This window comes from Pseudomonas putida S13.1.2, assembly GCF_000498395.2.
Lineage (GTDB): Bacteria > Pseudomonadota > Gammaproteobacteria > Pseudomonadales > Pseudomonadaceae > Aquipseudomonas > Aquipseudomonas putida_Q.
On the sequence record NZ_CP010979.1, the window covers coordinates 3999223 to 4056410 of the forward strand.

At 62.5% G+C, this 57188-nt stretch carries 54 protein-coding genes and 1 tRNA gene (1 of these 55 running past the window's edge); 19 read left to right on the top strand and 36 right to left on the bottom strand.

Annotated features, from left to right (window positions below; translation table 11 throughout):
- Positions 1 to 42: 42 nt before the first annotated feature.
- The 5 genes from N805_RS17715 to N805_RS17735 all read left to right on the top strand — a co-directional run bounded on the left by N805_RS17715 (position 43) and on the right by N805_RS17735 (position 5627).
- Positions 43 to 1641, top strand: coding sequence for an ABC transporter substrate-binding protein (locus tag N805_RS17715; RefSeq protein ID WP_033742744.1), 1599 nt, complete (start codon positions 43 to 45; stop codon positions 1639 to 1641).
- A 91-nt stretch (positions 1642 to 1732) separates the two neighbouring features.
- Entirely contained in the window at positions 1733 to 2743 is a 1011-nt protein-coding gene (locus N805_RS17720; protein ID WP_028614161.1) for an ABC transporter permease subunit, read from the top strand.
- A gap of 10 nt (positions 2744 to 2753) precedes the next feature.
- On the top strand, positions 2754 to 3680 hold the full coding sequence (locus N805_RS17725) for an ABC transporter permease subunit (RefSeq protein ID WP_016501364.1): 927 nt from the start codon (positions 2754 to 2756) through the stop codon (positions 3678 to 3680).
- Positions 3681 to 3690: 10 nt separating this feature from the next.
- Positions 3691 to 4659, top strand: a complete 969-nt coding sequence (locus tag N805_RS17730; protein WP_019472721.1) for an ABC transporter ATP-binding protein — start codon at positions 3691 to 3693, stop codon at positions 4657 to 4659.
- Complete coding sequence (locus N805_RS17735) at positions 4659 to 5627, top strand: peptide ABC transporter ATP-binding protein (protein WP_019472720.1); 969 nt, start codon at positions 4659 to 4661, stop codon at positions 5625 to 5627. Before N805_RS17730 ends, N805_RS17735 begins: the two co-directional genes overlap by 1 nt.
- A gap of 228 nt (positions 5628 to 5855) precedes the next feature.
- Here N805_RS17735 and N805_RS17740 read toward each other — a convergent pair whose 3' ends face one another.
- Positions 5856 to 6755, bottom strand: coding sequence for a hypothetical protein (locus N805_RS17740; RefSeq protein WP_019472719.1), 900 nt, complete (start codon positions 6753 to 6755; stop codon positions 5856 to 5858).
- Between the two features lie 211 nt (positions 6756 to 6966).
- Between N805_RS17740 and N805_RS17745 the strand changes: the two genes are divergently transcribed.
- From N805_RS17745 to N805_RS17760, 4 genes are all read left to right on the top strand, one after another.
- Positions 6967 to 7767 (top strand): AraC family transcriptional regulator, encoded by an 801-nt coding sequence (locus tag N805_RS17745; protein WP_019472718.1) that lies wholly within the window; start codon positions 6967 to 6969, stop codon positions 7765 to 7767.
- Positions 7768 to 7831: 64 nt separating this feature from the next.
- Positions 7832 to 9238, top strand: a complete 1407-nt coding sequence (locus N805_RS17750) for an NAD(P)/FAD-dependent oxidoreductase (RefSeq protein WP_026034604.1) — start codon at positions 7832 to 7834, stop codon at positions 9236 to 9238.
- 33 nt (positions 9239 to 9271) lie between these two features.
- Positions 9272 to 9613, top strand: a complete 342-nt coding sequence (locus N805_RS17755; RefSeq protein ID WP_016501370.1) for a cupin domain-containing protein — start codon at positions 9272 to 9274, stop codon at positions 9611 to 9613.
- A gap of 52 nt (positions 9614 to 9665) precedes the next feature.
- Positions 9666 to 10745 carry a polyamine ABC transporter substrate-binding protein gene (locus N805_RS17760; RefSeq protein WP_019472716.1) on the top strand — a complete coding sequence of 360 codons (1080 nt, stop codon included), beginning with the start codon at positions 9666 to 9668 and terminating at the stop codon, positions 10743 to 10745.
- Between the two features lie 116 nt (positions 10746 to 10861).
- Here N805_RS17760 and N805_RS17765 read toward each other — a convergent pair whose 3' ends face one another.
- The 3 genes from N805_RS17765 to N805_RS17775 form a co-directional block, all read right to left on the bottom strand.
- Positions 10862 to 12445, bottom strand: a complete 1584-nt coding sequence (locus tag N805_RS17765) for a peptide chain release factor 3 (protein ID WP_016484997.1) — start codon at positions 12443 to 12445, stop codon at positions 10862 to 10864.
- Positions 12446 to 12536: 91 nt separating this feature from the next.
- Positions 12537 to 12866: an XRE family transcriptional regulator gene (locus N805_RS17770; protein ID WP_019472715.1), complete on the bottom strand. Its 330-nt coding sequence runs from the start codon at positions 12864 to 12866 to the stop codon at positions 12537 to 12539.
- Positions 12867 to 13220, bottom strand: coding sequence for a type II toxin-antitoxin system RelE/ParE family toxin (locus N805_RS17775; RefSeq protein WP_019472714.1), 354 nt, complete (start codon positions 13218 to 13220; stop codon positions 12867 to 12869).
- Positions 13221 to 13614: 394 nt separating this feature from the next.
- Here N805_RS17775 and N805_RS17780 point away from each other — a divergent pair, with 394 nt between their 5' ends.
- Genes N805_RS17780 through N805_RS17795 form a run of 4 tightly spaced genes read left to right on the top strand, consistent with a single transcriptional unit; the run spans position 13615 to position 17060 of the window.
- A complete protein-coding gene (locus N805_RS17780) occupies positions 13615 to 14328 on the top strand; it encodes an ABC transporter permease (RefSeq protein WP_016501375.1) in 714 nt (237 codons plus the stop codon).
- Between the two features lie 13 nt (positions 14329 to 14341).
- Entirely contained in the window at positions 14342 to 15256 is a 915-nt protein-coding gene (locus N805_RS17785) for a glycine betaine ABC transporter substrate-binding protein (protein ID WP_019472713.1), read from the top strand.
- On the top strand, positions 15253 to 15906 hold the full coding sequence (locus tag N805_RS17790) for an ABC transporter permease (protein WP_019472712.1): 654 nt from the start codon (positions 15253 to 15255) through the stop codon (positions 15904 to 15906). Before N805_RS17785 ends, N805_RS17790 begins: the two co-directional genes overlap by 4 nt.
- Positions 15903 to 17060 carry a betaine/proline/choline family ABC transporter ATP-binding protein gene (locus N805_RS17795; RefSeq protein ID WP_019472711.1) on the top strand — a complete coding sequence of 386 codons (1158 nt, stop codon included), beginning with the start codon at positions 15903 to 15905 and terminating at the stop codon, positions 17058 to 17060. Before N805_RS17790 ends, N805_RS17795 begins: the two co-directional genes overlap by 4 nt.
- A gap of 137 nt (positions 17061 to 17197) precedes the next feature.
- Here the strand turns inward: N805_RS17795 and N805_RS17800 are convergent, their stop codons facing one another.
- The 3 genes from N805_RS17800 to N805_RS17810 all read right to left on the bottom strand — a co-directional run bounded on the left by N805_RS17800 (position 17198) and on the right by N805_RS17810 (position 21216).
- Positions 17198 to 19627, bottom strand: coding sequence for a TonB-dependent siderophore receptor (locus N805_RS17800; RefSeq protein WP_019472710.1), 2430 nt, complete (start codon positions 19625 to 19627; stop codon positions 17198 to 17200).
- Between the two features lie 108 nt (positions 19628 to 19735).
- Positions 19736 to 20698, bottom strand: a complete 963-nt coding sequence (locus N805_RS17805) for a FecR family protein (protein ID WP_019472709.1) — start codon at positions 20696 to 20698, stop codon at positions 19736 to 19738.
- Between the two features lie 20 nt (positions 20699 to 20718).
- Positions 20719 to 21216: an RNA polymerase sigma factor gene (locus tag N805_RS17810; RefSeq protein WP_019472708.1), complete on the bottom strand. Its 498-nt coding sequence runs from the start codon at positions 21214 to 21216 to the stop codon at positions 20719 to 20721.
- A 494-nt stretch (positions 21217 to 21710) separates the two neighbouring features.
- Here N805_RS17810 and N805_RS17815 point away from each other — a divergent pair, with 494 nt between their 5' ends.
- The gene (locus N805_RS17815) at positions 21711 to 22874 is read left to right on the top strand and encodes a type III PLP-dependent enzyme (RefSeq protein ID WP_012270610.1); all 1164 of its coding nucleotides are present in this window, start codon (positions 21711 to 21713) and stop codon (positions 22872 to 22874) included.
- Positions 22875 to 23151: 277 nt separating this feature from the next.
- A complete protein-coding gene (locus N805_RS17820) occupies positions 23152 to 24105 on the top strand; it encodes an IS110 family transposase (protein ID WP_028613411.1) in 954 nt (317 codons plus the stop codon).
- 97 nt (positions 24106 to 24202) lie between these two features.
- On the opposite strand, the gene N805_RS17825 is transcribed toward N805_RS17820, so the two are convergent.
- Both N805_RS17825 and N805_RS17830 read right to left on the bottom strand, forming a co-directional pair.
- The gene (locus N805_RS17825) at positions 24203 to 24952 is read right to left on the bottom strand and encodes a tetratricopeptide repeat protein (RefSeq protein WP_019472664.1); all 750 of its coding nucleotides are present in this window, start codon (positions 24950 to 24952) and stop codon (positions 24203 to 24205) included.
- Between the two features lie 3 nt (positions 24953 to 24955).
- Positions 24956 to 25636 carry a Fe2+-dependent dioxygenase gene (locus tag N805_RS17830; protein ID WP_019472663.1) on the bottom strand — a complete coding sequence of 227 codons (681 nt, stop codon included), beginning with the start codon at positions 25634 to 25636 and terminating at the stop codon, positions 24956 to 24958.
- 221 nt (positions 25637 to 25857) lie between these two features.
- On the opposite strand from N805_RS17830, the gene N805_RS17835 reads away from it, so the two are divergent.
- A complete protein-coding gene (locus N805_RS17835; RefSeq protein ID WP_019472662.1) occupies positions 25858 to 28149 on the top strand; it encodes a TonB-dependent receptor in 2292 nt (763 codons plus the stop codon).
- 258 nt (positions 28150 to 28407) lie between these two features.
- Positions 28408 to 30963 (top strand): PepSY domain-containing protein, encoded by a 2556-nt coding sequence (locus tag N805_RS17840; RefSeq protein WP_026034599.1) that lies wholly within the window; start codon positions 28408 to 28410, stop codon positions 30961 to 30963.
- Positions 30964 to 31091: 128 nt separating this feature from the next.
- Here the strand turns inward: N805_RS17840 and N805_RS17845 are convergent, their stop codons facing one another.
- The 21 genes from N805_RS17845 to trmJ form a co-directional block, all read right to left on the bottom strand.
- Positions 31092 to 31883: an amidohydrolase gene (locus N805_RS17845; protein ID WP_019472660.1), complete on the bottom strand. Its 792-nt coding sequence runs from the start codon at positions 31881 to 31883 to the stop codon at positions 31092 to 31094.
- Positions 31871 to 33019: a pyridoxal phosphate-dependent aminotransferase gene (locus tag N805_RS17850; protein WP_019472659.1), complete on the bottom strand. Its 1149-nt coding sequence runs from the start codon at positions 33017 to 33019 to the stop codon at positions 31871 to 31873. Before N805_RS17850 ends, N805_RS17845 begins: the two co-directional genes overlap by 13 nt.
- 210 nt (positions 33020 to 33229) lie before the next feature.
- Complete coding sequence (gene der, locus N805_RS17855; protein ID WP_019472658.1) at positions 33230 to 34693, bottom strand: ribosome biogenesis GTPase Der; 1464 nt, start codon at positions 34691 to 34693, stop codon at positions 33230 to 33232.
- Positions 34694 to 34809: 116 nt separating this feature from the next.
- Positions 34810 to 35952, bottom strand: a complete 1143-nt coding sequence (bamB, locus tag N805_RS17860; RefSeq protein WP_019472657.1) for an outer membrane protein assembly factor BamB — start codon at positions 35950 to 35952, stop codon at positions 34810 to 34812.
- Positions 35953 to 36594 (bottom strand): tetratricopeptide repeat protein, encoded by a 642-nt coding sequence (locus N805_RS17865; RefSeq protein WP_016501391.1) that lies wholly within the window; start codon positions 36592 to 36594, stop codon positions 35953 to 35955.
- 39 nt (positions 36595 to 36633) lie between these two features.
- A complete protein-coding gene (hisS, locus tag N805_RS17870; RefSeq protein ID WP_019472656.1) occupies positions 36634 to 37923 on the bottom strand; it encodes a histidine--tRNA ligase in 1290 nt (429 codons plus the stop codon).
- Between the two features lie 25 nt (positions 37924 to 37948).
- Entirely contained in the window at positions 37949 to 39058 is a 1110-nt protein-coding gene (gene ispG, locus N805_RS17875; RefSeq protein ID WP_016501393.1) for a flavodoxin-dependent (E)-4-hydroxy-3-methylbut-2-enyl-diphosphate synthase, read from the bottom strand.
- 3 nt (positions 39059 to 39061) lie between these two features.
- Positions 39062 to 40084 carry a RodZ domain-containing protein gene (locus tag N805_RS17880; protein WP_019472655.1) on the bottom strand — a complete coding sequence of 341 codons (1023 nt, stop codon included), beginning with the start codon at positions 40082 to 40084 and terminating at the stop codon, positions 39062 to 39064.
- Positions 40081 to 40842, bottom strand: coding sequence for a type IV pilus biogenesis/stability protein PilW (pilW, locus tag N805_RS17885; RefSeq protein ID WP_019472654.1), 762 nt, complete (start codon positions 40840 to 40842; stop codon positions 40081 to 40083). The genes N805_RS17880 and pilW overlap by 4 nt, the downstream gene beginning before the upstream one ends.
- A 14-nt stretch (positions 40843 to 40856) precedes the next feature.
- Positions 40857 to 42002, bottom strand: a complete 1146-nt coding sequence (rlmN, locus tag N805_RS17890) for a 23S rRNA (adenine(2503)-C(2))-methyltransferase RlmN (protein WP_016484976.1) — start codon at positions 42000 to 42002, stop codon at positions 40857 to 40859.
- 28 nt (positions 42003 to 42030) lie between these two features.
- Entirely contained in the window at positions 42031 to 42456 is a 426-nt protein-coding gene (ndk, locus tag N805_RS17895; RefSeq protein WP_012316140.1) for a nucleoside-diphosphate kinase, read from the bottom strand.
- An 88-nt stretch (positions 42457 to 42544) separates the two neighbouring features.
- Positions 42545 to 42745, bottom strand: coding sequence for a Fe-S cluster assembly protein IscX (iscX, locus tag N805_RS17900; RefSeq protein ID WP_003248529.1), 201 nt, complete (start codon positions 42743 to 42745; stop codon positions 42545 to 42547).
- Between the two features lie 10 nt (positions 42746 to 42755).
- On the bottom strand, positions 42756 to 43097 hold the full coding sequence (gene fdx / locus N805_RS17905) for an ISC system 2Fe-2S type ferredoxin (RefSeq protein WP_019472653.1): 342 nt from the start codon (positions 43095 to 43097) through the stop codon (positions 42756 to 42758).
- Positions 43098 to 43100: 3 nt separating this feature from the next.
- The gene (gene hscA / locus N805_RS17910) at positions 43101 to 44963 is read right to left on the bottom strand and encodes a Fe-S protein assembly chaperone HscA (protein WP_019472652.1); all 1863 of its coding nucleotides are present in this window, start codon (positions 44961 to 44963) and stop codon (positions 43101 to 43103) included.
- A 42-nt stretch (positions 44964 to 45005) separates the two neighbouring features.
- Positions 45006 to 45527 (bottom strand): co-chaperone HscB, encoded by a 522-nt coding sequence (gene hscB, locus N805_RS17915; RefSeq protein ID WP_019472651.1) that lies wholly within the window; start codon positions 45525 to 45527, stop codon positions 45006 to 45008.
- 8 nt (positions 45528 to 45535) lie between these two features.
- On the bottom strand, positions 45536 to 45859 hold the full coding sequence (iscA, locus tag N805_RS17920) for an iron-sulfur cluster assembly protein IscA (RefSeq protein WP_019472650.1): 324 nt from the start codon (positions 45857 to 45859) through the stop codon (positions 45536 to 45538).
- 28 nt (positions 45860 to 45887) lie between these two features.
- On the bottom strand, positions 45888 to 46274 hold the full coding sequence (iscU, locus tag N805_RS17925) for a Fe-S cluster assembly scaffold IscU (RefSeq protein ID WP_003248539.1): 387 nt from the start codon (positions 46272 to 46274) through the stop codon (positions 45888 to 45890).
- A 46-nt stretch (positions 46275 to 46320) separates the two neighbouring features.
- On the bottom strand, positions 46321 to 47535 hold the full coding sequence (locus tag N805_RS17930; RefSeq protein ID WP_019472649.1) for an IscS subfamily cysteine desulfurase: 1215 nt from the start codon (positions 47533 to 47535) through the stop codon (positions 46321 to 46323).
- A gap of 46 nt (positions 47536 to 47581) precedes the next feature.
- Positions 47582 to 48073 (bottom strand): Fe-S cluster assembly transcriptional regulator IscR, encoded by a 492-nt coding sequence (gene iscR / locus N805_RS17935; RefSeq protein WP_008092572.1) that lies wholly within the window; start codon positions 48071 to 48073, stop codon positions 47582 to 47584.
- Positions 48074 to 48252: 179 nt separating this feature from the next.
- Complete coding sequence (gene cysE / locus N805_RS17940; RefSeq protein WP_016501401.1) at positions 48253 to 49038, bottom strand: serine O-acetyltransferase; 786 nt, start codon at positions 49036 to 49038, stop codon at positions 48253 to 48255.
- 3 nt (positions 49039 to 49041) lie between these two features.
- A complete protein-coding gene (trmJ, locus tag N805_RS17945; RefSeq protein WP_026034598.1) occupies positions 49042 to 49797 on the bottom strand; it encodes a tRNA (cytosine(32)/uridine(32)-2'-O)-methyltransferase TrmJ in 756 nt (251 codons plus the stop codon).
- Between the two features lie 151 nt (positions 49798 to 49948).
- Here trmJ and suhB point away from each other — a divergent pair, with 151 nt between their 5' ends.
- The gene (suhB, locus tag N805_RS17950) at positions 49949 to 50767 is read left to right on the top strand and encodes an inositol-phosphate phosphatase (protein WP_019472646.1); all 819 of its coding nucleotides are present in this window, start codon (positions 49949 to 49951) and stop codon (positions 50765 to 50767) included.
- 169 nt (positions 50768 to 50936) lie between these two features.
- On the opposite strand, the gene N805_RS17955 is transcribed toward suhB, so the two are convergent.
- The 6 genes from N805_RS17955 to queA form a co-directional block, all read right to left on the bottom strand.
- Complete coding sequence (locus N805_RS17955; protein WP_026034597.1) at positions 50937 to 51479, bottom strand: glycine zipper 2TM domain-containing protein; 543 nt, start codon at positions 51477 to 51479, stop codon at positions 50937 to 50939.
- Positions 51480 to 51600: 121 nt separating this feature from the next.
- Positions 51601 to 52509 (bottom strand): protein translocase subunit SecF, encoded by a 909-nt coding sequence (gene secF / locus N805_RS17960; RefSeq protein WP_019472644.1) that lies wholly within the window; start codon positions 52507 to 52509, stop codon positions 51601 to 51603.
- A gap of 10 nt (positions 52510 to 52519) precedes the next feature.
- Positions 52520 to 54382 carry a protein translocase subunit SecD gene (gene secD / locus N805_RS17965; protein WP_019472643.1) on the bottom strand — a complete coding sequence of 621 codons (1863 nt, stop codon included), beginning with the start codon at positions 54380 to 54382 and terminating at the stop codon, positions 52520 to 52522.
- 63 nt (positions 54383 to 54445) lie between these two features.
- On the bottom strand, positions 54446 to 54781 hold the full coding sequence (gene yajC, locus N805_RS17970; protein WP_016484964.1) for a preprotein translocase subunit YajC: 336 nt from the start codon (positions 54779 to 54781) through the stop codon (positions 54446 to 54448).
- Positions 54782 to 54823: 42 nt separating this feature from the next.
- On the bottom strand, positions 54824 to 55939 hold the full coding sequence (gene tgt, locus N805_RS17975; RefSeq protein WP_016501406.1) for a tRNA guanosine(34) transglycosylase Tgt: 1116 nt from the start codon (positions 55937 to 55939) through the stop codon (positions 54824 to 54826).
- 14 nt (positions 55940 to 55953) lie between these two features.
- Positions 55954 to 57003 carry a tRNA preQ1(34) S-adenosylmethionine ribosyltransferase-isomerase QueA gene (gene queA / locus N805_RS17980; protein ID WP_019472641.1) on the bottom strand — a complete coding sequence of 350 codons (1050 nt, stop codon included), beginning with the start codon at positions 57001 to 57003 and terminating at the stop codon, positions 55954 to 55956.
- 107 nt (positions 57004 to 57110) lie between these two features.
- Here queA and N805_RS17985 point away from each other — a divergent pair.
- Positions 57111 to 57188: transfer RNA gene (locus tag N805_RS17985), tRNA-Leu, on the top strand (it continues 7 nt past the right edge of the window).

Genomic DNA, 57188 nt, shown 5'->3' on the forward strand with positions numbered 1-57188 from the left:
AATGCAAAAGCAGGGAGCCTTCAACCGATGCAGAGAACTTTCATGAGATCGCTACCGCTACGCCTGGCCCTGGCCGCACTGGTGCTGGGTAGCGCCACGCAACTGGCGGCCAAACCGCTGGTGGTATGCACCGAAGCCAGCCCGGAAGGGTTCGACGTTGTCCAATACACCACGGCGGTCACCTTCGATGCATCGGCCGAAACCGTGTTCAACCGCCTGGTCGACTTCAAGCCCGGCACCACCGACCTCCAGCCAGCCCTGGCCGAACGCTGGGACATCTCGGCAGACGGGCTGACCTACACCTTCCACCTGCGCCAAGGGGTGAAGTTCCACACCACCGACTACTTCGAGCCAACCCGCGACCTCAATGCCGACGATGTGCTGTGGAGCCTCAACCGCCAGCTTGACCCGAACCACCCGTGGCACGACAAGACCAGTGGTGTCGGCTACCCGTATTTTGAAAGCATGGCCTTCAGGCAACTGCTCAAATCGGTGATCAAGACCGACGACCACACCGTGGTGATCACCCTCACCCGTCGGGAAGCACCGTTCCTGCATGACATGGCCATGGGCTTCACCTCGATCTACTCCGCCGAGTACGGCGACCAGTTGCTCAAGGCCGGTAAAACCGCCCAGCTGAACAGCAAGCCGATCGGCACCGGCCCGTTCATCTTCCAGCGCTACAACAAGGATGCGCAGGTCCGCTTCAAGCCCAACCCGGACTACTTCCGCGGCAAGCCACCGGCCGACGCCCTGATATTCGCCATTGCCACCGACAGCAACGTGCGCCTGCAGAAGCTGCGCGCCAACGAATGCCAGGTCGCGCTCTACCCTAAGCCAGATGACGTGCCATCGATCAAGGCCGACCCGCAACTCAAGGTCGCCGAGATCGAAGCACTGGTCACCGGCTACATTGCCATGAACACCGAACACAAGTACCTCGGCGATGTACGGGTGCGCAAAGCCATCAATATGGCTTTCGACCGTCAGACCCACGTCGACCAGCTGTTTGGCAAAGGCAACGCGCTGGTGGGTGTGAACCCCTACCCGCCGACCATGCCTGGCTACAACACCAGCAACCAGAACCCGCCCCGCGACCTGGCAAAGGCACGCGCCTTGCTCAAGGAAGCCGGGGTACCAGAAGGCACAGTCATCACCCTGTTCACCCGCAACGGCGGTGGTCCGACCAACCCCAACCCGCGCTTGTCCGCCGAAATGCTGCAGTCGGACCTGAAGCAGATCGGCCTGAAACTGGATATCCGGGTAATGGAATGGGCCGAAATGCTGCGCCGCGCCAAGAAGGGCGAAGCCGACCTGGTGTCTACCGGTTGGGCGGGCGACAACGGTGACCCGGACAACTTCCTCACCCCGCTGCTCAGTTGCGATGCAGCCAGAACCGGCGAGAACTACGCCCGCTGGTGCAACTCGAAATTCCAGGAACTGATCACCCGTGCCCGCGAGGTGGTCGACAACGAGGAGCGTGCAAGGCTCTATAGCGAGGCATTGAAGGTGTACGATGACGACCAACCCTGGATCAGCATGGCCCATCCCAAGATGTTCACCGCCATGCGTGACAACGTGGAGGGCTACGTGATCAGCCCTCTGACCAACAATAACTTCGCCACCACCAAGGTGAAGTAGAACAACAACGACCGCCGGCAACCCACACGGGAACCGGCGGCATTGCCGTAGCGGGCTGATCGCCCCGCGGCCTGATGAGGTAACCCCGACAATGTTGAGCTTTATTGCCCGGCGCCTTGGCCTGCTGATACCGACCTTTTTCGGCATCACCCTGCTGACCTTCGCGCTCATACGCCTGATCCCCGGCGACCCGGTGGAAGTGATGATGGGCGAGCGCAGGGTCGACCCCGAAATGCACGCCCAGGCCATGGAACGCCTGGGCCTGAACAAGCCATTGCCGGTCCAGTACCTGGACTACGTCGGCAAGCTGGCCCAGGGTGACCTGGGCGAATCGCTGCGCACCCGCGAAAGCGTGTGGACCGAGTTCCTGACTCTGTTCCCGGCCACCCTCGAACTGGCCTTCGCTGCACTGGTGTTCGCCGGCATCGTCGGCCTGCTGGCCGGGGTGATCGCCGCGCTCAAGCGCGGTTCGTTGTTCGACCACGGGGTGATGGGCATTTCCCTGGCCGGCTACTCGATGCCGATTTTCTGGTGGGGCCTGATCCTGATCATGTTCTTCTCGGTGAGCCTGGGCTGGACCCCGGTGTCCGGGCGCATCGACCTGCTCTACGACATCGAGCCGAAGACCGGTTTCATGCTCATCGATACCCTGCTCAGCGACGAAGAAGGCGCGTTCAAGGACGCAGTGATGCACCTGATCCTGCCGGCCATCGTGCTCGGTACCATCCCCCTGGCCGTCATCGCCCGCATGACCCGCTCGTCGATGCTCGAAGTGCTGCGCGAGGACTACATCCGCACCGCCCGTGCCAAAGGCCTGTCGCCAGCCCGCGTGGTGTTCGTGCACGGGCTGCGCAATGCCTTGATCCCGGTGCTGACGGTGTTCGGCCTGCAGGTCGGCACGCTGCTGGCCGGTGCGGTGCTGACCGAAACCATCTTTTCCTGGCCGGGCATCGGCAAGTGGCTGATCGAAGCCATCGGTGCCCGTGACTACCCCGTGGTCCAGAACGGCATCCTGTTGATTGCCTGCCTGGTGATCCTGGTCAACTTCGTCGTGGACATCCTCTACGGCCTGGCCAACCCACGCATCCGTCATCAGCGCTGAGGCCTTCGCCATGACTAGCCCGATTGCAAAATCCGTGTCGCCGGCCAGCCCGGTGGACCAGAGCCTGCTCTACCCCTCGCCGTACAAAGAATTCTGGCAAGCCTTCGCGCGCAACAAAGGCGCGGTAATGGGCCTGGCCTTCATGTGCCTGGTGGTGTTCTGCGCACTGTTCGCGCCGTGGGTCGCCCCGCATGACCCGAGCGAGCAGTACCGCGACTTCCTGCTGACCCCGCCGGTATGGCTCGAAGGCGGCACCTGGCAGTTCATCCTCGGCACCGACGAACTGGGCCGCGACCTGCTTTCGCGCTTGATCCAGGGCGCGCGGCTGTCGCTGCTGATCGGCCTGTCGTCGGTGGTGATGTCGCTGATCCCGGGCATCCTGCTGGGCCTGCTGGCCGGCTTCTTCCCGCAAATCCTCGGCCCGTCGATCATGCGCCTGATGGACGTGATGCTAGCCCTGCCCTCCCTGCTGCTGGCCGTGGCCATCGTCGCCATCCTCGGCCCAGGCCTGATCAATACAGTGATCGCCATCGCCATCGTCTCCCTGCCCTCCTACGTGCGCCTTACACGGGCTGCGGTGATGGTGGAGCTGAACCGCGATTACGTCACCGCCGCACGCCTGGCCGGTGCCGGGCTGCCACGGCTGATGTTCGTCACCGTGCTGCCCAACTGCATGGCGCCACTGATCGTACAGGCTACCCTCAGCTTCTCCTCGGCGATCCTCGATGCTGCCGCCTTGGGCTTCCTCGGCCTGGGCGTGCAACCACCGACCCCGGAGTGGGGCACCATGCTGGCTTCGGCCCGTGACTACATCGAGCGCGCTTGGTGGGTGGTGAGCCTGCCCGGCCTGACCATTCTGCTCAGTGTGCTGGCAATCAACCTGATGGGCGACGGCCTGCGCGATGCGCTGGACCCGAAACTCAAGAACGCCGCCTGAGGAGAACGCCATGTCACTGTTGCAGATCAACAACCTGAACGTGCGCTTCGGCGACGCCAATGCGGTCCCGGTCGTCGATGGCCTGGACCTGTCGGTGGAGGCCGGCGAGATCCTGGCCATCGTCGGCGAATCCGGCTCGGGCAAGTCGGTGACCATGATGGCCTTGATGGGCCTGATCGACGCCCCCGGGCGCATCACCGCCGACGTCCTCAGCTTCGACGGCACCGACATGCTCAAGCTCAGCGGCCGGCAGCGGCGCAAGGTGGTGGGCAAGGACATCGCCATGGTCTTCCAGGACCCGATGACCGCGCTTAATCCCAGCTATACGGTGGGTTTTCAGATAGAAGAAGTGCTGCGCCAGCACCTGGGCCTGAAAGGCAAGGCCGCACGCCAGCGTGCCCTTGAGCTGTTGAAAAAGGTCGAGATCCCGGCTGCGGAAAGCCGCCTGGATGCCTACCCGCACCAGCTGTCTGGCGGCATGAGCCAGCGTGTGGCGATTGCCATGGCCATTGCCGGCGAGCCCAAGCTGCTGATCGCCGACGAACCGACCACCGCGCTGGACGTGACCATCCAGGCGCAAATCATGGAGCTGCTGGTCAACCTGCAGAAAGAGCGCAACATGGCGCTCATCCTGATCACTCACGACCTCGCCGTGGTCGCCGAAACGGCCAAGCGGGTATGCGTGATGTACGCAGGCGAAGCCGTCGAGGTGGGCCAGGTGCCGACGCTGTTCGACGTGCCCGCCCACCCTTACAGCGAAGCCTTGCTGGCGGCGATCCCCGAGCACAGCATCGGCGCCGAGCGCCTGGCCACCCTGCCCGGCATCGTCCCCGGCCGCTACGACCGCCCGGTCGGCTGCCTGTTGTCGCCGCGCTGCCCCTACGTGCAGGACAACTGCCGGCGCCAGCGCCCGCCTCTCGATCCTCAGGCCCACAGCCTGGTGCGTTGCTTCTACCCGCTGAACCAGGAGGTGGCGTGATGGCCGTCGTTCTATCTGCCCGGGACCTGACCCGGCATTACGAAGTCTCCCGCGGGCTCTTCAAGGGCCACGCCCTGGTCCGCGCACTGAATGGCGTGTCGTTCGAACTGGAAGCCGGCAAGACCCTGGCGGTGGTCGGCGAGTCCGGCTGCGGCAAGTCGACCCTGGCCCGTGCGCTCACCCTCATCGAAGAGCCGTCTTCCGGCTCGCTGCAAATTGCCGGCACCGAGGTGACAGGCGCCAGCAAGGCGCAGCGCAAGCAGCTGCGCCGCGATGTGCAGATGGTGTTCCAGAGCCCCTACGCCTCGCTCAACCCACGGCAGAAAATTGGCGACCAGCTGGCCGAGCCACTGCTGATCAACACCTCGCTGAGCAAGGCCGAGCGGCGCGAGAAAGTACAAAAAATGATGGAGCAGGTAGGCCTGCGCCCCGAGCATTACCAGCGCTACCCGCACATGTTCTCCGGTGGCCAGCGCCAGCGCATTGCCCTGGCCCGGGCGATGATGCTGCAACCCAAAGTGCTGGTGGCGGACGAGCCGACCTCGGCGCTGGACGTGTCGATCCAGGCGCAGGTGCTGAACCTGTTCATGGACCTGCAAAAGGAGTTCAACACCGCGTACGTGTTCATCTCGCACAACCTGGCGGTGGTGCGGCATGTGGCCGATCACGTGCTGGTGATGTACCTGGGGCGCCCGGTGGAAATGGGGCCTAAAGGGGATATCTACGAGAAGCCGCTGCACCCCTATACCCAGGCGCTGCTCTCGGCAACGCCAGCCATTCACCCGGACCCGCTGAAGCCGAAGATTCGCATTGTCGGCGAGCTGCCCAACCCGTTGAACCCACCCGATGGGTGTGCGTTTCACAAGCGCTGCCCGTATGCGACGGAACGCTGTGCCAAGGAGGTGCCGGCGTTGCGGCAGGTGAGTAGCCGGCAGGTGGCTTGCCACTATGCCGAGCAGTTTCTTTGACCTTTAGATAGCCGGGGCTGCTTTGCAGCCCATCGCGACACAAGGCCGCTCCTACAAGGGATCGCGATCGCAGGGGTACCGCGACCTCCTGTAGGAGCGGCCTTGTGTCGCGACTGGGCCGCAGAGCGGCCCCTTAGGTCAATGCATGAAAATGGCGATGAGGATGATCACCGGAATCGGTACCCCAAGCATCCAGAGCAGTATCGAGCGCATGTCAGTTCTCCTTGCTTAACGTTGAATGGTGCGATGGGCTACGTATTCGCCTTCCAGCCACTGCACCTGGTCACGACGGCGACCACCGTAGAGCGCTGCAAGGCTGGCGAAGAAGGCCCCACACAGCAGCGCGACGAAGGTCCACAGTGCTGTCCACGCAGCCACCTTGGCGGCGGTATCAGCGGCTTGCTTGGCCTGCACTTTCAGCTGTTGCACCTGGGCCATCACCTGATCGACACGGGCTTCGGCCTCGGCCTGGGTCAGACGCGTGCGCTGGGCCACCAGCTGCGCCAGGTAGGTGCGGTCTTCGGCAGGCATCGCACCGTCGCTGGCAATGCCTTTGGCCAGGATGCGTGCGGCCACGCCATTGGCTGCATCGTCGCTCACGGGTGCAGGGCCATCGCCACGGAACAAGCTATCGACGAAATAGCCCATCGAATCGTTGTTGTCACCGGACGCCGCCGCACCACCGGCAGCCGCCGATACAGTGGCCGCCTGCGAAGCCGCGCTGGCACCAGCGCCCACCAGGTTGCCCGCAGCGCCCAGCACCAGCATGGCCGTCACCAGGGTGGCTACAGCCCAGGACAGGAACCCATGCGCGGTATCGCGGAAATACACTTCATCGCCATGCAGGTTGGCCCATTTCACCCGCAGCCGGCCGGCAATGTAGCCGCCAAGCCCCGAAGCGATGATCTGCGTCAGCAGCAGCCATACGATGGTGGAGATGCCCAGGGCTTTTGCACTGGCCCCTTCGTCGGCCCAGGGGGAAGTGGCTGCGAAGCCAAGCCCTGCACCAAGGACCACCAGGATCAGAGACAAGGCAGCTGCGGTAGCGGCGCCAGCGAAGATCGCCGCCCAGGAAACACCTGAGCGGCTTTGAGAATCGACAGCGGGGTAGTCGGCAGGGGTGATCATGATGTTTTCGCCTTAAGTGGTTAGCGACAAGTCCATTCGCGCAGTAACCATTGCAGCGGCTGTGCCAGTTGTGACAAAAAATTACCCCCTTACAAAACAATGAGTTGCAAAGATGGGCTTGTTCGGAATCGTGCAAATTGCGCGACCAGGCCCTGTGCATCAGGTGTTCTGCATTCTTGTCGCAACCCTGGCGGCGAGGCATCATTCACCCATGACGCTCGCTGATGGCCCTGCCCAGACTCCAATAACCGCCGACACCGTGCTGCGCTACCACCTGTGCTGGAAGCATCGCGACCTCGACGGCGTCATTGCGCTGTACCACCCCGACATCCAGTACCACGATTTCTTCCAGAACCGCGTGCTCGGCTACGTTGAGCTGCGCGACTACGTGCGCGCCTGCCTGCCCCATGAAGCCGGCGAGGACATCGTCCACAGCGACCGCATTCGCGTCGATGGCTGCACCGCCTTCATCCAGTATCAGGTCACGGTCCAGGGCGGTGCCGGCCTGGTGGCGTTCCAGTCAAGCGAGGCGATCACCGTCAAGGACGGCCTGATCTGGCGGGTCAACGAATACGCCACGCTGGTCCGCCAGAATGGCACCGGCCGCGCCAACACCGGCCCGCGCCCGGCCACCAGCCGCCTGGGCTTGTCACCCCGGCAGCTGTCGACCATGGCCCAGGACCTGGAGCACTACTTCCAGCGCCAGCGGCCCTACCTGGACCCGGAGCTGGACCTGCAGCAAGTCGCCGACGCCAGTGGCTACAGCCGCAACCAGATCTCCTACCTGCTGAACCAGGTGCTGGGGCAAAGCTTCTACCGTTACGTCAACCAGGCCCGCCTGCAGCACCTGATGGCCAGCCTTGACGACGGCAGCGCCGAGGCGACGATCGACGAGCTGGCCTTCAGCGCCGGCTTCAACTCGTTGTCGGCGTTCTACAAGTGTTTCCGTGAACACACCGGGCTCACCCCCAAGGCCTACCTGAAGCAAATTTCCCTGCGTGCACGCACGTAAGACAGGCGCCTGCACACATCACTAGGATCGCCCACAGACCTTGACGGATGTGGAGTCGGACCCGATGCAACCCCTGCGCACGATAAGCCTGTGGATGGACCAGCTCGACGAGCCACTGTGTGCCCGCCCGGCCCTGCGCGAAGACCTGCACGCGGATGTGTGCATCATCGGCGCCGGCTACACAGGCCTGTGGACCGCCTACTACCTCAAGCGCCAGGCGCCACAGCTGAACATCGTGGTAATCGACGCCAACATCGCCGGTTTCGGCGCCTCTGGGCGCAACGGTGGCTGGCTGATGGGCAACCTGCTGGGCGAAGACCGCCTGCTCGCCACCCTGTCGCCCCAACAGCGCCGCGCCAGCATCGACCTGCTGCACGGCATACCCGATGAAGTGCACGGTGTGCTGCAACGCGAGGGCATCGACTGCGACTACCGCAAGGGCGGTGTGCTGTACTGTGCTGCACGCTACCCGGAGCAAGAGCGCAGCCTGCGCGCCTACCTCGATGACTTGTATCGCCAAGGCATGACCGAGGACGACTACCGCTGGCTGCGCCCCGAGCAACTGGGCAACCAGTTGCGGGTCAGCAATGCGTTTGGTGCCATCTACAGCCCGCACACCGCGACCATCCAGCCGGCCAAGCTGGTGCGTGGCCTGGCACGCGCGGTTGAAGCCCTGGGCGTGCCGATCTACGAAAACACCCCTGCAATCGACTGGCAGCCCGGCGAAGTGCGCACCCCGCTGGCACGTATTCGCTGCCAGTGGATAGTGCCCGCTGTTGAAGGCTACGCCGCCAGCCTGCCGCCACTGGGCAAGCACCAGCTGCCAGTACAGAGCTTGCTGGTAGCCACCGAGCCGCTACCGGAGGCCACCTGGGAGCAGATCGGCCTGAGCCAGGGCCAGGCCTTCAGCGAGAGCAGCCGCCAGGTCACCTATGGCCAGCGCACCGCTGATAACCGCCTGGTATTCGGCGCACGCGGTGGTTACCGCTTCGGTGGCCGCCTGCGCGAAAACTTCAACCTCCAAGAACACGAAATCGAACTGCGCCGCTACCTGTTCAGCGAGCTGTTCCCGCAGCTCAAGCATGTGCGCATCACCCACTCCTGGGGCGGCAACCTGGGCATGGCGCGGCGCTTTCGCCCGCACATGCTCTGCGACCGCCAGCGCGGCATTGCCCTGGCCGGTGGCTACGGTGGCGAAGGCGTTGGGGCCACCAACCTGGGCGGGCGCACCCTGGCGGCGCTGATCCTTAACCAGCACAACGAACTGACCGCGCAACCTTGGGTGCTGGACAACCGCCCGGTATCGAGCCTGGCCAGCTGGCCGCCCGAGCCCTGCCGCTGGCTGGGCTACAACGCGATCATCCAAAGCTTCGTCCACGAGGACCGGACCCTCGCCAACCCCGCCAGCGCGCCGTGGAGGCGGCGCCTGGCCAGCTCGCTTGCGGACTTCATGGAAGGCTTCATGCACTGACTTCCCTTATCAACTGCACAGGATCCACCGGTCATGAGCATTACCCAGTTCAAGAACACCGACAGCGCTGTGCTCGACAGCTCCAACCCGGTCGCGGTGCCGCTTGGCGAACCCGTGGCGGTGACGTCTGTTACCTGCGTAGAGCGCAGCGATGGCGTCGAAACCGGCATCTGGGAGTGCACCCCCGGGCGCTGGCGGCGGCAGATCGTGCAACAGGAGTTCTGCCACTTCATCAAGGGCCGCTGCACCTTCACCCCCGACGGTGGCGAGCCCCTGGTCATAGAAGCCGGAGACGCATTGATGCTACCGGCCAACAGCACCGGCACCTGGGACATCCAGGAGACCGTGCGCAAGACCTACGTACTCATCTTCTGATCCGCTGATCGCCTGCCTTCGATAACAACAGACCAAGCAAGGTAAACCCGACATGCGCACGCTCCTTCTCGCCCCCCTGATGCTGGCCGCCAGCGTGGCCGGCGCCGCCGAAACGGTGAAGATCTACAACTGGTCCAGCTACGTCGCCCCCGACACGCTGAAGAACTTCCAGCAAGCCAGCGGCATCGTGCCCACCTACGACGTGTACGACAGCAACGAGACCCTCGACGGCAAGCTGATGACCGGCAACTCCGGCTACGATGTGGTGTTCCCTTCCAACCACTTCATGGCCCGGCAGATCCAGGGCAAGGCCCTGAAGAAGCTGGACAAGTCGCAGCTGCCCAACTGGCAAAACCTCAACCCGGTGCTGCTCAAGGCACTGGAGGTGAACGACCCGGGCAACCAGTACGGCTTCCCGTACCTGTGGGGCAGTACCGGCATCGGCTACAACATCGACAAGGTCAAGGCGGTGCTCGGCGACAACGCGCCGGTGGATTCGTGGGACCTGATCTTCAAGCCCGAGTACATGAGCAAGCTGAAAAGCTGTGGCGTCGCCGTGCTGGACAACGGCCCCGAACTGCTGCCGATTGCCCTGCACTACCTGGGCCTGCCGCACCACAGCCAGAACCCGGCGGACTACGACAAGGCCAAGGCGCTGTTGATGCAGGTGCGGCCGTACATCAGCTACTTCCATTCATCGAAGTACACCGGCGACCTGGCCAATGGCGATATCTGTGTGGTGGTGGGCTTCTCGGGGGATGTGCTGCAAGCGAAAAACCGTGCCGAAGAGGCGAACAACGGGGTGAAGGTGGGCTACTCGATACCCAAGGAAGGCGCGCCCATGTGGTTTGACATGGTGGCCATGCCGGCCGATGCGCCGGATGAAAAAGCCGGGTATGCCTACATGAACTATCTGCTGCAGCCAGAGGTGATGGCCAACATCAGCAACCATGTGCAGTACGCCAACGGCAACCTGAAGGCGGACGGGCTGGTGGAGCCGGCGCTGAAGGGCAATACGATGATTTACCCGAGCGAAGACATGATGGGCAAGTTGTATGCGCTGGAAGCGATGCCAGCGAAGATCGACCGCATTCGCACCCGGATCTGGACCAGTATCAAAGCCGGAAACTGAGCGCGGCCGTAGTGCGGTCCCTGTGGGAGCGGGTTCACCCGCGAATGCGTCGGTAAATTCAACATCGCATTCGCGGGTGAACCCGCTCCCACAGGGTCAGCAGCCAGCTCTGGAAATCAGTGGTGTTCGCGAGTAGCGCGGAATTTCACATCCGGCCAGCGCTCTTCCATCAGCGCCAGGTTGACCCGGGTCGGCGCCAGGTAGGTCAGGTGCCCGCCACCGTCGATGGCCAGGTTTTCCATGGCCTTGGTCTGGAATTCCTCGAGCTTCTTCTTGTCATCGCAGCTGATCCAGCGCGCCGACCACACGGTGATCGGCTCGTAGGCGCATTCGACCTTGTACTCTTCCTTCAGGCGGCTGGCGACCACATCGAACTGCAGTACACCGACCGCCCCGAGGATGATGTCGTTGCTGCGCTCCGGGAAGAACACCTGGGTTGCACCCTCTTCGGCCAGCTGCTGCAGGCCCTGGCGCAGCTGCTTGGACTTGAGCGGGTCCTTCAGGCGCACGCGGCGGAACAGCTCCGGGGCGAAGTGCGGAATACCCGTGAAGCCCAGCGCCTCACCTTCGGTGAAGGTGTCGCCAATCTGGATGGTACCGTGGTTGTGCAGGCCGATGATGTCGCCGGCAAAGGCCTCGTCCAGTTGCTCGCGCTCGGAGGAGAAGAAGGTCAGCGCGTCACCGATGCGCAGGTCCTTGCCGGTACGCACGTGGCGCATCTTCATGCCCTTCTCGTACTTGCCCGAGCAGATGCGCATGAAGGCGATACGGTCGCGGTGTTTTGGGTCCATGTTCGCCTGGATCTTGAACACGAAGCCTGTGAACTTTTCTTCCACCGGCTCCACGGTACGCTCGTGGGCGACACGGGCCAGCGGGCGCGGCGCCCAGTCGACAACGGCATCGAGCACATGGTCGACACCGAAGTTGCCCAGTGCAGTACCGAAGAACACCGGCGTCAGTTGGCCATTGATGAACTCGTCCTGATCGAACTCGTGGCATGCACCCTGTACCAGCTCAAGCTGTTCGAGGAAGCGATCATATTCGTCACCCAGGTGCGCGCGGGCTTCATCGGAGTCGAGCTTCTCGATGATCTTCACCTCGGTACGCTCATGGCCGTGGCCCGGGGTGTAGACAATGATGTAGTCACCGCGCAGGTGGTACACGCCCTTGAAGTCGCGGTAGCAACCAATCGGCCAGGTGATCGGCGCAGCCTTGATCTTCAGAACGGCTTCGATCTCGTCGAGCAGTTCGATCGGGTCGCGGATGTCACGGTCGAGTTTGTTGATGAAGCTGACGATTGGCGTATCGCGCAGGCGGCACACGTCCATCAGGGCGATGGTACGCGGCTCTACACCTTTACCGCCGTCGAGCACCATCAGCGCCGAGTCCACCGCGGTCAGGGTGCGGTAGGTGTCCTCCGAGAAGTCTTCGTGGCCGGGGGTGTCGAGCAGGTTGATCATGTGCTCGCGGTACGGGAACTGCATCACCGAGGTGGTGATGGAGATGCCGCGCTGCTTCTCCATTTCCATCCAGTCGGAGGTGGCGTGGCGGTCGGACTTGCGCGACTTCACGGTACCGGCGACGGCAATGGCCTTGCCCATCAGCAGCAGCTTCTCGGTGATGGTGGTCTTACCGGCGTCGGGGTGGGAAATGATTGCGAAAGTGCGGCGCTTCGCGACTTCGGCGGCCTGGTTGGTCATGGGAAATCGCCTGACTGGGGGATTCAAAAAGGGGCGATATCATACCTGAAGTTGGGCTGGGACCAAAATCTGATCCCCGTCCGTTGGTCAATCACGCACGTTGAGCCTGATCATCACAAAAACCTTGAAGCGTGACAGGGGCCCGGCCGGGCACATGTGCAACGAGCTCCAATGTTCCACCCAAGGCCTCAACATAGCTGCGAAGGGTGGATATCAACATGTCACTTCTCTTCTCCACTTTCGAAACATTGCCCTGACGGATATCGAGGCGCTCCGCCAACTCGTCCTGGGTGATTTGCAACTGCCTGCGCAAGGCTTGCAAGGTCATTTCTTCACGAATCAGTTCAAGGCCGCGTGCTTCTACTCTCGCCCTGCGCTCAGACGACAGCTCGTTCATAACCTCATCGAGTGTTTTCATCATTCAACCTCTGGAAAGGTGCCGTTCGAAACGTGCGTCGGCACGCTCGATCAGGCTCCGGTAAAATCTACGTTCACTGATGCCTGCCTTGTCTCCGGCGACCAACAGCACCGCACAGCGAGAGGGGTCAAAAGCGAACGCTATGCGCCACACGCCATTCCCGACGCTGAATCGCAACTCTTTCATGTTCGAATACCTTGAGCCCTTCAAGGTATCCACACGCGGTCTACCCAGAGCCGGGCCGCAGCATGCCAGCAGGTGTAGCTGAGCCAACAGTTCATCCTGGACCTCCATTTCCAGCATCCTGAACTCCACTGGAAATTCCGGGCACATCCCTATGGACCACACAACAAACATACCTCCGAAAGAATATTCCCTCAAGGAGATACAGGGAGAATTTCAAAGGAGATATTGCTTGGCGGGACAAATGGCTCGATAGCAGGCGATTCAACGCCTCCACGCAGAAAAAGCGCTGTTTTTTCGTGCGAATTTTCTTTGTTGCCAGTGATTAACGCTGGCCAAATGCCGCCTCAGATGGGAACCTTTGCGCCCACGGAGACGTCCATTCCCCTGCAACCCGCTTCGGTTGGGGACTGGTTTCATCAGCATTTTCGGGCCCGACGGGGTTCGGCTCATGGCCTGATCGCAGCCTTCGGCGTGCGTCACGCTGCTACTCGCGAACACACCAACCGCCGCCAGGACTGGCCGGCAAAAAAGAAGTGTGCTCGCCGACAACACAAGGAGTCCGCCTGTGGCTAAACGCTACGGAAAAGGGCTGTTGGGATGCGCCACCGTGCTCGTCATCCTGGCCCTGCTGGTCCACTGGATCGGCATCGACACGATCGCGCGTTACCGCGACGATCTTGGGTTCTACCTGCAAGCGCACCTGGTTCTGGTGCTGGCTTCGATGGCGGCGGCGTTGGCCGTGGGCATCCCGGCTGGCATTGCCCTCAGTCGACCGCACCGGGTCGACAAAGCCGAGCGCTTCATGCAGTTTTTCAACGTTGGCAACACCATCCCTCCCCTGGCCGTTCTGGCCATCGCGCTCAGTATCCTGGGCATCGGCGCCGGGCCTGCGATCTTCGCGCTGTTCCTCGCCTCTCTCCTGCCCATCGTGCGCAACACCTACGAGGGCCTGAAAAACGTCCCCGCCTCGCTCAAGGAAGCCGCCACCGGCATCGGCATGACCCCGCGCCAGCAACTCTGGCAGGTGGAGCTACCGAATGCCGTGCCGATCATCGTCGGGGGTGTACGTGTGGCCCTGGCATTGAACGTGGGCACCGCGCCACTGGCATTCCTGATCGGCGCCAACAGCCTGGGTAGCCTGATCTTCCCCGGCATCGCCCTGAACAACCAGCCACAGCTGCTGCTGGGTGCCGCCTGCACCGCACTGCTTGCACTGGTGCTGGACGCGGCGGTGAGTTTCTCCAGCAAGCGCTGGCTGGAACGTGGCCTGGCCCAATAAGGATAGGGAACGTATGAACAAGAGAATCGCCTTGCTGCTGGGCGCGGCCCTGCTGTTCGCAGGATTTGCCCAGGCTGTGGAAAAACCACTGGTGCGCATTGGCGCGCGGGTGTTCACCGAGCAGACCGTGCTCGCCGAAATCACTGCGCAATACCTGCGTGCCAACGGCTTTGACGTGCGCGTCACCACCGGCCTTGGCAGCAACATCGCGCGCCAGGCCCAGGAGACCGGCCAGCTTGACCTGATGTGGGAATACACCGGTGTCTCGCTGGTGTCGTACAACCACATCGACGAGCGCATGCCCAGTGCCGAAGCCACCTTCGCCCGGGTCAAAGAGCTGGATGCAAAGAAGGACCTGATCTGGCTGACCCCGTCGAAGTTCAGCAACACCTACGCGCTGGGCCTGCCCAAGCAAGTGGCCGAGGCCTACCCGCAGGTCAACACCATCAGCGACCTCAACCAGGTACTGCGTGACGAAAGCCAGCGCAACCACCTGGTGGCGCTGGACACCGAGTTCGCCAACCGCCCCGACGGCCTCGTTGGCCTGCGCGAGATGTACGGCCTGCCGCTGGACCGGCGCAACATCCGCCAGATGGACGGTGGCCTGGTGTACACCGCCATGCGCAACAACCAGGTATTCGCCGGTTTGGTGTACACCACCGACGGCCGCCTGAGTGCGTTCAACCTCAAGCTGCTGGAAGACGACAAGCACTACTTCCCCGACTACACCGCAGCGCCCGTGGTGCGCAAAGCCGTGCTCGACGCCAACCCGCAACTGGCCGCACTGCTCAAGCCACTGGCCGAGCAGCTGGATGACGAAACCATGCGCCAGCTCAACGCCAAGGTCGACGTCGAGCACCAGAACCCGACCGCCGTGGCCGCCACCTTCCTGCGCGAGCACCCACTGAACAGCGAGGGCCAGCCATGAACCTGATCGATACCTTCAGCCACCTGGACTGGGCCCAGGTGCTGCAACTGACCTGGCAGCACATCATGCTGGTGGGCGTTGCGGTGAGCCTGGCCATTCTCGTCAGCGTGCCGCTGGGCATCCTCATGACCCGCTTCCCGGCCGTTGCCGGGCCGCTGCAAGCCAGCGCCACGGTGCTGCTGACCATTCCGTCGATTGCCCTGTTTGGCCTGCTGCTGCCGTTCTATTCCAAATTCGGCCAGGGGCTGGGGCCATTGCCAGCGATCACTGCGGTGTTCCTCTATTCGCTGCTGCCGATCCTGCGCAACACCTACCTCGCCCTGACCAACGTAGAGCCCGGCATCCGTGAAGCTGCGCGCGGCATCGGCATGACCTTCGGCCAGCGCCTGCGCATGGTCGAGCTGCCCATCGCAGTACCGGTGATCCTCGCCGGTGTGCGCACTGCAGTAGTGATGAACATCGGCGTCATGACCATTGCCGCCACCATCGGCGCCGGCGGCCTGGGCGTGCTCATTCTTACCTCCATCAGCCGCAGCGACATGTCGATGCTGCTGGTCGGCGCCGTACTGGTCAGCCTGCTGGCCATCATTGCCGACCTGCTGCTGCAAACCCTGCAACGTGCCCTGACTCCAGAAGGACTGCGCTCATGATCGAACTGAAGAACCTCAGCAAAACCTTCAACGTCAACGGCAAGGACGTCAAAGCCGTCGACGCGGTAAACCTTACTGTCAACGAAGGGGAAATCTGCGTGTTCCTCGGCCCCTCGGGCTGCGGCAAGAGCACCACGCTGAAAATGATCAACCGCCTGATCACGCCTACCTCGGGCCAGGTGTTCATCAATGGCGAAGACACCACCGGCCTGGACGAAGTCACCCTGCGCCGCCGCATCGGCTACGTGATCCAGCAGATCGGTCTGTTCCCCAACATGACCATCGAGGAGAACATCACCGTGGTCCCGCGCCTGCTCGGCTGGGACAAGCAAAAGTGCCACGAGCGTGCTCGCGAGCTGATGCACATGATCAAGCTCGAACCCAAGCAATACCTGCAGCGCTACCCGCGCGAACTGTCTGGTGGCCAGCAGCAGCGAATCGGCGTGATCCGTGCCTTGGCGGCCGACGCACCGGTATTGCTGATGGACGAGCCGTTCGGCGCGGTCGACCCGATCAACCGCGAGATGATCCAGAACGAGTTCTTCGAGATGCAGCGGGCGCTGAACAAGACCGTGATCATGGTCAGCCACGACATCGACGAAGCCATCAAGCTGGGCGACAAGATTGCCATCTTCCGTGCCGGCAAACTGTTGCAGCTGGACCACCCGGACACGCTGCTGGCGCACCCGGCGGATGACTTTGTCAGCAACTTCGTTGGCCAGGACAGCACGCTCAAGCGCCTGCTGCTGGTGCGTGCCGAGGATGCAGCGGACAACGCGCCGTCGGTGAGCCCGGAAACGCCCGTGAGCGATGCACTGGAGCTGCTGGATGAGCACGACCGCCGCTACGTGGTGGTGACCGATGCACAGAACAAGGCACTGGGCTATGTGCGCCGGCGCGACATGCACCGCCAGCAAGGGACGTGTGGCGACTTCCTGCGGCCGTTCAATGCCACGGCATCGCACGATGAGCATTTGCGCATCCTGCTGTCGCGCATGTACGAGTTCAACCGGGCGTGGCTGCCGGTGCTGGATGCGGAGCAGGTGTTTTTGGGCGAGGTGACGCAGGAGTCGATTGCGGCGTACCTGAGTTCGGGCAGATCGCGCGGGGGCAAGACCAGCATTGTTTCGCCGGCTGAGGCGGTGGTGTCCTAGAAAGCCGGGGGCACTTCGCGCCCCATCGCCGGCAAGCCAGCTCCCACAGGTACAGCGCATGTCTTGAGGTTCTCGCTGTACCTGTGGGAGCTGGCTTGCCGGCGAAAGGGCCGCAAAGCGGCCCCGGCAATCTCAAGTCAGAACCCTACGCTGGCCTGCACATAGAAGGTCCGCGGCTCACCCACATAGACGCCGGCGTTGTTGTCGCTGGAGCGGGTGAAGTACTGCTTGTCGAACAGGTTCTTTACCCCCGCCGCCAGCTTCAGGTTGGACATTTCGGGCCCGAATTCATACCCACCACGGGCGTGCCAGGTCACGTAACCCGGAATATCACCATACTGCCCATCCGCACTCGGCTCGGTGATGTAGTCGCCGTTGAAGCTGCCATCAGCATTGATCCCGGTCCCCGGCGCGCGCTGCTTGGATTGGGCGTAGGCGTCCAGGTTCCAGGTCCAGCGGTTGACCGCGTAACGCACGCCGGCAGTGGCCACCTGGCGTGAATAGAACGGCAGGTCACGGCCCTTGAAGCCCGGGATTTCACCTTCATAGGTGGCGCGGGTAAAGGTGTAACCACCATTCAACGAAAGCCCTTCCAGGCGCGGGTCCAGCCCGGTCAGGTCGTAGCGCACCGAGGCCTCGATGCCCTGGTGCTTGGTCGCGCCAAGGTTGGTCCAGCCCACGTCGTTGCTGATGTATTGCAGCTCGTCATCGAAGTCGATGTAGAACGCGGTCAGCTCACCCGCGAAGCCGCCATCGTCATAACGCGTGCCGATTTCGTAGGTCTTGGCCTTTTCCGGCTCCAGGCCATTGGCCGTGCTGTTGCCGGTACCGCCTTGGCCCAGCTGGAAGTACTGCAGGCTGCCGAACGAGGTTTCGTAGTTGGCGAATACTTTCCACGCGTCGGAGATGTGGTACATCACGCTCAGCGCCGGCAGCGGCTCGTTACTGGTGATGCTGCGCTTCTTCTCCGCCACCGGGCGGTTGTTGGCATCCAGCACCGGCCGGTCGCGCCAGTCGGTATTGATGTGCTCGAAGCGGATGCCCGGTGTGATGGTCCAGTTGCCCACATCGATCTTGTCGTCGATGTAGTAGGCGCTGGCCTCGGTACCGCCGCTGCGGTCCTGGAACACGTGGCCGTCAGAGGTCGGGGTCACGGTCGGCACGTTGTCGATCAGCGCCAGGCGGGTCGACTGTTCGCGCATCGCTTCCTTCAGGTAGCGATAGCCCACGCTGACTTCCTGGGTGGTAGGGCCGGCAAAGAAGATGCGCGAAACCCGTGGCTCGATGGCGAAAGTGTGGTAGTTGCGCGGGTACGAGGACAGGGTCTTCATGTCACGCGAGGCGATGGCGCTGCCGCGAAAGCTGTCGGTGTAGTAGGTCAGCACTTCGAACTGGGTGGCATCGTCGAGCTGGCGTTGCCACTTGAACGACACATCCTTGCGCCGACCGGCGAAGTAGTCATAGTCGCGCAGCGACTGGTAAGGGTTGCTGTCGTACTGGGCCTGGGTCAGGCCACCGGGCATGTCGGCACGGCCATCGTAATAATGGAAGTTGAGCCAGAACTCATCGACGTCGGTGGGCGCCCAGTGGGTCTTGAGGATAACGTCGTCGATGTCGTTGCCATTGTTGCTTTCACGGTAACCGTTGCCGTTCACCCCGGTGTACAGCAGCGCCACACCCATGCCGTTGTCCGCCGTGCCACCGACAAAGGCCGACTCGGTGTGCTTCCAGCCGCCGTGCTGGGAGGTTTCCAGGGTGGTGGACAGCTCCGCCGAGGCCTTTTCCGGAATCGCCCGGGTGACGAAGTTGATCACCCCACCAACGTTCTGCGGGCCATAGCGCACCGAGCCGGCCCCACGCACCACGTCGATGCTGTCGAGGTTGCCCGAGGAGATCGGCGCCATCGACAGCTGTGGCTGGCCATACGGCGCGAAGGCGGCCGGGATGCCGTCGATCAATACGGTGGAGCGCGGCGACAGGCGCGAGGTCAGGCCGCGCACGCCCACGTTCAGCGACAGGTCGCTGCCGCCGGTGCCGTTGGAGTCCTGCACCTGCACACCCGGGATGCCGCGCAGGACGTCGCGCACGTTCATCGCGCCCTTCTCCACCATCGCCTCGCGGCGCACCACGGTGCGCGCGCCGGGGTGGTTCTGCACCACGCTCTGCTGGGCATCGCCCAACCAGTCACCGACCACCTTGATGTCGGTGGGCGCCAGCTCCAGGCTGCCGCTGCCCAGGTCGAGGGTAGTCGGCAGTGGCTTTACCACGACGGTGTCCTGGGACATCTCGAAGGTCAGCCCGCTGCCTTGCAGCAACTGTTGCAGCGCCTGCACCGGCGCCAGGTTGCCGGACACCGCCGGGGCCTGTTTGCCGGCCACCAGTTCGGGGCTGAAGAACAGCTGCAGGTTGGTTTGCTGACCAAGCTGATTCAGCGCCGAAGCCAGCGGTTGGGCCTGGATCTGGAGGGTGTTGCCCGCCTCAGCAGCCTGGCTGTTGACGGTCACGGCGCTGACCGCCAGGGCCAGCGCCAGGGCGCGGAAGCGTGGGAAGGGTTTGTTGTTGTTCACGTCGTCGAAACATCCTGGAATGCGGAATAAACGCCAACCGCGTGCAAATGGGAATGCTTGGCAGTTGCAGCTGGCGAGGAAGACGAACGAGCGAGAAAAAACCTGAATCTATTTCGCAATTATTTCGCGAGAGCCGTCATCATGGGCCTTGATGGCCACCGGCAGGATGCTCGGCAAGGCCCGCAACAGTGCGTCGGTGTCGTCGGTGCTGAAGGTGCTCGAAAGGCGCATCTGGGCGACTTTACCGGGGGCGACCCGCAGCGGTTGGCTACGATAGCGCGAGGCTTCGGCCACCACCTCGGCGAGGGTGGCGTTGTCGAACACCAGCTTGCCTTGGCGCCAGGCGGTAACGGCAGCGGTGTTGACGGCATAGGGGGCGGTCACCCCGCCCTGTGCATCTATATGCGAACCCTGGCCGGCCGTAAGCTGCGCCAGCGCGTCGCCCTTGCCCTGCACCCGCACCGAACCCTGCTCCACCGCCACCCGGGTGCTGGCAGGGTCCTGACGCACGTCAAAGCGGGTACCGGTTACCGTCACGCTGCCCTGGGCGGTGTCCACCACAAACGGCCTGGCACTGTCGTGGGCAACACTGAACATCACCTCGCCGGCACTCAGGCGGATATGCCGCTGGCCGGCGCTGAAGTCGACCTGCAGCTGTGTGCTGCCATTGAGATCGAGCAAGGAGCCATCCGGCAGTTCGACCTGGCGGCGTTCGTTGAAGGCGGTCTGCACGCTGGCTTGGTGATTCAGTTGCTGATAGTGCCAGCCGCCCCAGCCCAGGCCCAATGCCAGCACCGCCACACTGGCCGCCAGTGCCTGACGCACGAAACGCCGACGTGGCAACTGCTGCACCGGGTCCGGTTGGCGCAACGCTTCAAGGCGCTGGCGTGGAATGAAGTCGGCGGCCTGCCACACGCGGCACAGGTGCTGGTACTCCTCCCGGTGGCGCTCGTCGCTGGCCAACCAGGCGCGTAGCTGTTTCTGCAGCCCGGTATCCCGAGGCGCATCCTGCACGCGGGCAAACCATGCGGCCGCCTGCTCGCGGACGGTATCGGTACCGTGCTGTTTCATCGAAAAGGTCTCCTGACTCTTCATGCCGACACATCCAGGTGCTCACGCAAATGCCGGAGCGTGCGGATCATATACTTTTCGACCATGTTCTTGCTCAACCCCATGCGCTCGGCGATCTCGGCTTGGGTCAGGCCTTCGAGCTTCTGCCAGATGAACACCTGCCGGCAGTTGAGCGGCAACTCGGCCAGCGCCCGCTCGACGCTGTCGGCCAGCTCCAGCGCATGCACATAGGCCTCCGGGTCATTGCCGCTGGTAGTGCCCTCGTCGAAGGCTTCCAGCGCCAGGGCCTGGCGGCGGTCTTCGCGGCGCAAGCCATCCACGGCAAGGTTGCGGGCGGTCTGGTGCAGGTAGGCGCGCGGCTGCTCAACCTGCTCGCGCGGGTTTTCCAGTACCCGGACAAAGGCATCGTGGGTGAGGTCCTCGGCCTGCTGACGACTGCGCAGTTTGCGCGTCCAGGTGCCGATCAGCTCGTGGTAATGGTCGAGGAAGCCTTTGTGTCCGGACACGGTCTGGGTCATCAGGGAGGCGGATAAGGGTGCGAATAGTAATGTTTCTCATCAAAACCAGCAAATCCGCCAGTCGGTAACAAAAAATTTACAGGGGATTTCCTGTACGGGGGTACCAGGAAAATGTGGCCATAAATATGAACACCCAGGGCGCTTTCGCGGGTGAGCCCGCGCCTGAAGAAGTAGCGCAATCCCTGTAGGAGCGGGTTCACCCGCGAAAGGGCCAACACGGTCCATTCCACAATATTTAACGCTTGAAACATCGCGGGGAACATCAGCCGGTCACACGAGTCGGTTATTCAAATGGCTGGTCGTCGATCCACGCCGATCACGCCCGGATTGCCTGTTGATTCTGCATTCTTCACGCCCTAAAGTGCGCGCCGAACGTCCATGCTGGAAACGATCCATCCGGCTCAAGTACTGAGTAGGCGAACCAAAGTGGGGATACGGAGGACGTTCAGTTTGCAGCCACTTAAATTTTCAGTTTGCCCATGGAGTCCCTGAGCATGTCGATCCAGGTCGAAGATTATTTCGCGCGTGACACCTTCCAGAAAATGAAGGCGTTCGCCGACAAGCAGGAAACCCCGTTCGTACTCATCGACACCCAGATGATCAGCCAGGCCTATGACGACCTGCGTGCGGGCTTCGAGTTCGCCAAGGTCTACTACGCCGTCAAGGCCAACCCTGCCGTCGAAATCATCGACCTGCTCAAAGAGAAAGGTTCGAGCTTCGACATCGCCTCGATCTACGAGCTGGACAAGGTGATGGACCGCGGCGTCAGCGCTGACCGCATCAGCTACGGCAACACCATCAAGAAGTCCAAGGACATCCGCTACTTCTACGAGAAGGGCGTACGCCTGTATGCCACCGACTCGGAAGCCGACCTGCGCAACATTGCCAAGGCCGCACCGGGTTCGAAAGTGTACGTGCGTATCCTGACTGAAGGCTCCACCACTGCCGACTGGCCACTGTCCCGTAAATTCGGCTGCCAGACCGACATGGCCATGGACCTGCTGATCCTCGCCCGTGACCTGGGCCTGGTGCCTTACGGCATCTCCTTCCACGTGGGCTCGCAGCAGCGCGACATCAGCGTGTGGGACGCCGCCATCGCCAAGGTCAAAGTGATCTTCGAGCGCCTGAAGGAAGAAGACGGCATCGAGCTGAAGCTGATCAACATGGGTGGCGGCTTCCCGGCCAACTACATTACCCGTACCAACAGCCTGGAAACCTACGCCGAAGAAATCATCCGCTTCCTCAAGGAAGACTTCGGTGACGAGCTGCCGGAAATCATCCTGGAGCCAGGCCGTTCGCTGATTGCCAACGCCGGTATCCTGGTCAGCGAAGTGGTGCTGGTGGCGCGTAAGTCGCGTACTGCCGTCGAGCGCTGGATCTACACCGACGTGGGCAAGTTCTCCGGCCTGATCGAAACCATGGACGAAGCGATCAAGTTCCCGATCTGGACCGAAAAGAAAGGCGAAGCCGAAGAAGTCGTCATCGCCGGCCCGACCTGCGACAGCGCCGACATCATGTACGAAAACTACAAATACGGCCTGCCGCTGAACCTGGCCATCGGTGACCGCCTGTACTGGCTGTCGACCGGTGCCTACACCACCAGCTACAGCGCGGTGGAATTCAACGGCTTCCCGCCGCTGAAGGCTTACTACCTGTAACGCAAAACGGGGCCGCAAGGCCCCGTTTTCATGTGTGCTCCGCTGTACCGGCCCCTTCGCGGGCTTGCCCGCTTGTATGGTTAGACTTGAAGGGGTGGTGGGACTAAATGCCCGATTCTGACTGTTCACAGCAGTACAGACCGTGGGAGACATCGCCCCACCCCTTCCACCAAAGCGCCGATAAAGAATGCATCGTTTGCAAACGACGATAGAAGCAAGCCAGCGCCTCTTGGTGAAACCCCTTCAAGCCAAAAAACCATAACGTGAGGAGGCTCCCGTGGCAATGCAGGCTGGCAAATTGATCGTGGGTGCGGATGTCGCGAAAGCAGAGTTAGTGATTCATCACGATGATCGCGATGAGATCATCAAGGTGAAAAATACCAAACCGGAAATCAAGAAATGGCTGAAGCAACAGCCTCTCAACACGGCAATTGCTGTTGAGGCGACCAATGTTTACCACCTGGACTTGGTTGAGCTGGCCCATAGCCTGGGTTTCGAGGTCTATGTCATTGATGGATTCCAACTGAGCAACTACCGCAAAAGCGTGGGTGTACGGGTAAAAACGGACCCCACTGATGCTCGGTTGCTGTCCCGATTTTTGAGAAACGAGGGGGAAGACCTCCGCCCTTGGACTCCCCCTCCCGCCGTCTACGGCAAGCTTCAGAGCCTTCTGCGACGCCGAGCGGCCTTGGTGACTGCCCGCACGGCGATGACTCAAAGCTGGGCTAATGAAGCCCTGTTGAAAGCCGCCTTCACAACCTTTGTAAAATCGATAGACCGGCTGGATTTGTTGATCCAAAAGAAAATTAAAGAGGTGCTGCGCGAAGCTGGGCTGCACGAGCAAGTTGCTCGCTGCCAAGCGGTAGAGGGCATTGGGTTTCTCACCGCCACTGCCTTGGTAATGGCCTTTATGCGGGGCGAGTTCAAGAGCAGTGATTCGTACATTGCATTCCTGGGAATGGATCTACGAGTGATTGATTCTGGGCAGAAGAATGGACGTCGCCGCCTGACCAAGCGAGGCTGCTCAGAAATCCGTCGTCTGTTGCATAACGCGGCGATGTCAGCCAGCCGGACGGCCACTTGGAAAGGGATATACGAACAACATCGCAATGCGGGTAAAGCAACAACCCAGGCGTTGGTAATCCTGGCCAGAAAGCTTGCGCGAGTGGCATTCGCCCTGATGAAGAATCAGGACGAATATGTCTCCAAAGGTGGGAAACCGGCTTGCTGAAAACCATAGAATCTCCCACAGGTGCGGTGCTTCCATCAGGCCCAGCGTAGTACCTGTGGGAGCGGGCAAGCCCGCGAAGAGGCCAGCACAGGCAACTTCAATCCCCGCGCCGTTCGATCTCTTCGGCATACCGCGCCGCAAAGGCCATCAACACCGGCCCTGCACCCTGCAAGGTTACCAACGCAGCACGCAGGAAATTCATGTTCCCCTCAACCCGCGCCCGCTCCAGCCACTGCCCTGCTTCGGCCAGCTGCCCGCGCTCGACCAGCACCAGCCCCAGGCTGAACATCCCTCGGAAATCCCCCGCCTCGGCCGAGCGCCGATACCAGCGCACCGCCCGCGCCGGGCTGGGCGCCGTGGCAATGCCCTGCTCCAGGTAACGCCCATACAGGTTCATCGACTTGGCATGCCCCAGCTGCGCAGCCTTCTCGTAACACATCAGTGCCTGTGCCTGGTTGACCGGCACCCCGCGCCCGGTGGCCAGCAGGTTGCCCAGGTTGTACAGGCCCCAGTCAAGCCCGGCGTCGGCCGCACGCGCATAATGAATGGCCGCCTGCTCCAGGCTCGGCTCACCACCCCAACCATGCTCCAGGCAACGACCGAGCATGTTGTGCGCCATGGCACTGCCGCCCTGTGCGGCGATGCCAAACCAACGCCGGGCCACGGTGGCATCCTCTTCGATGCCGCGCCCATCCAGCAGTATCTGCCCCAGCAGCAACTGCGCCTCGACCGTGCCCTGCCCCGCCGCTGCCAGGATTGCCTGGGCGGCCTTGCCAGGGCTTTCCTCGAGCATGGCCTGCAAGCCGGCTACATCCACCACTTCCTCACGTCGCAACTGATAGGACACGGTTCAGACCTCAGCCCAGCGGCGTAGTAGGTTGTGGTAGGTGCCGGTCAGCTGCAGCAGCGAGGGGTGCTCGGGTACATCGGCAGTCAGTTGCTGGATGGCGTTGTCCATCTCGAACAGCAGCGCCCGCTGGCTGTCCTCGCGCACCAGGCTCTGGGTCCAGAAGAACGCAGCATAACGCTGGCCTCGGGTCACCGGGTTGACCTTGTGCAGGCTGGTGCCGGGGTACAGCACCAGGTCACCGGCAGCCAGCTTGACCTGCTGCACGCCGTAGGTGTCCTGAATCACCAGTTCACCGCCGTCGTAGCTGTCCGGGTCGCTGAGGAACAGTGTCGAAGACAGGTCGGTACGTACCCGCTCCGGGCTGCCCTTGGGCTGGCGCAGGGCGTTATCGATGTGAAAGCCGAAATTGCCGCCCTCGCGGTAGCAGTTGATCAACGGCGGGAACACCTTGTGCGGCAAGGCCGCCGACATGAAGCGCGGGGTTTTCCACAGGCGGTCGATCAGCGCCGTGCCAATTTCCTTGGCCAACGGGTGCCCTTCCGGCAACTGCAGGTTGTGTTTGGCCTTGGCCGACTGGTAGCCGGCAGTCACCTTGCCATCGGCCCAGTCGGCCTGCTCCAGCGCCTCGCGGATACGGGCCAGCTCGTCTGCGTCGAACAGGCCTGGGATGTGAAGCAGCATGGCGGCAGCACCGTTAGGAAATGTAAAGGCGCCAATGATATTGATTCCCTTTTGCGCTACACAAGCCTTTTCGCCGCTTAAGACGTTTCAGCTTGATGAAACCGTAAAGGCCAAATGTAAAGATTGTAAATTCTTCACGAATGGTAACGACTCTCAATTGTTAGTCACAATTGCTTACATTAAGATCCGCCGCCTCAACACCTTGGGGAAGGTCCTTAGCAATGCGCCAGTACGTACCATCTGCAGTGAGTTCGCCACGCCTGATCGTATCCGCCATCGGCGTCGCGCTTAGCGCCACATCGGTGTATGCCGCCGACCCGGCCGCCAATAGCGCGATCACCCTCGACGCGACCAGCGTCAACGGCAAGGCTGAACAGGCCAGCACCGATTACAAAGTCGAGAAGGCCGCCTCGCAGAAGTACACCGCGCCGCTGGTAGACACCCCGCGCTCGGTCACCGTCATCCCGCAGCAAGTGATCAAGGACACCAACGCCTTGACCCTGCAGGACGCCCTGCGCACGGTGCCAGGCATCACCTTCGGCGCCGGCGAAGGCGGCAACCCGCAAGGCGACCGCCCGTTCATCCGCGGCTTTGACGCCCAAGGCGATACTTACCTGGACGGCGTGCGTGACACTGGCGCGCAAACCCGCGAAATCTTCGCCATCGAGTCGGTAGAAGTGGCCAAGGGCCCGAACTCCGCCATCGGTGGCCGTGGTGCTGCGGGCGGTACCATCAACCTGGTGAGCAAGCGTGCGCACCTGGGCAACTCGCTGGACGGCGCCTGGACCTGGGGCAGTGACCAGACCCAGCGCTACACCTTCGATGGCAACTACCAGTTCAGCGATACCGTTGCCGGCCGCCTGAACCTGATGACCCACGAAAGCAACGTCGCCGGCCGCGACAAGGTCAACTACGACCGTTGGGGTATCGCCCCGTCGCTGGCCTTCGGCCTGGGCACACCGACCCGCGTCAACCTCGACTACTACCACCTGGAAAGCGACGACCTTCCGGATTCGGGCATCCCGTACACCATCCCGACCAACGGCAGCGGCGGGCGCACCTCGGCACACCCGAGCAAGCCGAATGACGGCGGCGACAGCGACAACTTCTATGGCCTGACCGGCCGTGACTTCCGCAAGAGCCGTGTAGACATCGCCACCTTCGCGATCGAGCACGACCTGACCGACTCGCTAACCATCAAGAATACCCTGCGTCACGGCAACAGCATGCAGGACTACATCCTGACCCAGCCTGACGACAGCAAGGGCAACGTCAACAACGGCAGCGTCTGGCGCCGTGCCAACAGCCGCGTTGGCAACACCGCCACCACCACCAACCAGACCGACCTGTTCGGCGAGTTCTACGTCGGCGGCATGAAAAACAGCTTCTCCACCGGTATCGAGCTGAGCCGTGAAGAGAGCGACCGTTCGTCCTACACCGTCGACACAGACACCGTGCCTGGCGGCGCCGCCAACACCAACTGCACCCCCGGCATGATCGGCGCCACCAGCGGCTACAACTGCACCTCGCTGAGCAACCCGAACCCGGATGACCCGTGGAACGGTGCCATCTCGCGCAACTACGCCGGCACTACCACCAACAGCAAGACCCGTGCGCTGTACGTGTTCGACACGCTGGAGCTGACCCCCGAGTGGCTGGTCAACATGGGCCTGCGCTACGATCACTTCGACACCGACTACAAGACCTACAACGCTGCTGGCACCACCACCGCCAAAGGCAAGGATGTCAGCGAATTCGTGACTGGCCAGCTGGGCCTGGTATGGAAACCGGCCGAAAACGGCAGCATCTACGTGTCCTACGCCACCTCTGCAACACCACCAGGCTCGATGCTCGGCGAAGGTACAGAAGGCAACCCGCTGGGTGGCACCCCGGACCGTAACGGCAACCTGCTGGCCAGCGACATGGAGCCAGAGGAAACCACCAACTACGAAATCGGCACCAAGTGGGACCTGCTCGACCAGCGCCTGTCGCTGACCGCGGCGCTGTTCCGCACCGAGAAGGAAAACGCCCGGGTCCAGGTGGACACCACCACCTACGAAAACGTCGGCGAAACCCGCGTACAAGGCATCGAACTGTCGGCCAGCGGCAAGATCACCGACAAGTGGCAGGTATTCGCCGGCTACACCTACATGCAGGCCCGCCAGATCGACGGCGGCCCGCTGGGCAAGGCCAACGATGGCAACCAGCTACCGAACACGCCTAATAACAGCGCCAGCCTGTGGACGACCTACTCGATCACGCCAAAGCTGACCGTGGGTGGCGGTGCGTTCTACGTGGATGACGTGTACGGCAGCGTGGCCAACACCACCATGGTCGACAGCTACGTACGCTACGACGCCATGGCCGCCTACAAGCTGACCAAGAACGTCGACCTGCAACTGAACGTGCAGAACCTGACCAACGAGGTGTACTACGACAAGGCCTTCTCCACCCACTTCGCCAACCAGGCGGCCGGGCGGACTGCACTGTTGACCACCAGCGTGCACTTCTGATGTCGGGATTGGGCTGATCCGCTAGAAAGGCTGCTCCTGTAGCGGCCTCTTCGCGGGCTCGCCCGCTCCCACAGGGCCACCACCACCTTCACATCCTGTGGTGTATCTGTGGGAGCGGGCAAGCCCGCGAAGAGGCCAGCACAAGCTTCCACTAAAAGAAGCCCACCCCTGCCCCGTTCATTCCCGTGAGCGGGGCTTTTGCGTATCAAGGCATAATGCACGCCGCGCAGTCTGCGGCAGCAACACAAGGTGATCGATGTGGTGAAGAAGACGCTGTTCCAATTGCACTGGTTCTTTGGCATCACCGCTGGCCTGGTGCTGGCCTTGATGGGCATCACCGGGGCCCTGTACTCGTTCCAGGAAGAACTGCTGCGCGCGTTCAATGCCGATGTGCTCAAGGTCGAAGTGCGCGCCGAGGGCGTACTGCCGCCGGCCGAGCTGGTGCAACGGGTCGAGGCCCAGCAACACGACAAGGTGTCGATGCTGTGGGTTGACGTGCGTGAAGGCAACGCCGCACGCATCTTCTTCACGCCAGCTCCGGGCGAGCGCCGTGGCGAGCTGCGCTATGCCGACCCTTATACGGGCGAACTCAAAGGTGAAGTGGCCGGGCAAGGCTTCTTCAACCTCATGCTCAACCTGCACCGCTTCCTGGCCATGGGCAACACCGGCCGGCAGATCACCGGCGCCTGCACCCTGATGCTGGTGTTCTTCTGCCTGTCCGGCCTGTACCTGCGCTGGCCGCGCAAGGCGCTGGACTGGCGCACCTGGCTGACCTTCGACTGGGCGAAAAAAGGCCGTGCCTTCAACTGGGACCTGCATGCAGTGGCCGGTACCTGGTGCCTGCTGTTCTATCTTCTGTTCGCCCTGACCGGCCTGTTCTGGTCCTATGAGTGGTACCGCGAAGGCCTGAACAAGCTGCTGGCCGACGCGCCGGCAGCCGGCCAGCAACAAAAACGCGGCGAAGGCCGTGGCCGCCACGGGCCGCAGAAAGTCGACAAGAACGCCCCGCCGCTGGTGGTCGACTACGACGCCATCTGGGCCAACCTCAAGGACGCCGCAGGCCCAGGCCTTGCCGCCTACAACCTGCGCCTGCCACCGGTTGGCGGCCAGCCGGCCAACCTGTTCTACCTGCTGGACAACGCCGATCACCCGCGCGCCTTCAACACCCTGGAACTGGACCCGGCCACCGGCCAGGTTAAAAGGCACGACCGCTACTCCGACAAATCCTTCAAGGCCCAGCTGCTGCAGAGCGTCTACGCCCTGCACGTGGGCGAATACTTCGGCCTGCCGGGGCGCATCATCGTCACCATCGCCAGCTTGACCATGCCGCTGTTCTTCGTCACGGGCTGGCTGCTGTACCTCGACCGCCGCCGCAAGAAGCGCCAGGTCCGCGCAGCCCGTGGCAACGTTGCCAGCAGCAACGCCAGCGACGACAGCTGGCTGATCGGCTTTGCCAGCCAGAGCGGCTTTGCCGAACAACTGGCCTGGCAAAGTGCTGGCCAGTTGCAGGCAGCCGGCTTGCCGGTGCAGGTACGCGCGCTGGCCGAACTGCGTGAAGACGACCTGCGCCAGGCCCGCCGTGCGTTGTTCGTGGTCAGTACCTTTGGCGACGGCGAAGCACCCGACAGCGCCCGCGCCTTCGAGCGCAAGGTGCTCGGCCAGCCCTGGGCGCTGAACAACCTCAACTATGCCCTGCTCGCGCTCGGCGACCGCCAGTACCCGCACTTCTGCGGCTTCGCCCGCCGCCTGCAGGCGTGGCTGGGTGAGCGCGGTGCCAGCAGTGCATTCAGCCCGGTGGAGGTGGACAACGCCGACCAGGCCGCTCTACAGCAGTGGCAACAGGAGCTGGCGCAACTGACCGGCGCCCAGCCAGTGGCCGCCTGGCAACCGCCTAGCTTTGGCAACTGGTCACTGGTGCGTCGCGAACTGCTCAACCCGGGCAGCCAGGGCCAGCCGGTGTACTTGCTTGGCCTGCTGGCTGAAGAGCCTGCCAGTTGGGAAGCCGGCGACCTGGTTGAAATACTGCCGCTCAATGGGCAACCACGGATCGACGCGTTCCTCAAGGGCATGGCGCTGGACCCCAGCGCCCGGGTACACGTGAATGGCCTGGGCGAAACACTTGCCCAAGCCCTCGCTGGGCGCCAGTTGCCGGCGCGCCGTGATCACCTGATCGGCTTGCAGCCGCAAGCGCTGGTCGACGCGCTGGTGCCGATCGGCAGCCGCGAATACTCCATCGCCTCCATCGCCAGTGATGGCGCGCTGGAGCTGATCGTGCGCCAGGAGCGCCATAGCGATGGCAACCTGGGCCTGGGCTCCGGCTGGCTCACCGAATACCTGCCACTGAACGGCACGCTGAGCTTGCGCCTGCGGCGCAACAGCGGCTTCCACCTGCCGGAGACCGCAGCACCGATGATCCTGATCGGTAACGGCACCGGCCTGGCCGGCCTGCGCAGCCTGATCCGCGCACGGGTGAATGCTGGCGAACAGCGCAACTGGCTGCTGTTTGGCGAGCGTAACCGGGCGCATGACCTGCTGTGTGGTGACGAGCTGCAAGGCTGGCTTGAGCGTGGCGACCTGGCACGCCTGGACCTGGCGTTTTCGCGGGATCAGGCCGAGAAAGTGTATGTGCAGGATGTGTTGCTGCAGCAAGCCGAGGAATTCAAGCGCTGGGTGGCGGATGGCGCCTGCGTGTATGTCTGCGGCAGCCTGCAGGGGATGGCTGCGGGGGTGGATGCGGCGCTCAACGGCATGCTTGGGGAAGCGGCTGTGCAGCAGTTGATCGAGGATGGGCGGTATCGGCGGGATGTGTACTGATATCTATTGATTTAACCAGCGCCGGCCTCTTCGCGGGTAAACCCGCTCCCACAGGATCATCACAGATTACGAAGACTGTGCAGTACCTGTGGGAGCGGGTTTACCCGCGAAGAGGCCGGTACAGGCTGTCAGTGGAGTTCGAAGGTATCGGCATCCAGGTTGGCCGGGAACTTGGCCCGGTACGCCGCCAGTTCCGGCGCACTCAACACGGCTGTAAACACCCCGTCTGCCTCGCCTGCACTAAGCAGGCTCTCGCCCTGGAAGTCCAGCACCTGGCTGTCGCCCGAATAGGCAAAGCCCTTGCCGTCCGTGCCCACCCGGTTCACTGCCGCCACATAGCACAGGTTCTCGATGCCCCGCGCCGGCAACAGGCGGTTCCAGTGTTGGCGGCGCGCAGCCGGCCAGTTGGCGGTGTACAGCAGCAGGTCAGTGTCCTGGGCGTCACGGCTCCACACCGGGAAGCGCAGGTCATAGCAGATCAACGGGCGAATCCGCCAGCCCTTGAGCTCGAACTGCACCTGGCGTTCGCCTGGGGTGTAGTGCTTGTGCTCACCGGCCATGCGGAACAAGTGGCGCTTGTCGTAGTGCAATATCTCGCCGTCCGGCCGGGCCCACAACAGGCGGTTGCGGTGGCTGCCATCGGCGGCCTGGATGATCACGCTGCCGGTAATCACCGCGTTGCACTTCTTCGCCTGGGCCTTGAGCCATTTGTAGGTCGGGCCGTTTTCCGGCTCGGCCAGGCTTTCGGACTGCATCGAGAAGCCGGTGGTGAACATTTCTGGCAGGATCACCAGGTCCACCTCCCCCACCTGCTCCAGCAGCACCTCGAAGTGTGCATAGTTGGCCTCGCGGTCGTGCCAGGCCAGGGTCGTTTGCACCAGGGCGACTTTCAGGTTGGGCAGTGTGCTCAGATCGCGCATAGTCGTTCCGCTGCCTGACGCAGCGTCTCCTCACGTTTGGCAAAGCACAGGCGTACCAGGCGTTGCTCGGGGATGGGTTGCTGGTAGAACACCGATACCGGGATGCTCGCCACGCCGTGCTCGCGGGTGAGCCATAGCGACATGTCGATATCGTTCAGGTCCGGGCGGATCTGCGAGTAGTCCACCAGCTGGAAATAAGTGCCCGCCGTGCGGGTAAAGTCGAAGCGTGAGCCTTCCAGCAATCCGCAGAACAGGTCGCGCTTGGCCTGGTAGAAAGCCGGCAGTTCATCGATATGCTCAGGGTGCTCGGCCATGAAGTCGGCCAGGGCGCACTGCAGCGGCGTCACGCCACAGAAGTTGACGTACTGATGCACCTTGCGCAGCTCTGCACTCAACGCCGGCGGCGCGATCACATAGCCGGTCTTCCAGCCGGTCACGTGGTAGGTCTTGCCGAACGAACTGACCACAAAGGCACGTTGATACAACTGCTCGTGGGCCAGCACGCTGGCGTGGCGAACACCGTCGTAAACCAGATGCTCGTAGACCTCATCGCTGACCAGGTAGATATCGCGGTCAGCAATCAGCGTTGCCAACTGCTCAAGGTCTTCGCGAGTGATCAGAGCGCCACTGGGGTTGTGCGGCGAATTGAGGATGACCATGCGGGTGCGCGGGCTCAGGGCATCGCTGAACTTCTGCCAGTCGATACGGAAGTCGCCGTCGCTCAGCTGCACATGCACGCAGCGGCCACCGGCCAGTTCCACCGACGGCTCGTAGCTGTCGTAGCACGGGTCGAAGACAATGACCTCGTCACCGGCGTGGACCACCGCCTGGATGGCACAGAAGATCGCCTCGGTGGCACCGGGGGTGATGGTCACTTCCTGGTCGGCATCCACCTGTGCGCCATACAGCCGCGCCACCTTGGCCGCCACCTGCTGGCGCAAAGCCGGCAGACCGGTCATTGGCGAATACTGGTTGTGCCCGGCAGCCACATGCCGGCCCACTGCATCGAGCAGGGCCTGCGGGCCGTTGAAATCAGGGAAACCCTGGGACAGGTTGAGCGCGCCAGTCTGCACGGCGAGCTGGGACATGGTGGTGAAGATGGTCGTGCCGACATTCGGCAGTTTGCTGCGGATCATGGAGCCCTCTTTCCTGGGGTGTATCCGGCACGGGGTGGAGTCCGAGCATAGCGGATCAAGCAGTCAGGAAAAAGGTTGAAACAATAGCGGGATTGCTTTGGATCAAAGGGCCTCTTCGGGGTGAACCCGCTCCCACAGGTGCTGCACAATATTCAAAATCTGTGGAGGACCTGTGGGAGCGGGCAAGCCCGCGAAGAAGCTGATGCGGAATCAGCGCTTGTCGCGGCGCTTCTTCTCGGCCTTCTTGTGGTGCGACATCAAGCGGCGCTTCTTGTTGACCTGGCGGTCGGTGAGGGTGTTCTTCTTGCCCTCGTACGGGTTCTCACCACCCTTGTACTCGATGCGGATCGGCGTACCGACCAGCTTCAGCACACGGCGGTAGGTGTTTTCCAGGTAACGCGAGTACGACTTGGGAATGCTCTCGGTCTGGTTGCCGTGGATCACGATCAGCGGCGGGTTGGCACCACCGAGGTGGGCATAGCGCAGCTTGATGCGGCGGCCGTTGACCAGCGGTGGCTGGTGCTCGCTGACAGCATCTTCGAGGATCTGCGTCAGGCGGCTGGTTGGCCAGCGGGTCACAGCCGAGGTGAACGCGGCCTGCACCGACTTGTACAGGTTGCCCACACCGGTGCCGTGCAAGGCGGAGATGAAGTGGATATCGGCGAAGTCAACGAAGAACAGCCGGCGCTCCAGTTCGGTCTTCACGTAGGCGCGCTCACCCGGCTCCATGCCATCCCACTTGTTCAGCGCGATGACGATGGCGCGGCCGGCCTCGAGGGCGAAGCCCAGCAGGTTCAGGTCATGGTCGACCACCCCTTCACGGGCGTCCATCACGAAGATGACGACGTTGGCGTCTTTGATCGCCTGCAGCGTCTTGACCACCGAGAACTTCTCGACTTCCTCGTGGATCTTGCCGCGCTTACGCACCCCGGCGGTGTCGATGAAGGTGTACTTGTCACCATCACGCTCGAACGGGATGTAGATACTGTCACGGGTAGTACCCGGCTCGTCGTAGACCACCACACGCTCTTCGCCGAGCATGCGGTTGACCAGGGTCGACTTGCCGACGTTCGGGCGGCCGATGATGGCGATCTTGATGCCATCCTTCTCGCTCGGGCCAGGAATGCGCACGGCCTCCTCGCCTTCGGCGACGTCCTGGTCGAGGGCTTCTTCCTCGGCATCACGCGGCAGGTGGCCAAGCACGGCTTCCATCAGGGCGCTGATACCACGGCCCTGGGAGCCTGCCACCGGAATGGCGTTGCCCATGCCCATCGGCGAGAACTCGGCGCGCGCAACATCAGGGTCGATGTTGTCGATCTTGTTGGCGACCAGAATCGCCGACTTGTTACGCTTGCGCAGGTGCTCGGCAATCATCTGGTCGGCGGCGGTCATACCGGCGCGGGCATCGACCAGGAACAGCACGTAGTCGGCTTCTTCGATGGCCATGAGCGACTGCTCGGCCATTTTTTCGTCCATGCCCACTTCGTCACCGGTAATACCGCCGGTGTCGATCAGGATGAACGAACGACCCTGCCAGCTGGCATCACCATACTGGCGGTCACGGGTCAGGCCCGACAGGTCACCCACGATGGCATCGCGGGTTTTGGTCAGGCGGTTGAACATGGTGGATTTGCCGACGTTCGGGCGGCCCACCAGGGCAATTACGGGAACCATCGGCTCTCCACTCTCGAATTCTTGAAAATGCAAAGGCCGCTGCAAGGCAGCGGCCGGAGTTTGGGCGGCGTTTCCTACGCCGCGGCTTGAAACCCGCCAAGGCTTCAAGCATAGCTTCAGCGGATGGTCAGTGCCTCGAGCTTGCCGCTGTTGCCGAAGACATAGATGGTGTCGCCGACCACAAGTGGGCGGGCGCGCAGGCCATCGCTGTCGATACGCTCACGGCCGACGAAGCGGCCATCCACCTGGCTCAGCAGGTGCAGGTAACCTTCAAAGTCACCCACAGCCACGTAGCTGCTGAACACTTCAGGCGCGGTCAACTGGCGGCGAGCCATGCTGTCGTTGCTCCACAAGGCACTGGAAGAGCGCTCATCCACGCCTTCCACGGTACCTGAGGCTTCACTGACGTAGACGTTACCGAAGCCCTGGGCGACACCCACATAGCTGGAAGCATCGCGCTGCCACAGCTCGCGGCCGCTTTCCAGGTCCAGGCCCGCTACACGGCCCTGGTAGGTGCTGACATACAGGGTACCACCAGACAGCAGCAAGCCGCCGTCGATATCAACCACACGGTCCAGCTCGGAACGGCCCTTAGGGATGGCCACGCGGCTTTCCCACACCGGCACACCGTTGTTGATGTCTACCGCGACCACCTTGCCGGTGGACAGGCCGGCGACGGCCAGGCGGTTGGTGGCGATCGGTGCACCGGTGCCACGCAGGGTCAGCACGGCCGGGGAGTTCTCGTAGATCCAGCGGCGGTCGCCAGTGGTGGCGTCCAGGCCGATCAGGCGGTCGTCCTGGGTCTGCACCACGACCACGTCACCGTTGTTGGCAGGCGGGGCCAGCACTTCGCTGGTCACGCGCGAGCGCCAACGCTCTTCACCGGTGCTGGAGTCCAGGGCGATGACTTCACCCTTGAGGGTGCCGAGCATGACCAGGCCGTAGCCCACGCCAACCGCGCCGGAAACCTGCAGCTCCAGGTCCTTCTTCCACACCACGTCACCGGTGATGCGGTCGAGGGCGAAGACTTCGCCATTGACGTCGGAGGCGTAGATACGGTCGTTCTCGATAGCCGGTACCAGGGTGTTGTAGGTCTCACCCTGGCCGTCACCGATCGAACGGCTCCACTGCTTCTTCAGCACCACTTCCTCGGTGAACTTGGTCAGCTCGGCCGGGGGCAGTTCCTTCTTGCTGTTGCTGCTGCAACCGGCGGCCAGTACGGCCAGGGTCAGCACTGCTGCATGTTTCCAACCGATCACTTACGCGTCCCCTTTAGCCAGGTCATCCAGCTTCAATTGCAGGCCACCGACCGCCGCCTCATCGGACAGCGCAGCCTTGGCTTTTTCGTAAGCGCTGTGCGCGTCGTCGGCGCGGCCCAGCTGTACCAGCAGGTCACCCTTCAACTCTTCACGGCTGGCCAGGAAGGCTTTGTCGGCGTCGCCGTCGAGCAGCTTGAGGGCATCCTCGGCCTTGTTCTGGGCTGCCAGCACGCGTGCCAGACGCTGGCGCGAAATCTCGCCCAGGGTCACGTCGGCCGGCTTGTCCAGCACGCCTTTGAGCTCGGCAGCGGCGTCGTCGAGCTTGCCGCTCTCGACCGCGACCTTGGCCACGAACAGGCTGCCGTACTGGGCATAGGCGGTACCGCCAAACTCGCTCTTGAGCTTGCCGGCCAGTTCCGCAACCTTGGTGGCGTCTGGCTGGCCAGTCGGCGTCAGGCTGGTTTCAAGCAACGCCTGATACAGCTGCGAGGCACCTTGCGACTGGTTGTTCTGGTATTTGTGCCAGGTATTCCAGCCCAACACCACAACGCCCGCCAGCAATGCGCCAGTCAGCAGCGGCTTGCCGTTGCGGTTCCACCAGTCCTTGACCCCTGCCAGGTCATCATCATCGGTACTCGACACCCCAATACTCCTTTTCGCCTATTCGCTTGTTGAACCGCGTTACGCTTGCGCGATCGCGGTTTCCAGGTGCTCTGCAAGAGCATCCCAGGCAATGTTCTGTTGTTCGCCCTGGCCACGCAGCGGCTTGAAGCCGATTTCTTGCCTGGCCAGTTCCTCGTCACCGAGGATCAGGGCGAACAGCGCCCCGCTCTTGTCGGCTTTCTTGAACTGGCTCTTGAAGCTGCCACCGCCCGCGTTCACCGCCAGGCGCAGGCCCGGCAAGCGGTCGCGCAGGGTTTCGGACAGGCGCAGGCCAGCCAGCTCGGCCTGCTCGCCAAAGGCGCACAGGTAAACGTCGATCTGGCGGTTGATGGACGCCGGCACTTTGCCCAGGGTTTCCAGCAGCAGGATCAGGCGCTCGATACCCATGGCGAAACCGACGCCAGTGGTCGGCTTGCCGCCCATTTGCTCGACCAGGCCGTCGTAGCGGCCACCGGCGCACACGGTGCCCTGGGCGCCGAGCTTGTCGGTGACCCACTCGAATACGGTCTTGCTGTAGTAGTCCAGGCCACGCACCAGCTTGGTATTGATCACGAACGGAATGCCGGCGGCGTCCAGGCGAGCCTTGAGGCCCTCGAAGTGCACGCGCGAGGCTTCGTCCAGGTAATCTTCCAGCTTCGGCGCACCCACCAGCACCGCCTGGGTGTTCTGGTCCTTGCTGTCGAGGATGCGCAGCGGGTTGCTCTTCAGGCGGCGCTGGCTGTCTTCGTCCAGTTGCTCCAGGCGCGCCGAGAGGAACTCGACCAGCGCGTCACGGTAGCGCGCGCGGGCTTCGCTGGTACCCAGGCTGTTGAGCTCCAGCTTGACCGCGTCCTGGATGCCCAGCAGGCCCCACAGGCGCCAGGTCAGCATGATCAGCTCGGCATCGATGTCCGGGCCATCCAGGTTGAACACTTCCACGCCAATCTGGTGGAACTGGCGGTAGCGGCCCTTTTGTGGGCGCTCGTGGCGGAACATCTGGCCGATGTACCACAGTTTTTGCACCTGGCCGTTGCCGGTGATGCCATGCTCCAGCACGGCACGGACGCAAGCGGCGGTGCCTTCGGGACGCAGGGTCAGCGAATCGCCGTTACGGTCCTCGAAGGTGTACATCTCTTTTTCGACGATGTCGGTCACTTCACCGATCGAGCGCTTGAACAGCTCGGTGAACTCGACGATCGGCGTGCGGATCTGGCTGTACCCGTAGGTGTCCAGCAGACCGGCCACGGTGCCTTCGAAGTAGCGCCACAGTGGCGACTGTTCTGGCAGGATGTCGTTCATGCCACGGATGGCTTGCAGCGATTTGCTCACGAAAAGTCCTTACGAATTCTGTGTGTCAGCCACGGGCGATCAGCGCCGCGTCGGCTTCGACCTTTTCGGCCGCTTTCTGACGGATGAGCCTTTCCAGCTCATCGACCAGGTTGTCATTGGTCAGTTTCTGCGCCGGCTTGCCGTCGATGTAGATCAGGTTCGGCGTGCCGCCGGTCAACCCCACATGGGCTTCCTTGGCTTCACCGGGGCCGTTGACCACACAACCGATCACCGCCACGTCCAGCGGCACCAGCAGGTCTTCCAGGCGCCCTTCCAGCTCGTTCATGGTCTTGACCACATCGAAGTTCTGCCGCGAGCAGCTCGGGCAGGCGATGAAGTTGATGCCACGCGAACGCAGGTGCAGCGACTTGAGGATGTCGTAGCCGACTTTCACTTCTTCGACCGGGTCGGCCGCCAGCGAGATCCGGATGGTATCGCCGATGCCCTCGGCCAGCAGCATACCGAGGCCGACGGCGGATTTCACCGTCCCCGAACGCAGGCCCCCGGCTTCGGTGATACCCAGGTGCAGCGGCTGCACGATCTGCTTGGCCAGCAGGCGGTAGGCTTCGACGGCCATGAACACGTCGGAGGCCTTGACGCTGACCTTGAAGTCCTGGAAGTCCAGGCGGTCCAGATGCTCGACGTGGCGCAGGGCCGACTCGACCAGCGCCGCCGGGGTCGGTTCGCCGTACTTCTTCTGCAGGTCCTTTTCCAGAGAACCGGCGTTAACGCCGATACGGATCGGGATACCACGGTCGCGGGCAGCGTCGACCACGGCGCGTACACGGTCTTCGCGGCCGATGTTGCCCGGGTTGATACGCAGGCAATCGACGCCCAGTTCGGCCACGCGCAGGGCGATCTTGTAGTCGAAGTGGATGTCGGCGACCAGCGGCACGCTGACCAGTTGCTTGATCTTGCCAAACGCCTCGGCCGCGTCCATGTCCGGCACCGAAACCCGCACGATGTCCACGCCGGCATCGACCAGGCGCTGGATTTGCGCCACGGTGGCGGCGACATCGTTGGTGTCGGTGTTGGTCATGCTCTGCACCGCGATAGGTGCATCACCACCCACCGGCACATTGCCGACCCAGATTTTGCGGGATTCGCGACGTTTGATCGGAGATTCGCCGTGCATGACTTACTGTCCCAACTTCAGGCGAGCAGTCTCGCCACTGGTGAACGGGGCAACATCGACGGCCTGGCCGTTGTAGCTGACCTGGGCGCCACGGGCAAAGCCCAGACGCACCGCGAACGGCGGCTTGCCGGTCAGCTCGAGGTTGTCCCCCTTGCGCTTGACGGCGCTGAACAGCACCTTGCCGTTGCCATCGGAGACCTGGGTCCAGCAATCGGCGGTGAACTGGATGGCGACCTTGGCGCTGCCTGCCGGTACTGCGGCTGGCTCGGCAGCGGCCACGGCGGCTGCAGGTGCTACAGGCGCGACGGCGGCCGGTGCAGGGGTAGCCGGTGCTGCCGGAGCAGGCGCTACGCTGGCTGCAGGTTGCACAGGCACCTGCTGGGCGGGTGCTGCGGCAGCCGTTGGCGCCGGGTTTGCCGGAGCCTGTTCTGCGGCCGCGGCAGGCTGCTCGGCAGTGCCATGCTCCAGTGCCAGCGGCGCGCTTTCGGGCTGCTGGCCTGCGGTAACAGCCTGGTCTTCAGGCTCGTCGAGCGGGTGAATCTGGGTGGTGCCGTCGGCGCTTTCGACTTCGACGTGCTCCAGGGCCATCTTGGCCAGGTCCTTGCCACGCAGGCTGCCCTGGTCCTGCCACCAGACGAAGCCACCGCCGACCACGGCCACCAGCAACAGCAGGCTGACGCCGCGCAGAATATTGTGCGACAGGCGTACTGGCTCTTCGATACGCCCCAGCGAGTGCACATCGCTGCCTTTGGCGTGGGTACCGGTGTAGCGGTCGAAGGCTTCTACCAGGGTGGCCTGGTCAAGGTCCATCAACTTGGCATAGGCGCGGATATAGCCACGGGCGAAGGTGTGCCCGGGCAGCTTGTCGAAGGCGCCGGTTTCCACATGGTTCAACGAACTGACAGTGAGGTTGAGCTTGCGGGCCACCTCGGCTTGAGACCAGTCCCGTTTCTCACGGGCCAGGCGCAAAAGCTCACCGGGGTTCTGGCCAGGCGCTACTGCTACTTCGGGATGCGCGGCGTTCATCGTTGCTCCGACAGGTATTGCTGATATTCCGGCGTACCGGGATAAAGTCGTTGTAATTGCTGGCCCAGCTCGGCCAGTGTGCCCTGCTCGTCGAACACCCTGGCAAGGCGGCTACCCAGCAGCAGGCTACGGGCATCGTGGTCGCTCAACTGGCTGAAACGATCGTAGTAGTCCCGGGCCGGCACATAATGCCTGTTTTCGTAGGACAACTCAGCCATTTCCAGCAACGCTTTCGGTTGCCGCTGGTTGAGTTGCAACGCTTTGAGCAGATACGCGTGCGCCTGATCGCGGCGCTCAAGCTTCAGAGCCGTCAGGCCCAGGTTCTCGTACACGCGTGAGCGCTCAGGATACAGGGTATCGCTACTGGCCAGGCGAAACATCTGCTTGGCCTCGGCAAATCGCCCCTGAGCATAAAGGAAACTGCCGTAGTTGTTGCGGATTCGCGTATCGCCAGTGCGGGCCTGCAGGGCCTTGCGAAAGTGCGCTTCGGCCAGCAGCGGCTCACCTTCGGCCTGGAACACCAGCGCCAGGGCGGCGTGCGCGTCGGCATCACGGCTGTCCAGGGCCAGGGCCTTGCCCAGCGGCGCCTTGGCCTGCCCGGTCAAACCCTGTTGCAAATAACCCAGGCCAAGCTGCACATACGCCCGCCCCGCGTCCGCCCTGCCCTGGCGGCTGGCCAGGGGGTCGCCCGCGCCGCCCGACACGCAGCCGGCCAGCAGCAAAAGCGCAAGGATCGACAGCGCAGCGCGCAGGCTCATGGGCAAGGTCCCGGTCAGTGGCTGGCGGCGCTGTCTTGCAGCTCGACGTCCGCGGAAAGCTGGCGTACGGCGATGTAGCGCTCACTGCGACGGGTACGGTCATTGACCTGGCCGACCAGCTGGCCACAGGCGGCATCGATGTCTTCGCCACGGGTGGTACGGGTGGTGACGTTGAAGCCACCGTGGTGCAGCAGGTCCTGGAAGCGACGAATGGCGTTGTTGCTCGGCCGCTCGTAGCCCGAATGCGGGAACGGGTTGAACGGGATCAGGTTGATCTTGCACGGCACATCGCGCAGCAACTCGATCATTTGCGCGGCATGCTCAGGCTGGTCGTTGACGTCCTTGAGCAGGGTGTACTCGACGGTGAGCACACGCTTGCCACCCAGGGTGGACATGTAGCCCATGCACGACTCCAGCAACACTTTCAGCGGGTACTTCTTGTTGATCGGCACCAGCTTGTTGCGCAGTTCGTCGTTAGGTGCGTGCAGCGACAGGGCCAACGACACGTCGATGTGCTTGGCCAGTTCGTCGATCATCGGTACCACGCCCGAGGTGGACAGGGTGACGCGACGCTTGGAAATGCCATAGCCCAGGTCATCCATCATGATTTTCATGGCGGCGATGACGTTGTCGAAGTTCAGCAAGGGCTCGCCCATGCCCATCATGACCACGTTGGTAATAGCGCGGTCGACTTTGGCAGGAACGGTCCCGAAGGATTTGTTGGCAAGCCACACCTGGCCGATGACTTCGGCGGCAGTGAGGTTGCTGTTGAAGCCTTGCTTGCCGGTGGAGCAGAAGCTGCAGTCCAGGGCACAGCCGGCTTGCGACGATACGCACAGGGTGCCGCGGTCGTCGGTAGGAATATAGACGGTCTCGACGCAGCTGCCGGAGGCAACGCGGATCACCCATTTGCGGGTGCCGTCGGCGGAAATGTCTTCACTGACCACTTCCGGAGGGCGAATCTCGGCAACGGCCTCGAGCTTTTCGCGCAAGGCCTTGCCTACGTTGGTCATGGCCGCAAAGTCGGACACGCCAAAATGGTGAATCCATTTCATCACCTGGCCGGCACGGAAGCGCTTTTCCCCGATTGAGTCGAAGAACTGTTCCATTTCCGGCTGGGTCAGCCCCAACAGGTTGATTTTGCCAGTAGATGTCGTCATGGATTCACCCTCACCCGTAAGCTTTCGCTTAGCGAGTGGTTACCTCGGTAGCAGCGAAGAAGTAAGCGATTTCGCGAGCAGCAGCAGCTTCGGAGTCCGAACCGTGAACGGCGTTGGCGTCGATCGACTCGGCGAAGTCAGCACGGATGGTGCCGGCAGCAGCTTCTTTAGGGTTGGTAGCGCCCATCAGCTCACGGTTCAGAGCGATGGCGTTTTCGCCTTCCAGAACCTGAACAACAACCGGGCCGGAAGTCATGAAGGCAACCAGGTCACCGAAGAAGCCGCGCTCGCTGTGCTCAGCGTAGAAGCCTTCGGCTTCGGCTTTGGACAGTTGCTTGATTTTCGAGGCAACGATTTTCAGGCCGGCTTCTTCGAAGCGGGTAGTGATCTTGCCGATGACGTTTTTGGCAACTGCGTCAGGCTTGATGATCGAGAAAGTACGTTGAACAGCCATGGAAAACTCCAGAATATGAGTGTTACGAAAAATTAAACCCGCGAATTATACGCGGGTTTCAGGGGATTGCCTAACCTGCAAGTGACGCTTAGTCGGCTTCGTCGATCCAGGCAGCCTGGATTGCCTCGAGCACTTTCTCACCGCCGCGTGACGGATCGTCGCTGAATTCTGGCAATGCCAGCACCCAGCGGTGCAGGTCCACGAAATTCACATAACGAGGATCGACCTCAGGCTTGCTTTCTGCAAGCTGGATGGCGATCTCAAGTACATCAACCCATTTCAAGCTCATGTACAGGACCTCAGTGCGGTGCTTCGGCAGCGTGGTTGAGCGAATACTTGGGGATCTCGATGGTCAGGTCGGTATCACCCACGACCACCTGGCAGCCAAGGCGCGACTGCGGTTCCAGGCCCCATGCCTTGTCCAGCATGTCCTCTTCCAGCTCGTCGGCTTCTTCGAGCGAATCGAAGCCCTTGCGCACGATGCAGTGGCAAGTGGTGCAGGCCTTGACGCCGCCGCAGGCGCTTTCCATCTCGATGTGATGGTCGTGGGCCAGTTCCAGGATGTTGGTCCCGGGCTCGACCTCCACGGTCAGCCCTTCTGGGCAGAACTTCTCATGCGGCAGGAATGTCACCAGCGGCATCGGTTACTCCTCGATCTCATTCAGGTTGCGCCCGGCCAGTGCGGCTTTGACCGTCGAATCAAGGCGACGGGCGGCAAATGCGTCGGTCACCTGCGACAGACGCTTGGTCTGTTGCTCGATGGCTGCGCCACCGGTGCCGGCCAGCAAATCACGTAGTTCTTGCATCTGGAATGCAATGGCGTCGCGCTCGTCACTGCTGAGCAGGCGTTCACCGTCGGCGTCCAGGGCGCCCTGTACCGCTTCGAGCAGGCGCTCGCCGTCCACCTGGTGCTCACGCAACTGGCGGGCCTGCTTGTCGGAACCTGCGTGTTCGAAGGAATCCTTGAGCATGCGGGCGATTTCGCCGTCGGTCAGGCCGTAGGACGGCTTGACCTGAATGCTGGCTTCCACGCCCGAACCCAGTTCGCGGGCCGCAACGCTGAGCAAGCCGTCGGCATCCACCTGGAAGGTGACGCGAATTTTTGCAGCGCCGGCCACCATCGCCGGGATACCGCGCAGCTCGAAGCGCGCCAGCGAGCGGCAGTCGCTGATCAGCTCACGCTCGCCTTGCAGGACGTGGATCATCATGGCCGACTGGCCATCTTTATACGTGGTGAACTCCTGGGCACGCGCCACCGGAATGGTGGTGTTGCGCGGGATCACCTTTTCCATCAGCCCGCCCATGGTCTCAAGACCCAGCGACAGCGGAATGACATCAAGCAGCAACAACTCGCCACCTTCGCGGCGGTTGCCAGCCAGGGTGTCGGCCTGGATGGCGGCGCCAATGGCCACCACCTGGTCAGGGTCGATCGAGGTCATCGGGGCGCGGCCAAACAGCGCGCCCACGGCTTCACGCACACGCGGGACACGGGTAGAACCACCCACCATGACCACGGCACTGACTTCTTCAAGCTCGACGCCACTGTCGCGCACGGCGCGACGGCAGGCCTTGAGGCTGCGGGCAACCAATGGCTCGATCATGGCTTCGAAGGCAGTGCGGCTCAGATCGCCCTGCCAGCTGCCATGGCTGACGCTGACCACGTCGGTGTCGGTCAGGGCTTCCTTGGCGGCGCAGGCGGTTTGCAGCAACGCACGCTGGGTAGCCGGGTCCAGGTCGGACGACAGGCCAGCCTGTTCGATGATCCAGCCGGCAATGGCGTGGTCGAAATCGTCACCGCCCAGGGCAGTGTCGCCACCGGTAGCCAGCACTTCGAATACACCCGCAGTCAGGCGCAGGATGGAAATATCGAAGGTACCGCCGCCCAGGTCATAGATGGCCACCACGCCTTCGGCGTTCTGGTCCAGGCCATAGGCCACAGCTGCTGCGGTCGGCTCGTTGAGCAGGCGCAGCACGTTCAGGCCGGCCAGGCGCGCAGCGTCCTTGGTGGCCTGGCGCTGGGCGTCGTCGAAATAGGCCGGCACGGTAATCACCGCACCTACCAGCTCGCCACCCAGGGTCGCTTCGGCGCGTTCGCGCAGCACCTTGAGGATATCGGCGGACACTTCCACCGGGCTTTTCGGCCCCTGCACGGTGTCGATGAACGGCATGTGCGACTCACCACCGACAAAGCGGTACGGCAGCTGCTCGCCCAGTTGCTTGACGTCGGCCAGGCCGCGCCCCATCAGGCGCTTGACCGACAGCACGGTGTTCAGCGGGTCGCTGGAGGCGGCATCACGCGCAGCCTGCCCCACTTCGTTGCGCCCTTCGAGGTAGCGCACCGCGGACGGCAGAATGACGTTACCCTGCGCATCAGGCAGGGGCTCGCTACGGCCGCTGCGCAGTGCAGCAACCAGTGAGTTGGTGGTACCCAGGTCGATCCCCACCGCCAGGCGGCGCTGGTGCGGCTGAGGGCTTTGACCGGGTTCGGCAATCTGCAGTAGGGCCATGCTTATCTGAATACCTTAGGTGCCATCACGGGCAGCACCGGGTTAATCGTCGAGGCGCTCTTCCAGCTGGCGCACTTCTTGGGCGAGCTTGTCGAGGAACTGCATGCGGCGCATCAGGCGCTCGGCCTGGTCGCGCTCGCCTGGGGCGTCCCAGCAGGCGGCAAAGTCCTCGTTCAGTGTGTCCTGCGCGGCCTTCAGGCGCTTCTTGAACACAGCGACACCGTCAAGGTCGGCTTCGTCCTGCAGCTCTTCGAGCTCTTCACGCCACTGCATCTGCTGCAACAGGAACTGCGGGTCGTGGACCGTGACTTCCTGGGGCACTTCGTGGCCGCTGATGGCCAGCAAATAGCGGGCGCGACGCGGCGCACTACGCAGCGTCTGGTAGGCGTCGTTGAGGGCGGCGGACTTTTCCAGCGCTACGCGCTGCTCACGCTCGGAGGCGTCGGCAAAGCGATCGGGATGGACTTCGCGGGCCAGCTCGCGATAGCGAGTGGCCAGCTTGTCCAGATCCAGGCGGAAGCTTGGCTGGAGGTCAAACAATGCGTAATGACAAGGAGTACCCACAGCCAGCCTCAAACGTTGAAGCTTTCGCCGCAGCCACACTCACCGCGCACGTTGGGGTTGTTGAACTTGAAGCCTTCGTTCAACCCTTCCTTGACGAAATCCAGCTCGGTGCCGTCGAGGTAGACCAGGCTCTTGGGATCGATGATCACCTTCACGCCGTGGTTCTCGAACACCTGGTCTTCGCCCGCCAGTTCGTCGACGAACTCCAGCACGTAGGCCAGGCCCGAGCAACCGGTGGTGCGCACGCCCAGGCGAATGCCTTCACCTTTGCCGCGCCCTTCAAGGGAGCGGCGAATGTGGTTGGCGGCGGCTTCTGTCATGCTGATAGCCATCAGGACTCCTTACCTTGCAACAGGCGACTTAGATCAAGCCTTTCTTCTGCTTGTAATCGCGTACAGCTGCCTTGATGGCATCTTCAGCGAGTACCGAGCAGTGGATCTTGACCGGCGGCAACGCCAGTTCTTCGGCCAGCTGGGTGTTCTTGATGGTTTCGGCTTCGTCCAGGGTCTTGCCCTTCATCCACTCGGTGGCGAGGGAGCTGGAAGCGATGGCCGAACCGCAGCCGTAGGTCTTGAACTTGGCGTCTTCAATGACGCCCTGCTCGTTGACCTTGATCTGCAGGCGCATGACGTCGCCGCAAGCCGGGGCGCCGACCATGCCGGTGCCAACGTCCGGGTCTTCGGCATTCATCTTGCCGACGTTGCGCGGGTTTTCGTAGTGGTCGATGACCTTTTCACTGTATGCCATGGTGCAATTCCTTCCTCATCAGGGAGCCGCTCTTGCCGGCGACTGCTTAGTGGGCGGCCCACTCGATCTTGGAGATGTCAACGCCGTCTTTGTACATGTCCCACAGCGGCGACAGCTCACGCAGTTTGTTGACGGCCTCGCAGACTTTCTGCGCGGCGTAGTCGACTTCTTCTTCGGTGGTGAAGCGGCCGAAGGAGAAGCGGATCGAGCTGTGCGCCAGCTCGTCGTTGCGGCCCAGAGCGCGCAGTACGTACGACGGTTCGAGCGATGCGGAGGTGCAGGCCGAACCGGACGATACGGCGATGTCCTTCAGCGACATCAGCAGCGATTCGCCTTCGACGTAGTTGAAGCTCAGGTTAAGGTTGTGCGGCACGCGGGCGGTCTGGCTGCCGTTGACGTACAGCTCTTCAAGGTCCGAGACCTGCTCGAAGAAGCGGTCGCTCAGGGCCTTGATACGCACGTTTTCGGCGGCCATTTCCTGCTTGGCAATGGCGAACGCTTCGCCCATGCCGACAATCTGGTGGGTCGGCAGGGTGCCCGAACGCATACCGCGCTCATGGCCACCACCGTGAATGATGGCTTCAAGGCGTACACGCGGTTTGCGGCTGACGTACAGCGCGCCGATGCCTTTCGGGCCGTAGACCTTGTGCGCCGAGAACGACATCAGGTCGACTTTCAGCTTTTGCAGGTCGATTTCGACCTTGCCGGCCGACTGGGCGGCGTCGACATGGAACAGCACACCACGCGCACGGGTCAGTTCACCGATCGCAGCGATGTCGTTGATCGAGCCGACTTCGTTGTTAACGTGCATCAGCGAGACCAGGATGGTGTCGTCGCGCAGCACCGCTTCTACCATGGCCGGGGTGACGATGCCATCTTCGCCCGGTTCCAGGTAGGTAACTTCGAAACCTTCACGCTCCAGCTGGCGAGCGGTATCCAGGACCGCCTTGTGCTCGATCTTGGAGGTGATGATGTGCTTGCCCTTGGTCTGATAGAAGTGCGCAACGCCCTTGAGTGCGAGGTTGTCGGACTCGGTGGCACCGCTGGTCCAGACGATTTCGCGCGGATCGGCATTGATCAGTTCGGCAACCTGACGGCGACCGTTCTCGACCGCTTCCTCGGCTTTCCAGCCGAAGACGTGAGAGCGCGAGGCCGGGTTACCGAAGTTCCCGTCGACCAGCAGGCAGTCGGCCATTTTCTGGGCCACACGTGGGTCGACCGGGGTGGTCGCGGAGTAATCGAGGTAGATCGGCAACTTCATTTGTCTCTCCTATCAGGCGGTGGCGTCGCTCGTCGTCCCTGGGGGATCAATCGACGGCGGACGTCTCAATCTTGTCCAGCTGGGCGGTTCGGCCTGCGACACGACGCAGGTCCTGGCGCTGGGCAACTTCCTGCACCTCACGGCGCATGACGAGGTCGGCCAGGCTGATGCCGCTGAGGAATTCATGGATCTGCTGGCTGAGGTCGCACCACAGGTGGTGGGTCAGGCAGGTATCACCGGCATGGCAGTCCCCAAGCCCCTGGCAACGGGTAGCATCGACCGATTCGTTGACCGCATCGATGACCTGGGCCACCTGGATGGTTTCCATGCCCCGCGACAGCTGGTAGCCACCGCCTGGACCGCGCACGCTGGAGACCAGGCTGCTACGGCGCAGCTTGGCAAACAACTGTTCCAGATAAGAGAGGGATATGCCCTGGCGCTCGGAAATGTCGGCCAAAGACACCGGCCCATGCTGCGCGTGCAACGCCAGGTCAAGCATGGCAGTCACGGCGTATCGGCCTTTGGTAGTCAGTCGCATGGCTATTGGGTACCACGGGAGTTTCGGGATGTGTACGAGTATGCGATTCCCGAGCATTTAAGTCAACTATTAGACCTACTGCTTTAGTCGGGTTTGCATCGGGGAGGCGGGCGCGATTGTAGCAGACGAGGGGCGTGAGCACACGCCCCGTATGTCACCGTGGCTTCAGTGCGGCGCAATCAATGCGACTGAGTGTCGCGCTGGGCCACCTGGGCAACCTCGGTGAAATCATCTTCCGGCAGGGCCGGCAGCTCCTTGGCGCAGTAGTCGCTGCCCATCTTGGTCAGGGCGCCACACATGCCCTCCAACCGCTCGTCGACCGCCTGCAAATGGTCGAGCATCTGCCCGATGGCACGCGCAACCGGGTCGGGCATGTCGCCGCTGACACCGTAGGCATCGAAGCCGATCTTCTCGGCCATGGCCTTGCGCTTGGCCTCGACTTCGGTGTCCTCGCTCTTGACGATGATCCGCCCCGGGATACCCACCGCCGTAGCGCCGGCCGGCACGGCCTTGGTCACCACCGCATTGGAGCCGATCTTTGCCCCGGCGCCGACGGTGAACGGGCCCAGTACCTTGGCCCCCGCCCCCACCACCACGCCGTTTTCCAGGGTGGGGTGGCGCTTGCCTTTGTTCCAGCTGGTACCCCCCAGGGTCACACCCTGGTAAAGGGTGACGTCGTCGCCGATCTCGGCGGTTTCGCCGATGACGATGCCCATGCCGTGGTCAATGAAGAAGCGCCGGCCGATGGTGGCACCGGGATGGATCTCGATACCGGTCAGCCAGCGGCCGAAGTTGGACACCAGCCGGGCCAGCCACTTGAAATCACGCTTCCACAGGGCATTGCCCAGGCGGTGCAGCCAGATGGCATGCATGCCCGGGTAGCAGGTGAGCACCTCGAAGGCATTGCGCGCAGCCGGGTCACGGTGGAATACGCTTTGAATATCTTCACGCAGGCGTTCGAACATCTGTCAGTCCTTCCGTTTATGCGGCTCGCCCCGGACCACTTTCTGGGTCTCGGTGAGGATGCCGCGCAAAATGCTCATTTCCGTACGCTCGACCGCCACCCGCCCATACAGCCGGCGCAGGCGCGGCATCAGGTGCTTGGGTTTTTCGGGGTCGAGGAAGCCGATGCCCACCAGGGTTTTCTCCAGGTGGTCGTAGAACAGCTCCATTTCGTCCATTGTCGCCAGCTCGCTGGCGTCAACCTTCTCGACTTTGCCCGGCGCCTCACCGGCAGCCAGCGATGCCATGCGCACCTCGTAGGAGAGCACCTGCACAGCGGCCGCAAGGTTCAGCGAGCTGAAGTCGGGGTTGGAGGGAATGTGCACGTGGAAGTGACATCGCTGCAGTTCTTCGTTGGTCAGGCCGGCATGTTCGCGCCCGAAGACCAGGGCGATCTCTTCACCACCCTTGGCATGCTCCACCGCCTTGGCGCCGCACTCGCGCGGGCCAATCAACGGCCAGGGGATGCTGCGCTCGCGGGCGCTGGTACCCATCACCAGGTTACAGCCGACCAGCGCCTGTTCAAGGCTGTCGACCACCTGGGCGTTAGCCAGCACATCGTCGGCGCCCGAGGCACGAGCACTGGCTTCCAGGGCGGGGAATTCTTTCGGCTGCACCAGCACCAGGCGCGACAAGCCCATGTTTTTCATGGCACGCGCAGCGCCGCCGATGTTGCCGGGGTGGCTGGTATTGACCAGAACAACACGAATATTTTGCAGCAAGGTGTTGTGCTCACAGATGCAGGAATCAGGGCCTTCGATCTTACAGAACCGACAGACGTAACGCCATGAAAGCAAATGTGACACTTCTGCCGACAAAGTTTTCTGCTAGAATGATCGGCTTTCTTCTTTAACATCTCCAGGTGACCCGCCCATGCAGCCTATGCTGAATATCGCCCTGCGCGCCGCTCGCAGCGCCAGTGAACTGATTTTCCGCTCCATCGAACGCCTGGATAGCATCAAGGTGGACGAGAAAGAGGCTAAGGACTACGTTTCCGAGGTTGATCGTGCCGCCGAGCAGAAGATCGTCGACGCGCTGCGCAAGGCCTACCCGAACCACTCCATCCAGGGTGAAGAGACGGGCATGCACGCGGGCACCGGCGAAGAAGGTAAAGACTACCTGTGGATCATCGACCCACTGGACGGTACCACCAACTTCCTGCGCGGCATCCCCCACTTCGCCGTCAGCATCGCCTGCAAATACCGTGGCCGCCTTGAGCACGCCGTGGTGCTCGACCCGGTACGCCAGGAAGAATTCACCGCCAGCCGTGGCCGTGGCGCCCAGCTCAATGGCCGCCGCCTGCGTGTAAGCTCGCGCACCAGCCTGGAAGGCGCCCTGCTGGGTACCGGTTTCCCGTTCCGTGATGGCCAGATGGCCGACATGGACAACTACCTGGGCATGTTCCGCGCCCTGACTGGCCAGACCGCCGGCATCCGCCGCGCCGGCTCCGCCAGCCTGGACCTGGCCTACGTGGCCGCTGGCCGTTTCGACGCTTTCTGGGAGTCGGGCCTGGCCGAGTGGGACATGGCAGCTGGCGTGCTGCTGATCCAGGAAGCCGGCGGCCTGGTGAGCGACTTCAACGGTGGCCACGACTTCCTCGACAAAGGCCACATCGTTGCAGGCAACATCAAGTGCTTCAAGGCCGTGCTGACCGCTATCCAGCCGCACCTGCCAGAGAGCATGAAGCGCTAAGCGCAGATTGCCAGAAAGCAAAAAGCACCCCTCGGGGTGCTTTTTTTATACCTGACAGCTTCGCATTGCCTGAGCCGGCCTCTTCGCGGGTAAACCCGCTCCCACAGGGATCGCATTACATGTGTGGGAGCGGGTTCACCCGCGAAGAGGCCGGCTCAGGCGACATCGATCACTGGGCAGCTTCGCTCAGGATCAACTTGCCATTCTTGTCCAGCGGAATGGTCGACCCTGGCTCGCGGTCCATCTTCACCTTGCCTACCTGATCACCGATGGAATAGGTCACGTTGTAACCCACCACCTTCTCGCTGATGTCATTGACCGTATTGCAGCGGGTTTGCGTGGTGGTGTAGGTGTCACGCTGCTGCATGCCTTCCTGCACCTTGTTACCGGCATAACCACCACCGACCGCACCGGCCACGGTAGCGATCTTCTTGCCGGTACCACCGCCAATCTGGTTACCCAGCAAGCCACCTGCCAGCGCACCGACCACGGTACCGGCAATCTGGTGCTGGTCCTTGACCGGCGCCTGACGCGTCACGGCCACGTCCTTGCATACTTCACGCGGGGTCTTCACCTGCTGCTTGATCGGCTGCACGTCAGTCACCTGAGCGACTTCGGGGCCTTTGTTCACCAAGCTGTAGGTCGCCACAGCACCTCCGGCTGTTACACCGACAGCACCCAGCACCGCACCCACCAGCATTGATTTGTTCACGTGAACCTCCTGATCGTACCAGCGGGTATCAACCCGCGCTTCTCCCAGCCTTGGAGCAATAAAAAAGGCGCGAGTTCAACACTCGCGCCTTTTGGTCGCCGTACGGCGTAGGGACGGGGCCTTACGGGCGCTCGTCCACACCTTCAGCCTTGACTGGAGGGATCAGGTCTTCGCTGTTCAGGTTCAGCCAGATCAGTACCACGTTGGCGATGTAGATCGACGAGTAGGTACCAGCCATTACACCGATGAACAGGGCCAGCGAGAAGCCGAACAGGTTGTCGCCACCGAAGAACAGCAGCGCGGCAATGGCCAGCAAGGTCGAAACCGACGTGGCGATGGTGCGCAGCAGGGTTTGGGTGGTCGAAACGTTGATGTTCTCGATCAGCGAGGCCTTGCGCATGACGCGGAAGTTCTCACGCACCCGGTCGAACACGACGATGGTGTCGTTCAGCGAGTAGCCGATGATGGCCAGCACCGCCGCCAGTACCGTCAGGTCGAAGGTGATCTGGAAGAACGACAGGATACCCAGGGTGACCACCACGTCGTGGATCAGCGAGATGATCGCACCCACGGCGAACTTCCACTGGAAACGGAAGGCCAGGTAGATAAGGATGCCGCCCAAGGCCATGAGCATGCCCATGCCGCCCTGGTCACGTAGCTCTTCACCCACCTGCGGGCCAACAAACTCGACACGCTTGAGCGTGGCCGGGTTGTCGCCGCCGGCCTTCTGCAGGGCAGCGGCCACCTTGTTACCCAGTTGCGGGTCATCGCCCGGCATACGCACCAGCAGATCAGTGGTAGCGCCGAAGCTCTGCACCACGGCCTCGTGGAAGCCGGAGTCGACCAGTTCGGCACGCACCGCCTTGAGGTCGGCCGGGCGCTCGTATGTCAGCTCGATCAGCGTACCGCCGGTGAAGTCCAGGCCAAAGTTGAGGCCCTTCTGCCACCAGCTGAACAGCGCCAGCACGGTGAGGAGCACGGTAATGGCGAACGCGACATTGCGCACGCCCATGAAGTTGATGGTTTTCATCGCAGCTCCCTCAAACCCACAGCTTCTTGATGTCACGCCCGCCGCAGGTCAGGTTGACCATTGCGCGGGTCACCATGACGGCGGTGAACATCGAGGTGAAAATCCCGAGGGACATGGTTACCGCAAAGCCTTTGACCGGGCCGGTACCCATGGCGAACAGGATACCGCCGACCAGCAGGCTGGTCAGGTTGGCGTCGATGATCGCGGTGTAGGCGCGGTTGAAGCCTTCGTGGATGGCGCGCTGTACCGACATGCCGGCTTTCAGCTCTTCGCGGATACGCGAGAAGATCAGCACGTTGGCGTCTACCGCCATACCCATGGTCAGCACGATACCGGCAATACCCGGCAGCGTCAGGGTGGCGCCCAGCAGCGACATCAGCGCCAGCAGCAAGACCATGTTGCCCGCCAGGGCGATGGTGGCGATCACGCCAAAGCCGCGGTAGATGGCGATGATGAACAGCGAGACGAACAGCATGCCCCACAGCGACGCATCGATACCCTTGGTGATGTTGTCGGCACCCAGGCTTGGGCCAATGGTACGTTCTTCAGCGAAGTACATCGGCGCGGCCAGACCACCGGCACGCAACAGCAGGGCCAGCTCGGACGATTCGCCCTGGCCGTTCAGGCCGGTGATGCGGAACTGGCTGCCCAGCGGCGACTGGATAGTCGCCAGGCTGATGATCTTTTTCTCTTCCACGAAGCTTTGTACGGCAACGTCTTTCTCGACGCCGTCGACGGTCTGCTTCACGTAGCGGGTCACCGGCTTCTGCTCGATGAAGATCACCGCCATGCTGCGGCCGACGTTGCTGCGCGTAGCACGGCTCATCAGCTCGCCACCGTGGCCATCCAGGCGGATGTTCACCTGTGGGCGGCCGTGCTCGTCAAAGCTGGCCTGGGCGTCGGTCACCTGGTCACCGGTGATGATAAGGCCGCGCTCGACCGGAGCAGAACGGCCGCCTTCACGGAACTCGAATACTTCGGTAGTGGCCTTGGACGCACCTGGTTCGGCACCAAAGCGGAACTCCAGGTTGGCGGTTTTACCGAGGATACGCTTGGCTTCGGCAGTGTCCTGCACGCCTGGCAGCTCGACCACGATACGGTTGGCGCCCTGGCGCTGCACCAGCGGCTCAGCCACGCCCAGCTCGTTGACACGGTTGCGGACGGTGGTGAGGTTCTGCTTGATCGAGTATTCGCGGATCTCGGCAACTTTGGCCTGAGTCAGCGCCAGACGCAGCACGGCGAGGTCGTTGCGCTCGGTGGTGGTCAGGTCGAAATCATTGAAATTCTTGCGGATCAGGGCACGTGCCTGTTCGCGGGTTGCATCGTCAGCGAAGCCCAGCATGATGCCGCCATCCTGCTGAGGCAGGCTGCGGTAGCGGACGCGCTCTTTGCGCAGCAAGGTCTTGACCTCGCCTTCGTAGACTTTCATGCGGGCCGTCATGGCCTTGTCCATGTCCACTTCCAGCAGGAAGTGCACACCACCAGACAGGTCCAGGCCCAGTTTCATCGGGCTTGCACCCAGGTTGCGCAGCCATTGCGGGGTAGTCTGGGCCAGGTTCAGGGCCACGACGTAATCATCGCCCAGTGCCTTGCGCACGACATCCTTGGCTGGCAGCTGGTCTTCCTGGTTGGTCAGGCGGATCAGCCCGCTGCCCTTCTCACCCAGGCTCGCGCCCTTGACGGTGATCTTGGCATCGACCAGCGCCTTGCTGACGCGATCGAGGTCGGCCTGGCTCACCTGCAGCGCCGAGCTGGCACCGCTGATCTGTACCGCCGGGTCATCCGGGTAGAGGTTAGGAGCGGAATAAATGAAACCGACCACCAGTACCAGCACGATCAGTGCATATTTCCACAGAGGGTATTTGTTCAGCATCACGCCGCCCGTTCAAGACGCGGGGCGCTTTGCGCGCCCCGACTGGAAAATAAAACCGGTAACTCAGATAGCCTTGAGCGTACCTTTTGGCAGGGTTGCCGCGATGGCGCCCTTCTGGAACTTCAGCTCGACAGTGTCGGAAACTTCCAGCACCACGAAATCATCGGAAACCTTGACGATCTTGCCGGCGATACCGCCGTTGGTGACAACTTCGTCACCTTTCTGCAAGTTGCCGAGCAGGTTCTTCTGCTCTTTGGCGCGCTTGGCCTGAGGGCGCCAGATCATCAGGTAGAAGATGACCAGGAAACCGACCAGGAAGATCCACTCGAAGCCGGTACCGGCTGGGCCAGCGGCAGGTGCTGCAGCGTCCGCGTATGCGGCGGGGATGAAGAAGCTCATTGGGCACTCCTAATGTAATTTTCTAATAGTGGATGCAGACAGTCAGTCCAAAGGCGGTACAGGAAGCCCGCGCTTGGCGTAAAAGGCGTCGACAAAGGCGGCCAATTTACCCTGTTGAATAGCCTCGCGTAAACCGGCCATCAAGCGCTGGTAATGGCGCAAGTTGTGGATGGTATTCAGCATGCTGCTCAGCATTTCGCCGCACTTGTCCAGGTGATGGAGATAGGCGCGGGAGAAGTTGGTGCAGGTATAGCAGTCACAGGTCGGATCCAGCGGCGATTCATCGTGGCGATGGAACGCATTGCGGATCTTGATCACCCCTGTATCGACAAACAGATGGCCGTTACGTGCGTTACGCGTAGGCATCACGCAGTCGAACATGTCGACGCCGCGGCGCACACCCTCAACGAGATCTTCCGGTTTGCCTACCCCCATAAGGTAACGAGGTTTGTCAGCAGGCATCATGCCCGGCAGGTAATCCAGCACCTTGATCATTTCGTGCTTGGGTTCGCCGACCGACAGGCCGCCAATGGCCAGGCCGTCGAAGCCGATGTTTTCCAGGCCTTCCAGCGAGCGCATGCGCAGGTCCTGGTACATGCCGCCCTGGACGATGCCAAACAGCGCCGCGGTGTTGTCGGCGTGGGCGTTCTTCGAGCGCTGGGCCCAGCGCAGCGACAGTTCCATGGAAGTACGTGCCACGTCGTGCTCGGCCGGGTACGGGGTGCACTCGTCGAAGATCATCACCACGTCCGAGCCCAGGTCACGCTGCACCTGCATCGACTCTTCCGGGCCCATGAACACCTTCGAGCCATCGACTGGCGAGGCAAAGGTCACGCCCTCTTCCTTGATCTTGCGCATGGCGCCCAGGCTGAACACCTGGAAGCCACCGGAGTCGGTGAGGATCGGGCCTTTCCACTGCATGAAGTCGTGCAGGCCGTTGTGCTTCTTGATCACCTCGGTGCCCGGGCGCAGCCACAGGTGGAAGGTGTTGCCCAGGATCATCTCGGCGCCAATGGCCTCGATATCGCGTGGCAGCATGCCCTTGACCGTGCCATAGGTGCCCACCGGCATGAACGCCGGGGTTTCCACCGTGCCACGTGGGAAGGTGATGCGACCACGACGGGCCTTGCCGTCGGTAGCCAGCAGTTCGAAGGACATTCGACAGGTGCGACTCATGCTTGATCCTCGGGGCCGCGTGGCGCCGGATTGCGGGTGATGAACATGGCATCACCGTAACTGAAGAAGCGGTACCCCTGCTCGACCGCCGCCGCGTAGGCGGCCATGGTCTCGGGGTAGCCGGCGAACGCCGAGACCAGCATCAGCAGCGTGGACTCCGGCAGGTGGAAGTTGGTGACCAGGGCATCGACCACATGGAACGGCCGGCCCGGGTAGATGAAGATGTCGGTGTCGCCGCTGAAGGCCTTGAGCACGCCATCGCGCGCCGCGCTCTCCAGCGAGCGCACGCTGGTGGTGCCGACCGCGATCACCCGGCCGCCACGCGCGCGACAGGCCTCGATGGCATCGACCACATCCTGGCCCACTTCGAGCCATTCCTTGTGCATGTGGTGGTCTTCGATCTTGTCGACCCGCACCGGCTGGAACGTGCCCGCGCCCACGTGCAGGGTAACGAAGGCCCGCTCCACGCCCTTGGCGGCGATCTGGTCCAGCAGCGCTTCGTCGAAGTGCAGGCCAGCGGTGGGCGCGGCAACCGCACCGGCGCGCTGCGCGTACACGGTCTGGTAGCGCTCACGGTCGGCGCCCTCGTCGGGGCGATCGATGTAGGGCGGCAGCGGCATATGGCCGACGCGGTCGAGCAGTGGCAGCACCTCTTCGGTGAAGCGCAGCTCGAACAGCGTGTCATGGCGCGCGACCATTTCGGCCTCGCCACCGCCATCGATGAGGATGACCGCGCCTTCTTTCGGCGCTTTGCTGGCACGCACATGTGCCAGCACCCGATGGCTGTCGAGCACGCGCTCGACCAGCACTTCCAGCTTGCCGCCGGAGGCTTTCTGGCCAAACAACCGCGCCGGGATGACCCGGGTGTTGTTGAACACCATCAGGTCGCCGGGGCGCAGGTACTCGAGCAGGTCGGGGAATTGCCGGTGCGCCAGCGCGCCGGTCGGCCCATCGAGCACCAGCAGACGGCTGCCATGGCGCTCGGCCAACGGGTGGCGGGCGATCAGGGAATCAGGGAGTTCGAAGGAAAAATCGGCGACGCGCATGATGATGTTCGGTTCGGCAGGGCCGGGAAGTTTAGCCCAATGTGTGAAAATTGACCATGAAAGCCGATTGACCGACTAGCGGCACCTCTCTATACTGCGCGCCACACGCCCTGATGGCGGAATTGGTAGACGCGGCGGATTCAAAATCCGTTTTCGAAAGGAGTGGGAGTTCGAGTCTCCCTCGG

Excerpts from the sequence above, each read along its gene's own strand:
- N805_RS17880 (WP_019472655.1), bottom strand. The coding sequence starts at position 40,084 with ATGAACGCCGCGCATCCCGAAGTAGCAGTAGCGCCTGGCCAGAACCCC.
- N805_RS17770 (WP_019472715.1), bottom strand. The coding sequence starts at position 12,866 with ATGATGAAAACACTCGATGAGGTTATGAACGAGCTGTCGTCTGAGCGC.
- secF (WP_019472644.1), bottom strand. The coding sequence starts at position 52,509 with ATGAAAACCATCAACTTCATGGGCGTGCGCAATGTCGCGTTCGCCATT.
- N805_RS17805 (WP_019472709.1), bottom strand. The coding sequence starts at position 20,698 with ATGAAACAGCACGGTACCGATACCGTCCGCGAGCAGGCGGCCGCATGG.
- ndk (WP_012316140.1), bottom strand. The coding sequence starts at position 42,456 with ATGGCTGTTCAACGTACTTTCTCGATCATCAAGCCTGACGCAGTTGCC.
- N805_RS17720 (WP_028614161.1), top strand. The coding sequence starts at position 1,733 with ATGTTGAGCTTTATTGCCCGGCGCCTTGGCCTGCTGATACCGACCTTT.
- pilW (WP_019472654.1), bottom strand. The coding sequence starts at position 40,842 with ATGAGCCTGCGCGCTGCGCTGTCGATCCTTGCGCTTTTGCTGCTGGCC.
- N805_RS17795 (WP_019472711.1), top strand. The coding sequence starts at position 15,903 with ATGATCGAACTGAAGAACCTCAGCAAAACCTTCAACGTCAACGGCAAG.
- N805_RS17790 (WP_019472712.1), top strand. The coding sequence starts at position 15,253 with ATGAACCTGATCGATACCTTCAGCCACCTGGACTGGGCCCAGGTGCTG.
- tgt (WP_016501406.1), bottom strand. The coding sequence starts at position 55,939 with ATGTCCTTCGAACTGCTGGCTACCGACGGCAAGGCCCGTCGTGGTCGC.
- N805_RS17930 (WP_019472649.1), bottom strand. The coding sequence starts at position 47,535 with ATGAAGTTGCCGATCTACCTCGATTACTCCGCGACCACCCCGGTCGAC.
- iscX (WP_003248529.1), bottom strand. The coding sequence starts at position 42,745 with ATGAGCTTGAAATGGGTTGATGTACTTGAGATCGCCATCCAGCTTGCA.
- N805_RS17755 (WP_016501370.1), top strand. The coding sequence starts at position 9,272 with ATGAGCATTACCCAGTTCAAGAACACCGACAGCGCTGTGCTCGACAGC.
- N805_RS17750 (WP_026034604.1), top strand. The coding sequence starts at position 7,832 with ATGCAACCCCTGCGCACGATAAGCCTGTGGATGGACCAGCTCGACGAG.
- N805_RS17745 (WP_019472718.1), top strand. The coding sequence starts at position 6,967 with ATGACGCTCGCTGATGGCCCTGCCCAGACTCCAATAACCGCCGACACC.
- der (WP_019472658.1), bottom strand. The coding sequence starts at position 34,693 with ATGGTTCCCGTAATTGCCCTGGTGGGCCGCCCGAACGTCGGCAAATCC.
- iscR (WP_008092572.1), bottom strand. The coding sequence starts at position 48,073 with ATGCGACTGACTACCAAAGGCCGATACGCCGTGACTGCCATGCTTGAC.
- N805_RS17765 (WP_016484997.1), bottom strand. The coding sequence starts at position 12,445 with ATGACCAACCAGGCCGCCGAAGTCGCGAAGCGCCGCACTTTCGCAATC.
- iscA (WP_019472650.1), bottom strand. The coding sequence starts at position 45,859 with ATGGCTATCAGCATGACAGAAGCCGCCGCCAACCACATTCGCCGCTCC.
- suhB (WP_019472646.1), top strand. The coding sequence starts at position 49,949 with ATGCAGCCTATGCTGAATATCGCCCTGCGCGCCGCTCGCAGCGCCAGT.
- N805_RS17715 (WP_033742744.1), top strand. The coding sequence starts at position 43 with ATGAGATCGCTACCGCTACGCCTGGCCCTGGCCGCACTGGTGCTGGGT.
- N805_RS17850 (WP_019472659.1), bottom strand. The coding sequence starts at position 33,019 with ATGATCCGCAGCAAACTGCCGAATGTCGGCACGACCATCTTCACCACC.
- ispG (WP_016501393.1), bottom strand. The coding sequence starts at position 39,058 with ATGCACGGCGAATCTCCGATCAAACGTCGCGAATCCCGCAAAATCTGG.
- N805_RS17845 (WP_019472660.1), bottom strand. The coding sequence starts at position 31,883 with ATGCGCGATCTGAGCACACTGCCCAACCTGAAAGTCGCCCTGGTGCAA.
- queA (WP_019472641.1), bottom strand. The coding sequence starts at position 57,003 with ATGCGCGTCGCCGATTTTTCCTTCGAACTCCCTGATTCCCTGATCGCC.
- hscA (WP_019472652.1), bottom strand. The coding sequence starts at position 44,963 with ATGGCCCTACTGCAGATTGCCGAACCCGGTCAAAGCCCTCAGCCGCAC.
- N805_RS17835 (WP_019472662.1), top strand. The coding sequence starts at position 25,858 with ATGCGCCAGTACGTACCATCTGCAGTGAGTTCGCCACGCCTGATCGTA.
- N805_RS17725 (WP_016501364.1), top strand. The coding sequence starts at position 2,754 with ATGACTAGCCCGATTGCAAAATCCGTGTCGCCGGCCAGCCCGGTGGAC.
- cysE (WP_016501401.1), bottom strand. The coding sequence starts at position 49,038 with ATGTTCGAACGCCTGCGTGAAGATATTCAAAGCGTATTCCACCGTGAC.
- N805_RS17735 (WP_019472720.1), top strand. The coding sequence starts at position 4,659 with ATGGCCGTCGTTCTATCTGCCCGGGACCTGACCCGGCATTACGAAGTC.
- yajC (WP_016484964.1), bottom strand. The coding sequence starts at position 54,781 with ATGAGCTTCTTCATCCCCGCCGCATACGCGGACGCTGCAGCACCTGCC.
- rlmN (WP_016484976.1), bottom strand. The coding sequence starts at position 42,002 with ATGACGACATCTACTGGCAAAATCAACCTGTTGGGGCTGACCCAGCCG.
- N805_RS17810 (WP_019472708.1), bottom strand. The coding sequence starts at position 21,216 with ATGACCCAGACCGTGTCCGGACACAAAGGCTTCCTCGACCATTACCAC.
- fdx (WP_019472653.1), bottom strand. The coding sequence starts at position 43,097 with ATGCCGCTGGTGACATTCCTGCCGCATGAGAAGTTCTGCCCAGAAGGG.
- N805_RS17775 (WP_019472714.1), bottom strand. The coding sequence starts at position 13,220 with ATGTTTGTTGTGTGGTCCATAGGGATGTGCCCGGAATTTCCAGTGGAG.
- N805_RS17815 (WP_012270610.1), top strand. The coding sequence starts at position 21,711 with ATGTCGATCCAGGTCGAAGATTATTTCGCGCGTGACACCTTCCAGAAA.
- N805_RS17730 (WP_019472721.1), top strand. The coding sequence starts at position 3,691 with ATGTCACTGTTGCAGATCAACAACCTGAACGTGCGCTTCGGCGACGCC.
- secD (WP_019472643.1), bottom strand. The coding sequence starts at position 54,382 with ATGCTGAACAAATACCCTCTGTGGAAATATGCACTGATCGTGCTGGTA.
- N805_RS17760 (WP_019472716.1), top strand. The coding sequence starts at position 9,666 with ATGCGCACGCTCCTTCTCGCCCCCCTGATGCTGGCCGCCAGCGTGGCC.
- N805_RS17830 (WP_019472663.1), bottom strand. The coding sequence starts at position 25,636 with ATGCTGCTTCACATCCCAGGCCTGTTCGACGCAGACGAGCTGGCCCGT.
- N805_RS17740 (WP_019472719.1), bottom strand. The coding sequence starts at position 6,755 with ATGATCACCCCTGCCGACTACCCCGCTGTCGATTCTCAAAGCCGCTCA.
- N805_RS17785 (WP_019472713.1), top strand. The coding sequence starts at position 14,342 with ATGAACAAGAGAATCGCCTTGCTGCTGGGCGCGGCCCTGCTGTTCGCA.
- iscU (WP_003248539.1), bottom strand. The coding sequence starts at position 46,274 with ATGGCATACAGTGAAAAGGTCATCGACCACTACGAAAACCCGCGCAAC.